Source organism: Microcystis ichthyoblabe FBCC-A1114 (genome assembly GCF_050500245.1).
Lineage (GTDB): Bacteria > Cyanobacteriota > Cyanobacteriia > Cyanobacteriales > Microcystaceae > Microcystis > Microcystis ichthyoblabe_A.
Map to the genome: position 1 here is coordinate 3,229,268 of NZ_CP191408.1, position 56,294 is coordinate 3,285,561.

Consider the following 56,294-nt stretch of genomic DNA (forward strand, 5'->3'; position numbering starts at 1 on the left):
GTTGAACAGGCCTTAACAATTCTACTAAACCTCGATCACCGTGGCGCGTGCGGTGCGGAAAAAAATACCGGAGATGGGGCGGGTATTTTATGCCAAATCCCTGACCTATTTTTCCGGAAAGTGACCAGCAATCTAGGTTTTACCTTACCAGCAGCCGGACAATACGGGGTAGGAATGCTTTACACGGCCCCTGATGCCGAAATTCGCGGGAAAGGTCGGCAGGAATTCGAGAAAATCGCCGCCGAAGAGGGGTTAAAAGTTCTCGGTTGGCGTGATGTTCCCACGGATAACTCCAGTTTAGGCAATTCGGCCAAATCTACCGAACCCTTTATCGAACAGGTTTTCATCGAACGCGATGCCAATTTAAGCGATGATCTGGCCTTTGAACGCAAATTATACGTTATTCGCAAACGTTCCCACCTCAGTCGTCAATCTTTTAATCGTTACTGGTATCCTTGCAGTATTTCTAGTCGTACCATTGTCTATAAAGGGCAATTAATGCCGGTACAGGTGGGTGACTATTTTCCTGATTTACACGACCCCGACTTTCAAAGTGCTTTAGGATTAGTCCATTCCCGTTTTAGTACCAATACCTTCCCCAGTTGGGAACGCGCCCACCCTTACCGTTATATTGCCCACAATGGCGAAATTAATACCCTGCGAGGTAATATTAACTGGATGCACGCCCGTCAGTCGATGTTTGCCTCACCCTTGTTCGGGGAAGACATCAAAAAAATCCAGCCGGTCATTAATATCGAAGGTAGTGACTCCTTAATTTTTGATAATGCCCTAGAATTAATGGTTTTATCGGGGCGTTCTCTTCCTCACGCTGTCATGATGATGATTCCTGAACCCTGGGCAGCCCACGAATCGATGAGTGATGAGAAAAAAGCTTTCTATGAATACCATTCCTGTTTGATGGAACCCTGGGATGGTCCGGCCTCGATCGCTTTTACCGATGGTACGATGATGGGAGCAGTGTTAGACCGCAATGGTTTGCGTCCTTCCCGTTACTACGTCACCAAAGATGACCTAGTAATTATGGCATCGGAAGCGGGAGTTTTACCCATTGAACCGGAACGCGTCGCTTTTAAAGGTCGTCTGCAACCCGGCCGGATGTTCCTTGTGGATATGAAAGAAGGTCGTATCGTGGCCGATGAGGAGATAAAAGAAGGTATTGCCAAAGCCAAACCCTATCGTCAGTGGTTAAACGAAAATTTAGTCAATTTAGACGATTTACCGGCCGTTGAAACTGCTCCACCGGAAACTGCTGTTTCCCTAATTCAACAGCAAACCGCTTTCGGCTACACTTTTGAAGAATTACGTCTTTTATTAGCCCCCATGGGCCGGGATGGAGTGGAAGCAGTGGGTTCCATGGGTTCCGATACACCCCTAGCCGTCTTGTCCGATCGGCCAAAACTGCTTTATGATTACTTTCAGCAGTTATTCGCCCAAGTCACTAACCCCCCGATTGACTCGATTCGCGAAGAAATTATCACCTCTCCCATCACCACTATCGGTGCGGAGAGAAATCTTTTGGATCCGCAGCCGGAAAGCTGTCACCTGATTAAACTTAACTCTCCCATCCTCACTAACGCCCAATTAGCGCGTTTACAGGGCAATAGCGAATTTAAAACCGTGACTATTCCCATTCTCTTCGATCCCACTTCGGGAGTCGAGGGAATGCGTTGCACAATTGAGGCAATTTGTCAAGAGGTGGACGAGGCAATTTTAGCGGGCGCGAGCATTATTATTTTAAGCGATCGAGGTATCGATAAAAATCACGCCCCGATTCCCTCACTGCTGGCGGTTGCCGGTTTACACCACCACCTCATCCGGCAGGGAACCCGCACCAGAGTCGGCCTTGTCCTGGAATCCGGCGAACCCCGGGAAGTGCATCACTACGCCCTTTTACTCGGTTATGGTTGCGGTGCGATTAATCCCTATCTAGCCTTTGCCACCCTCGGCAGTATGATCGAGGAAGGTTTATTGGTAGGAGTTGACCACCAGAGTGCCTGTAAAAACTACATAAAAGCCGCCACCAAGGGCGTAATTAAAGTGGCCTCTAAAATTGGCATTTCTACCCTGCAAAGCTACCGTGGGGCGCAAATATTCGAGGCTATCGGCTTAAATCGATCGGTAGTCGATCGCTATTTTACTTGGACAGCTTCCCGCATTGAAGGGGCCGATTTAGAAATTATTGCCAAAGAATCCCTACTCAGACATGGCCACGCTTTCCCCGACCGGGATGTTAATGTGCATACCCTCGATATTGGCGGTGAATATCAATGGCGTAAGGACGGGGAAGCCCATCTTTTTAGCCCAGAAACCATTCATACCCTGCAACAAGCGGTAAAATTGGGCAAATACGACCTCTTTAAGAAATATTCCCAACTGGTCAACCAACAGAATCAAAAATTCTTCACCCTGCGGGGACTATTAACCTTTAAAAACCGGGAAAGTATCCCCATCGAAGAGGTGGAACCGATTGAAGCGATTATGAAACGCTTTAAAACCGGGGCCATGAGTTACGGGTCCATTTCCAAAGAGGCCCACGAATCCCTCGCTATTGCCATGAATCGTATCGGTGGCAAGTCGAACACCGGGGAAGGCGGCGAAGATTCCGAGCGCTACACTTGGACAAATGAACAGGGAGACTCGAAAAATAGTGCCATTAAACAGGTAGCTTCCGGCCGTTTTGGTGTCACCAGTCTTTACCTCTCCCAAGCGCGAGAATTGCAGATAAAAATGGCCCAGGGGGCAAAACCGGGCGAAGGCGGTCAATTACCGGGTAAAAAAGTCTATCCTTGGATTGCCAAAGTCCGTCACTCCACCCCCGGAGTCGGTTTAATCTCTCCCCCACCCCACCACGATATCTACTCCATTGAAGACCTCGCGGAGTTGATTCATGACCTAAAAAATGCCAATCGTGCGGCCAGAGTGAGCGTAAAACTGGTTTCTGAGGTGGGAGTTGGCACAATCGCCGCCGGAGTCGCTAAAGCTCACGCCGACGTGGTTTTAATCTCTGGTTTCGATGGTGGGACCGGTGCCTCACCCCAAACCTCGATTAAACACGCGGGTTTACCCTGGGAGTTGGGACTAGCAGAAACCCATCAAACATTGGTGTTAAATAATCTTCGCAGTCGCATTGCGGTGGAAACCGATGGCCAGATGAAAACCGGCCGCGATGTGGTGGTGGCGACGCTATTGGGGGCCGAAGAATTCGGTTTTTCGACCGCGCCACTGGTAACGTTAGGCTGTATTATGATGCGGGTTTGTCATCTTAATACCTGTCCGGCGGGGGTAGCGACCCAGGATCCGTTATTACGGAAGAATTTCATCGGGGATCCTGAATATACGGTGAATTTCATGAAATTTATCGCCCAGGAAGTGCGGGAAATTATGGCCGAATTGGGATTCCGCACCTTAAATGAAATGGTGGGGCGAACTGATGTATTAGAGCCGAAACAGGCTGTAGAACATTGGAAAGCGAAAGGAATTGACCTAACTCCGATTCTCTATCAACCGGAGGTAGATGCAGAGGTAGGACGCTATTGTCAGATTCCCCAGGACCACGGTTTAGATAAGTCCTTGGATATAACCGTTTTAGTGGATTTATGCAAAGATGCCATTGAAAAAGGCGAAAAAGTCAAGGCGACACTACCGATTAAAAATATTAACCGCGTGGTGGGGACGATTTTAGGCAACGAAATCACTAAACGTCACTGGGAGGGTTTACCCGAAGATACCGTACATCTCCATTTTCAGGGCAGCGCGGGGCAGAGTTTCGGTGCTTTTGTTCCCAAAGGGGTGACACTGGAGTTAGAAGGGGATGCTAATGATTATGTGGGTAAGGGTTTAAGCGGTGGCAAAATCATCGTTTATCCGCCCAAAGGTTCCACTTTTGTGGCCGAGGAGAATATTATCATCGGTAATGTGGCTTTATACGGTGCAACCAGTGGTGAGGTGTATATTTCTGGGGTTGCTGGGGAACGTTTTGGGGTGCGTAACTCTGGGGTGACTACGGTGGTTGAGTCCGTTGGCGACCATGCCTGTGAGTATATGACTGGGGGTAAAGTCGTTGTTTTAGGGCCTACCGGTCGCAATTTCGCCGCCGGAATGAGTGGTGGTGTCGCCTACGTCCTCGATGAGTCGGGGGATTTCGCCACTCGTTGCAATACCCAAATGGTAGCTTTAGAGGCGCTAGAAGGGGAAGAAATCGACGATTTACGCGAGTTAATTCAACGCCATGCTGATTACACCCAAAGTCAAAAAGCGTCCCTAGTTTTAGCAAATTGGTCGGAAATGTTGCCCAAGTTTGTTAAAGTAATGCCCAAGGATTATAAGCGGATGTTGCAGTGTATTAAAGAGGCGTTAGATTCTGGTTTAACCGGCGATTCTGCCCTCGATGCCGCTTTTGAAGCCAACGCCCGTGATGTGGCAAGGATTGGCGGTAGTTAGGGTTTTATGGGGGGCTGAATAAGCCCCTTTTTTTAATTGATGATCTAGAATCTACAGTAAATACTAACCATCTGTCTATAGAGGTGTATGATGAAAAAGTTTATTGGTTATGCCAGTGTTTTCATTGTTAGTTTCTCTGGTTCGGCTGGAGCTTTTGATAATGAACAATTAATCGCTTTAAATAATTCTGATATTGCGGGTACTTGCTGGAAAAGTTCTTTTTCTAGTGGAACTGTACAACGTAGGTTTAATTCTAATGGTACCTTTGAACAATTCCAGTTCAACAATAATCCTACAAGCGTAATAGTATGGCGAGGAGCTTGGAAAATATCTTCTAATGCAATTTGGGAAAGAGTAACAGATACAACTATTGCGGGCGTAACTCGTAGTGCGCCTAATAGTAAATGGGAACAATCTTTTGTAGTTAGTAATGGACGACTAATTAACAGTTCTGGTTATGTATTCACATTAGGTTGCAATTAGAAACAAAAAGAGATTTATCTAGAGGTCGGGATATTAAAAGTATCCAGTCGAGGGATTAGAAACGGGTTATAGTGTCGAGTTTTCCGATAGGTTGGGAAAAACGATTACTGTTGTCACCATGGACGAAAATTCCCTCCGTTTCCCCACCCCGCTAAGGACTCGTGTTAAACTGATTAATCATGCTGGTGTCTAGAAGCGACCTATGCCAAACTTAACCTTAAGCAACGAACAAGTAATCGAATTAGTCAAACAACTCCCCGAAGCACAGCAACAGGAACTATTTAGATTCCTCATCCAGCGTCAGTGGGGAAATATGGAAGCTATAACCGATTACGGAAGCCAACAGGCAAAAATCGTCGCAGCAGAACGCGGCTACGATTGGGATACCATGACGGAAGACGAAAGAGAAGAATTTATCGATGAAATCGTTCATGAGAAGTAGTGATTTATACTGTTGTCTTCGACACAAATATTCTCATATCTGCTGCGCTTTCTAAAGGCGGTAGCCCGAATAGTTGTTTTTCCCTAGCCCAAAGCAAACTGATTCGATCGGTCACTTGTCCAGAGATTTTAGGCGAATTATCCGAAAAACTTCTACTAAAAATCAAATTTCCTGAAGAACGAGTTAGAAAATACATTGAGGAAATTTGTGATGCTTCTAGCATTGTTTCTATAGGTGGAACACTTAGAGCCGTTCCCAATGATCCCGATGACGATATGATCATAGAATGTGCGATTGTTGGCAATGCGACCCATATTATCACGGGGGACAAACATCTTCTTTCACTGGTTGAATATCAAAATATTCAGATCGTGAAAGCAAAAGACTTTTTGGACTTTTTAGATCGAAATAATAACCATGAATTATGAACTTTACTCAATGGGATTTTATTAAAAGATATTCGCGAAGCAAGATTATCCGCAGGAGACGTGGGGACATTGGTAGAAAAACATCAAATCGAGGGATTAGAAACGGGTTATAGTGTCGAGTTTTCCGATAGGTTGAGAAAAACGATCGCCCTACCAAAGACGTTGAATACCGTACCGATCTAAAATAGTATCTACACTAATAATCGGAATATTTTCAACAATGGCTTGAGCTACCAGAAGGCGATCAAAGGGGTCTTTATGATAAAAAGGAAGGGTGATCAGCGCATCCGTATGTTCTGGTGTGATGGCAAGGATATTAAATTGATATTGATTAAGGCATACGTCGATAAAATCTTTGTAAGATTGATGTAAAATGAGTTTACCGATACTGATTTTGATGGCGATTTCCCAATAGGATGCTGGGCTGATTAATATTTCGTTATTTTGGTTAATAATTAGTTGATGGGCGGCGCTACTTAGTGGGGATTCGTTGAGTGTGTACCAAAGCAGAGTATGGGTATCGATTAGACATTTCAATGCAGATACTCCGCAAAGTCTTGTAAGTGTTCTTCATCATCGGCCACGATGGTAATCATTCCTTTACATAGGCCAGGCCCCGGACGTTGGGGAGATGTGGGGGTTTGCCCGATTAATTTGGCTAGTGGGAGATTATTATCGGTAATCAACAATTCTTCTCCCGGTTTGAGATTGTATATCAGTTCGGGCAGTTTGGCTTGAGCTTCTTGGAGAGAGACAATCATAATTTTACGGCAAGCGCGAAGATGAAAGGACTTTCTAGGCCGATAATTTCTCGATTCTAACCGATCGAAGCCCGGAAGGTGTAGGCGAACCGAAAACCTTCTCCATTGAGGACCGGTGTTAAACTGATTAATCATGCTGGTGTCTAGAATTGACCTATGCCGAACTTAACCTTAAGCAACGAACAAGTTATCGACTTATTCAAACAACTCCCCAAAGCACAGCAAGAATGAGCCTTAATACTATGAGCAAAATTTCGATCGAAGTCAGTCCCGAAGCGGCAGAAGTCTATCAATCCGCATCCCCGGAGGAACAAGAACGCGTCCGGGTTCTTGTCGATTTGCTAATTAGAAAGCCAGTTAACAGCGATATCGATTTCTTGAGAAAACTAATGGACGAAATTAGTGATGAGGCGGAAGCTAGAGGATTAACCCCCGAAATTTTAGAATCTTTACTAAATGAGCCTTGAATATTCTTTTATTCTCGATACCAACGTTTTAGTAAGCGCGCTTCTGTCGAAAAACGGCAAAGCTCGTCAGGCATTAGACAAAGCCCAAAATATCGGCAAGCTTTTAATGTCCGAATCTACTTTGTTAGAATTGATCACTGTTTTCAATCGTGCCAAATTCGATAGATATGCCTCCTCAGCAAAAAGGCGGCTATTTATAACGGCGATAGAAAGAACCGAGGAAATTGTCGTGATTCGAGAGAAAATCAAGGTTTGCAGAGATGAGAAAAATAATCAGTATTTAGAACTAGCGATCGATGGTCAAGCTACCTGTATTGTAAGCGGCGATTCTGATCTATTAGTTTTAAATCCATTTCGAGAAATCCCAATTTTAACGATTCAAGAATTTCTAGATCATGACTTTTCCCGTTAGCGATCAGTCCCCCCACCCACGAGCCGGCTAGAGACTCGTGTTAAACTGATTAATCATGCTGGTGTCTAGAAGCGACCTATGCCGAACTTAACCTTAAGCAACGAACAAGTGATCGAATTAGTCAAACAACTCCCCGAAGACCAGAAACAGGAAGTTTATAAAATTCTCATCCTCAGTCAGTCGGACCGATGGGAATCCTTGTCTAACTACGCCATTGACAAAGCTCGAATCGTAGCCAAAGAACGCGGCTATGATTGGGATACCATGACGGAAGAAGAAAAAGAAGAATTTATCGATGAAATCGTTCACGAACCATCATAATATCCACCGAATTTACAGAGTGTATTTTACCATGAATATTACCTTAAATCCCGAATTAGAACAATTAATTAACTCTCAATTAGCGACAGGAAACTATAACAGCGTTGAAGATTTATTAAAAGACGCTTTGTTAAATTTAGCGGACAAACAAAACCGTCAGACTTTAAGCCAAAAAGTTAAAGAACTCTTTGATAAAACTCAATCCTTACCCGGCGTTCAGGATATTACCGAAGAAGATATCGCCGCAGAAATTGAAGCCTATCGGAGAGGCGAATGAAAGTCGTGATCGATACGAATATTCTAGTTTCGGCAATTTTAAAAGGAAGGTTGCCGAGAACGGTTATACAATTCGTGATCGAGTCTAATAAAATCGAATGGATTGTTTCCGAAGCTATTTTAACTGAATATAAAGATGTTGTCAGCCGTCCTAAGTTTAAGCTGTCGGAAGGAGTGATAAGAGAATGGTATAGGATTTTCGATACAGTTCCTAGATTAATTGATGTTCACAGCACCGTTGATTTCCCTAGAGATCGATCGGATGCTAAATTTCTAGCTTGTGTGATGACAAGTGATGCTGACTTTTTGATCACAGGTGATAAAGACTTTGAAGAAGTAGATAATTTAGGATCGACAACTATAATTTCTGCCTCAGAATTTAAAGCACTCGTGATCGATCCCGTTGCGGATGAAGAATCTTGAAATCCTGTTGATCCCGCGATACTCGATCGAAGGAGTCTTTATGATAAAAAGGAAGGGTAATCAGCTCCTCCGTAGGTTCTGGTGTGATGGCAAGGATATTAAATTGATATTGATTAAGACATAATTAGCTGGTTATAATTAAATTAAAAATGGACTATGCGGAACTTAACCTTAAGCAATGAACAAGCACTCGAATTAGTCAAACAACCCCCCGAAGCATAGCAAGAATGAGCCTTAATAATATGAGCAAAATTTTGATCGAAGTCAGTCCCAAAACAGCGGCAGCCGATCAATCCGCATCCTCTGAAGAAAAAGAGCGTGTTCGGATTTTTATTGATCTGTTGATGAGAAAGCCGAGTAAAGACGATAGGGACTTTCTTGGTAAGCTGATGGACGAAATTAGCAATCGATCCGAAGCTAGAGGATTAACACCCGAAATCCTAGAATCTCTATTAAATGAGCCTTGAATATTATTTCGTTTATATATTGACTAATGCGACAACTTTTTCTAAGCTTATAGCACTAATTATTGAAATATTTCTTCCTCTTTTTTGTGGTTTTATTTCTCGATCTCTTTGGGCAATTAAGGCTCTAGCATAGAGTCTCAAAAGGGCTAAATTTACCCCCGATTCATCGATAAAAATTAGTTTTGATGCCTCAATTTTCCGAACTTGGAACCAGTACTCTACTCTTTTTTGCTATACCCTGTCACTTTCTTTTTCCGCCGCGTGTAGTGTTTTTTTTTGAAACTGTAATTGAGTTTTTGCGTCAGCCGTCCTAGGGTGGCTCTACTGACTTTCACCTGTGTCTTTTCATACAGTAATTCTGATAATTCTTCGAGAGTTGCATCATTGTTAGCTTCGATGATTTCTATTAAAATTATCAGTTGTTCACTATTTAACTTGGTTGGCGGACTTCCCCCTTGCGGACGAGGACGGATATCTCCTGTTTCTTTATATTGCTTCAATAACTTCTGAATAAAGCTTTTAGCCACGTCAAATCTCTGGGCTAGTCCTCGAATGGAAATTTTTTCTTTCTTCCAGACATCGATAATTTTTTGGCGAAAATCTACAGAATAGGGTCTCATAGGAAGCTGGCGAGTTCTATTATTTGTCTATTTGCTTTCTATTGTACCTCATAGCTCCAAGAATTTCTATAGACAAGATTTAGGATCAGAGTGATCGCTAGATTAAAGGTTAAGTAATGTTAAGATCATAATTCTTCATGAAGAAAGCGCATGATCGCCGAGTGACTGTAGCTAAGAATACCAAATTTTGCCCCAGTCACAATAAAGTAGGGATCAAGCGCATTCGATCGAAGCAAGAATTTTCTCCCCAGTATCTATGAATCAATCAGAAAGTTGCGGTAAGGTCTATCTCGTCGGTGCGGGTCACGGGGATCCCGGTTTGTTGACCTTAAAAGCGAAAGTTCTCTTAGAAAATGCCGATGTTGTCCTCTATGATGCCCTAGTCAGCCCCTCGATTCTAGCCATGATTAACCCCAAGGCCGAACAAATCCATGGGGGTAAGCGTCGCGGTCGTCATTCTCTGGTACAGGAGGAAATCACCGATTTACTGATCCAAAAGGCCCAGACTAATGCCGTGGTTGTTCGTCTCAAGGGAGGTGATCCCTTTGTTTTTGGTCGCGGGGGTGAAGAAATGCTCGATCTGATCACCGCCGGAATTAGCGTCGAGATCGTGCCGGGGATCACTTCAGGAATTGCCGTGCCTGCCTACGCCGGTATTCCCCTCACCCATCGCGATTATAGTTCCTCCGTTACCTTCGTCACCGGCCACGAGATGGCGGGTAAATATCGTCCCCAGGTTAACTGGTCAGCGATCGCCCATGGTGCAGAAACAATTGTCGTTTACATGGGTGTGCATAATTTACCCCATATTATCGGCGAGTTAACCAAGGCGGGCAGAAGTCCAGAAACACCAATCGCCCTGATTCGCTGGGGAACAACACCGCAACAACAGCAATTAATCGGTACTTTCAGCACGATTATGGACCAGATCGAAGCCACCGGCTTTGAAGCCCCAGCGATCGCTGTTATCGGGGCAGTGGTCGACCTTAACGATCTCTTGCAAGCGGGACAACCTTTGCTCTCCAGGACAATCCCCCCCACCCCCATTTCTCCCTGATTCGGTTGCCATGCGTCAATATCAAAAATCCCTGACGATTACCACCAGTCCCAAGAATTTCCATCGTCTCACTGCTCCCATAGAAGCGATCGTGGCTGAATCGGGCATAACGACGGGATTATGCAGTCTATTTGTCTGTCACACCTCCGCTTCCTTGCTGATCCAAGAAAATGCCGATCCCGATGTTCTCACAGATTTGGCCAATTTCTTCGCCAAGTTAGTCCCGGAAGATAGCAGTCTCTACTATCACTCTACCGAAGGGCCAGACGATATGCCCGCTCACATTCGCTCAGTCCTAACCCGGACATCGGAACAAATCCCGATCGCTAGGGGTAAATTAGTTTTAGGCATCTGGCAAGGTATCTATCTCTGGGAACATCGTCAGAGTCGTCACCAAAGACAAGTGGTGGTTCATATCACCGGGATCTGAAGCTTTGCGTATAGTTTTGTAATAGAAACTTTACTCGTACCCCTCATCGGAGTAAGATTTTTTCCGTGTACGATCAAATTGTTCGCTTTTTGAACAAAGAACTTCATATTTCGTAACAAAAGGAAACAATTTATGCGAAAATTGTTCGCTCTGGCCCTGGTGCTATCCCTCTGGTTCACCTTTGCCGCTCCAGCGTCGGCTGATTTGTCCAATCTGACCCCTTGTAGCGAAAATCCCGCTTTCCTACAAAAAGCGAAGAGTTTCCGCAACACCACTCCCGACCCCGAATCGGGAGCCAAACGCGCTCAAATCTACTCCCAAGCTCTCTGTGGACCGGAAGGCTATCCCCACCTAATTGTTGATGGTCGTTGGGACCACATGGGCGATTTCTTTATCCCTAGCATCCTATTCCTGTACATTACCGGTTGGATCGGTTGGGTTGGTCGGGCCTATTTAATCGCCGTGCGCGACGACAAAGATGCCGAAATGAAGGAAATCATCATCGATGTTCCCCTCGCTCTCAGCAAAATGTTAACGGGTTTTCTCTGGCCTTTGGCGGCTTTACAAGAAGCCACTTCCGGTAAATTAACCGTTAAGGATTCGGAAATTACCGTTTCCCCTCGTTAATTTTTGTGTCAAACCCTTGACTTTTTATTCCCTAGGAGAACTCAGATGGAAGGACTTACTAAATTTCTCTCGTCCGCACCCGTGTTAATTATGGCGCTGCTGACTTTCACTGCCGGGATTTTAATCGAATTCAATCGCTTTTATCCCGATCTCTTATTCCACCCGCTAGGTTAAAGCCAATCTCAGGTGATTAAAAGGGATACAGAGTCCACTGTATCCCTTTTTAATGGCAATGATCACAGGGGAATATTAAGAAAAGAAAGACACTGGAGACGACAGGCTCTCAAAATCGATAAGATACAGGTATCTGCAACCCCAGAGGTGGGACAAACCATGCTGTTAGATAGAGATTTGATGCTAGAAAAGCGGCTGCGGTATCAAGAATTACAAGAAAAATTAAAAGAGATTTGGCAGGGAGAAAACGTTCTCGAATCGGATGAATGCGATTATGATATCCTAGTTATCCCTTCTTTTAGTATCGATCAGAGAGTCGGTCAAAAAGTGGCGGGGTTTTTACATTACGAAGAAAGATTATTATTTTCTCTGATTCGATTGCGACACCCGAAAACTCGTTTAATCTATGTAACAGCGCAGCCACTTTCGCGGATGGTGATTGATTATTACCTGCAATTGTTGCCTGGGATTCCTTTTTCCCATGCTAATAATCGTCTGTTATTACTGACAACTCACGATAACTCTTTTCAACCTTTAACCCAAAAAATTCTGGACAGACCGCGCTTAGTAGCAAGAATCCGGCAAGCGTTGCGTCGAGATCGGGCCTATATGGTTTGTTTTAATTCTACTAATTTAGAGCGAGAATTGTCTTTACAATTAGATATTCCTTTATTTGCCTGTAGTCCAGATTTATTGTATTGGGGTTCTAAAAGTGGCAGTCGCGAGATTTTTGGTCAAGGCAATATTCCCCATCCTGACGGTAGTTTACAGGTAAATACGGTCAAAGATTTGTTATACGAAGCCGCTAGTTTGTGGTCCCGTCAACCGCAACTAAAACGCATGGTAGTGAAGTTAAATGAGGGGTTATCGGGAGAAGGAAATGCAGTTTTAGATTTACGTCCTTTAGGGGAAATTGTTGATAGTAACAGCCTAGATTTAAGCGAGAAAATGAATCTCTTGGCTAAACTATTAGACAAGATGAGTTTTCAAGCAAGGGATGAAAATTGGGACAGTTTTTCTGGCAGAATTGCTGAATTAGGGGCAATTGTCGAAGCTTTTATTGAAGGAGAAGAAAAGCGATCGCCGAGTGTGCAAGGTTATATTACACCCACGGGAGAAGTGAAGATTCTTTCCACTCACGATCAAATTTTAGGGGGTCCCGATGGTCAAATTTATCTAGGTTGCCATTTTCCCGCTGATGAAAATTATCGCCTGCAATTACAGGAATTAGGTCTAAAAATAGGGGAAATTCTGGCAGCCAAGGGAGCAATTGAACGCTATGGAGTTGATTTCGTCGCTGTTAAAAATCCAGAAACTTTAGTCTGGGATCTACAGGCGATCGAAATTAATCTGCGAAAAGGAGGAACCACCCATCCTTTTATGACTTTGAAACTTTTAACTAATGGTAAATATGATCGAGAAACTGGATTATTTTTCAGTCAACCTCACCAAGAAAAGTATTATATTGCCTCCGATAATCTCCACAAACCCCAATACAAAGGTTTACTTCCCGATGATTTAATGGATATTATTGCTAAACATCACTTACATTTTGATAGTAGCAGTAAAACGGGAACGGTTTTTCATCTCATGGGTGCGCTGTCAGAATTTGGTAAATTAGGGTTAACTTGTATCGGCAATTCTAGTGAGGAAGCGGCGGCAATTTATCAGCGTGTGGAACAGGTTTTAGATTGGGAAACAGAGCCTAGTTCCATAAATTTAGGTTATTATTCTGGATTACCGATCACTTGGATATAACTAGACTGATTTACTGGGTATAATTTTTTGTCTGAGAGATTTAATCATCCAAGCAGGCAGTTTCTGGCAGCCAATGACCGATAGTTTTACCTTGGTTAAAAGTTGTCTTGACTGCGATGCACTTAACTGGTTTAAATGACCTCTAAATATTTGCTATCGAGCAGAAATGAGCCTCGATCGAATTTTACACCCCAATAACCCCCCGGCCGGCGATCAATCACCGTGCCTATATCGTCAATATTGAGCAGATCCGGCGGCCGTAACATAGGCATGGGATCGGCGGTTTTCAGGTAAGGGGGAATGGCAATCAGACGGACTTTTCCCCCGATGCTAATTTCACTCATGGTACTGACTAGATGCGATCGTGATAATCTTCCAAGTTAGCATATTTCAAATCATTCTCAAGATAGATTCCCCAAAGAATAGGTGTTGTGTAAGCTGTTCTCGTCACATTTTTCCCTTGGGTTGGGGTGTTGCCTGACCTAGCGGCGAGGGTGGCGATCGCTATCAGTACAACCAAAAAAACCAAAATCTGAATCGTTAGTTGGGGAGAAGAATGTAAAGATTTCTTAAATTGTATTTTTTGATACAGTTGTGGGAAGAGAAATGTGTAAAAAAACGTTGTCTCCCTTTGTTCTTGGGTTGGGGTGTTGCCTGACCTAGCAAAGAAACGACAAAAGTAGGCTAATAGCCTCAAAGCATAAGACTACAAGCTTACACACAAAAAACACTACTCAGGAATAAAAAGTGTCTGAAATCGACGAAGGGCAAGCTATAATTGAGGATTGCTCTCTCCAAAATAAAGTTTTTACTGGCGATGCTTTACACTGTCAGAAAAAAACAATCAGCTTAATAATCAAGAGTAAAAATGATTATGTTATCACGGTTAAAGGAAATCAGAAAAATCTTTATCAGCGAATACAAGACCTGAGTAATTCCTCAAAGCCAGAAAGTTGCTTTCTCAAACAAGATAATAGTCATGGACGAAAAATATCAAGAAAAATAGAAGTTTTTAAAGTGAGGAAAAATGAAAGACAAGGGTTTGAAAATCTGCGCCGAATTATTAAAGTAGAAAGAAGGGGTAGTCGCGGGGATAAAACTTATGAAGAAACAGCTTACTATATTAGTAGCCTAACCGCGTCCGCTCAAGTATTTGCTAAAATTATTCGAGGACATTGGAAAATAGAAAATCAGTTACATTGGGTAAAAGATGTAATTTTTGAGGAAGATAAAAGCGAGATAAGTGATTTTCAAGGGGCAAGCAATTGGTCAATTCTCACAACCATAGGATTGAATCTTTTCAGAGGTTTGGGTTTTCTCTCAATAACGGAGGGACAGAGGTGGTTAGCTGAACGTTGGGAAAAACTGATAGTTTTATCGACGTAAGAAGCAGAAAAATTAGCTAAATTAACAGGATGTACTCTCAGGGAATTTCACGAGAGATAGGCTTTTAGTGGCTTGATAAAAAGCTTTATCCATCTATTCATAATAAATATTGGCAGGGTATTAAAGATTAATTATTGTGACTAACTCTTTTGATTAGAGAAAGATAAACTTGAGAATTTTGAGTTAAATTTATTGACTCAAAATCAGCTGTACTTAATTTAAATGAAACAGCCCTAGGGAAGACAGGGAGAGGTGCGATCGAGTTTTGCCTGATATAAAAAACGACGAATTCGGGGAACTCCGGCAATGGTTTCGTCTGGGACTATGTTACTAAAACCACTCTGATTTTTTGGCAGTTCCGGGGGTGGGGGAAATCCGTCCGGTTGCGGGTAATTATTAAACTTACAAATCGAGATAAAATTAGGAGTATTTTGTAATTGTTTGGCTAGGGGTGGATAATCTTGACTGGCAGCGATGGGACGGAGGATATCTAAGGCGATAATTTGCGGTTCGTAGGGCAGTAATTTATTTAAAAGCTGCGATAATGCTTCTCCTGCGAGGGAACGTTTTCGATCGCTTCCGGGTATTGTTGGTCTTTTCATACCCATGCGATCTTGATAGGCCCAATCTTGGCGATCAATGGTAATAATTAATAATCTGTCATCGGGTTTATCTTTGGGTTTTAGTTGCATCAGGCGATCATAAATATTTAATTCTAAGGGTTCTAAAATTCCCGTTTCTCTTATTGCCAAGACTGTCATGGCTACGGCTAAACCTAAACCGAAAGTTAGAGCAAATTGTCGCCAATTTTGTTGTTTTTGAGGGGAGTTACTGAAACTATGCCAAGTGGGGGGTTCTTCGGTGGTATTGGGGCAAACTACGGGCAGCCAACTGGCACAGGGATAGTCTTTTTCCCAGTCATCGTGCAGATTTTTTTGGGCTTCATGTACGGCGCTATAGAGAGATTTATTATTGGTAAAAGCGGTTAAAAAGTATTGCAGAAATTTGGGAGAAACGGGATCGGGTAATTTCTCGCGCATAAAGATTAGATGGGGTAATGCCATCCCTTTTTCCCGTGATAGTTGTTGTGCTAAACCGATACCATCACAGGAGTTAAATATCGCTAACTTTAACCCGTTTTTAGTGGCTTCTCCCAGGGAAAAGCTAAAATCAGCTATCTTTAATTTATGAGTTTCTGTTAGTTGAATTTCGCAATCTTGGCCATCTTCTGTACTGGCACTATGACCGCTAAAAAAGAGAATATTCCAAGTTTCTTGACGCAATAACTGATTTAATTTTTGCGGGTGAGGGGCTTTTTCCCAGATAATTTCGGCTCCTGCTTTTCCCGCAATATCGTCTAAAGTTTTGCGATCTTCTTCGAGAAATCTTAAGTCGGTGGCATAGCCTAAAATGGCTAAAATCCGAATTTTTTCATGATTTTTTAATTGTCTGGTTAAGGTATCGTATTCCGAGACAATAATGGCTATATCTGCGCCGGTATTTTGGAGGATTTCCCATTTTTCCCAGGGGAATCTTTGCAGCCAAATATTATCGGTTTGTAACCAGATACGAAAGTTATTACCAGAGCGCAGAATTGCGGTTTTGATCGGTTCAAATTCTGGGCTATTATTCAACCATTTGTTTAAGTTATCCTCAAATAATTTGGCTTTTTCTTGGCAGTTTTTAAAAACTAAACTCTGCTGAGAACTATTGGTAATTTGTTGGGGATTACTATCTTTTAAGATTTTAAAAAATCCCTCTAATTCACTATAGTGACGTTGCCATTGACGGTAAAGAGTTAATAACTCTAAATTAGCTGGTAGCCTTGCTTTGATCACAGTTTGGGGACGAGAATTAAGATCGGGACGAATTTCTAATTTTACTTTAAATCCCCGATCGAATGTGCCATCTAGTTCGAGAGTTAAGAGTTTAATCATTAAGTTTTTCCTCGCTTATACTTGTAAATATTCGGTGACTCTTGCCGATTCTAAGGCCACTTCAATGAAGAATTTATCCCCCAATTCAGCATCAAATCTATAACGAATAAATTCATCGTTATCTGTGGCAATTACTTCTCGAAAAACCTGACCAGTTTCGGTGAGAATAGTTAATTTTAAATGGGGGGGTAAAGTGCTTGTTTCTCCCGTGGGGTAAACAGTCGCTTGCAGGCTAAATACTTCTTCAATTTTAGCGATAGTAATCATCAAAGCGAGGGGATTTCCCAGTAATTCTACTCCTAAATCTTTGATGCGTTTAATTTCTGTATTTTTGAAAGCTGTAACCAGTGACAGTGAGCTAAAATCGAGGATACTTTGCCAATCAATGGGGAAATTATCAGTAAACCAATTGGTTAACTTGACGGGGGATTTTTGCCGACGGGTAATTAAAATTTTTCTCCAGTTACTATTGACGATAACTGCTGCCCATTCCTGAAAAGTAACGGCTTTTCTGGGAAAGATTAACTGAGGATTAGCTAAGATGTCTAGTAAGGTTGTCAATCTATCTAAAGATAGTTTTTCTTCCATCTTTTCCCGTTCAATCTTCACTGGTTGTAATTGACACTCTCCCCATAAATCTAAAGAATCTGATCCTGATTGCAGTTGATTTCTCGGTAGAGAGTAGTTAAGATTACGCTTAATATATTGTCCTTTTTCCTTAATATCTTTATGGGTAGTAGAACCCCAAATTCTCAGATGACTTTCGGCAGTGTTTACCTGTACCGCTAGATAATAATCACCAATTAATTGAGGAATATCTACCCATTCTTGAGGAATTTCGATCGCTTCTAGATCCAGAGTTTCGCTGGCAATAACTATTACTGACTTTTCGCCTAATTTAACGGTAAAACCATTAACTCCTAGTTGCCAGAAATCCTCTTGATTTTCTACTAAGCTAACCCCAGGCATCCCTGACTGTAGATAGTTAAAAATAACTTGTTGACAGAGATAATTAATATAAAATCTCTGACGAATACTGGCATCAGTAAAACTGGCACTTTTTGCCCAACTTATCTCTTGAATATCGGCGGGTATTTCTAGCCAAATGCTATCAGGAGTTAGTTCTAACCAATCATTAACCATAATTAATCCTCCTGAGTTGTTGCGCTGGTTTGATAGTAGTATGTTAGCCATGGTTCTATTGCCTTACTAATAACTTCTCTATCGTGAGACTGGAAAGAAATATGCAGGTTTTCGCTGGCCCAGGGTAAAAACTTTTTAGCGAGGTGACGATAAACTTTATCCAGTTCCCTAGAAACCTGATATTGTTTGATAACCACCGTGGTAATTTCTGTAATCTTAGCGGCAATTGCCACTTGTCCCAACCCCAACCCATAAGTCATCTCTAGAATTAACTGAATTTGCGGATGCAGTTTTGCCTGTTGCGGCTGCTGACAAATCTGTTGAATTTCTGCCCCTAACCAAGCTAGAATTTTTTGGTGATTTTGTTGCGACTCGCGAAAATTTTCCGCCGCTTCTAATTGCTGCCAAGGGGTATCATGGTCAGTATCTTCGATCATTTCCTCCCTCGTGCTACTTTCCTCACCCCCTAAAGGTTGCTGTAGAGAAATTGTTTTTCCTTGGGGAAATAAATGATCAAAAATAGCTTGTCCCGCATCCTTTAACCATCGGGTAATTGTCGCAGAATTGATTTTGATGGTAGCGTGGCTATCCGAGTTATAAGCAGCGGCGATTTTTTGCCAGATTTCTGGACTAGGTTCCTGAATTTTACCATCGGTTTTTATTTTTGCCTGGGCATAAATTTCTTTATAGTAATCCCAAGCTAAAAGGTAATTTTCGAGAGTTTCCCCCACTAATCCCCTCGTCTGGAGAGCTTGGCTGAGACGCGCTCAGGTAGAATTAAGTAGTAGGCTCCAAGTATTATGGCCGAATGCTTGACTAATCTGACGGATGCGATCGATTAAGCGATATTTAATCCTCTGAGTGGCAAAATTATCGAAGCGAGTGGAGAATAAAGGCTTAAAGTCAGCTAAGATAGCCTCAAAATCAAGAATTCCTTCGTTAAAGTAGTCTTCGATCTGATAATCTAGTTTAGCTTGATATTTTTGATAGATTTCGGCAGCAGCCCAGTAGCAAGGTTCCTGCAAATAAGCATATAAATGCCCACGAAAAAGATGATTTTTGGAACCGGGATTCTGATACTGTTGCTGAAAGAATAGGGACCAATAATCCTCGGAATCGACATTAGGATCGATTGGGCCATAGCTTTCCATGTTACGACGCAAACGCTGATCGCAATTCCATTCTGTCCTATTTTGTCGCAAAACTAAAAAGCAACAAAACTTCTCCAGCAAAGTCTCTCGTTTTTTCATCTAGCTAGTCCCCGTGGAGGTCAACTAAACTCTCTATCGTTCCACTTGCAGCTTTTATGCAGTATTTTGGCATTTTGTTACAAATTGATCATACTCGGTCTAGGAGAGTCACATTGACATACTCCCCCACCCCCAACAGCTAACCCCCATGCAAGACCAGAACAGGCATATTAAAAAAAAACCTGTCCACTGTTCCTGAGAAACGTTAACATAAGTTAACAACCCCTTAACAACCGATAAGATCATCCTCAATTTATCAGGAGTTCGACAGCGTGAACAAAAACGGTAATAACAAAAAATGGCGCAATGCGGGACTATATGCCCTATTGTTAATCGTAGTCCTTGCCTTGGCCTCAGCTTTCTTCGATCGCCAGCCAGCAGTGCAACAAACTTGGAAGTATAGTGAATTTTTACAGGAAGTGCGGGAAGGTAAAGTAGAAACCGTGCGCTTAAGTGCCGACCGGCAACGAGCGATCGTACCCACCCAAGACGGTACAAATGTATTAGTTAACCTGCCCAACGATCCGCAATTAATCAACATCTTGGCAGAAAATAACGTTGATATTTCCGTACTGCCCCAAAGAGAAGAAGGAGTATGGGTAAGAGCCTTCAGTAGCCTCTTTTTCCCGATTTTACTTCTTGTTGGTCTATTTTTCTTGCTCCGTCGCGCCCAAAGTGGTCCCGGTTCCCAAGCGATGAACTTCGGCAAATCGAAAGCAAGAGTACAGATGGAACCCCAAACCCAGGTTACTTTCGGTGATGTGGCCGGGATTGAAGGGGCAAAATTAGAATTAAACGAAGTGGTGGACTTCCTGAAAAATGCCGATCGCTTCACGGCAATTGGGGCAAAAATCCCCAAAGGAGTCCTTTTAGTCGGTCCTCCGGGGACTGGTAAAACCCTACTCGCTCGCGCAGTAGCTGGAGAAGCAGGAGTCCCGTTTTTTAGCATTTCCGGTTCGGAATTTGTGGAAATGTTCGTCGGGGTGGGTGCTTCTCGCGTCCGCGACCTGTTTGAACAAGCGAAAGCGAATGCACCTTGTATCGTCTTTATCGATGAGATTGATGCTGTCGGTCGTCAACGGGGTGCCGGTTTAGGGGGTGGTAACGATGAACGGGAACAAACCCTCAACCAATTATTAACGGAAATGGACGGTTTTGAAGGTAATACAGGTATTATCATTATCGCCGCCACTAACCGTCCTGATGTGCTGGATGCCGCTTTATTACGTCCGGGTCGTTTCGATCGCCAAGTGGTGGTGGATCGTCCCGATTACGCTGGCCGTAAGGAAATCCTTAATGTCCACTCCAGAGGCAAAACTTTGGCCCAAGACGTGGATCTCGATAAAATCGCTCGTCGTACCCCCGGTTTTACCGGTGCGGATCTGGCTAATTTGCTCAACGAAGCCGCAATTTTAGCGGCACGTCGCAATTTAACCGAGATTTCCATGGATGAGATCAACGATGCGATTGATCGTGTCTTGGCCGGCCCTGAGAAGAAAAATCGCGTCATGAGCGAAAAACGCAAAACTTTAGTTGCTTACCATGAAGCTGGTCACGCTTTGGTGGGTGCTTTAATGCCGGATTATGATCCTGTCCAGAAAATTAGTATTATTCCTCGCGGTCGCGCTGGGGGTTTAACTTGGTTCACTCCCAGCGAGGATCGCATGGAATCCGGGTTATATTCTCGCGCTTATCTGCAAAATCAGATGGCTGTAGCTTTGGGGGGTCGTTTAGCTGAAGAAATTATCTTCGGTGAGGAGGAAGTAACTACGGGTGCTTCTAATGACCTGCAACAGGTGGCACGAGTAGCGCGGCAAATGGTAACTCGTTTCGGAATGAGCGATCGCCTCGGACCGGTGGCTTTAGGTCGTCAAAATGGTAATGTTTTCCTAGGTCGTGATATCGCTTCCGATCGAGATTTCTCCGATGAAACTGCGGCCGCTATTGACGAGGAGGTGCGTAACCTAGTGGAACAGGCCTATCGTCGCGCTAAAGAGGTTTTAGTCAATAACCGCGCCATCTTGGACCAGTTAGCGCAAATGTTAGTGGAAAAAGAAACCGTGGACGCGGAGGAGTTACAAAATATCCTCGCTCATAACGAGGTGAAAATGGCGGCTTTAGCTTAAGTTTTGTAACATTTTCTTGACAAACAGCATCCTGATGGGTGCTGTTTTTTTGTTAAATGAAAATTAATGACAAACTTAATTTCTTGCTGATCAGCTGTTAATCAGCTTAACAGGCGTTGCTGATTTGAGATATGATACTAAATCCGTTGAGTATAGGCTACATATCAGGAAAGGCAAAAGGCAAGAGGCAAAAGGGGGGATAAATAATCAGTTTTTAATAACCAGATTTAGTATGAATCTTCTCTTGTGGGATTTTTAAAACCTAGACCCAAACTAACTTTTGGACACGATGCACAGTTGGCATTCATACCTTGATTCAGTAACGCCTTCTCAGTTATCAGTTATCAGTTATCAGTTATCAGCGATCAGTCAACAGCCCTAAATGAAACTGGCATTAACCTGATAGGAGATCAAATCTCCCTCGACAAAGAAACTGAGGCCGTAGCGACCAGGTGTTAAATTGAGAGACAGTCGGTCGCCGTATTCAACCGAGCCAACAACAGTTGCCACACCCTTACTATCGAATCGCACTAGCTCGGTGATCACGTTGGGGTCGGTGGCGAGTTCCAAACGAAGGTTACGCGAAGTCCTGAATTTGAGTCTGTCCACACTATCCCAAACGCCGCAGCGATTAGTTTCCCCTAAATGACCGTCAACCTCGAAGCTTTTTCCCGTTTTAGCTTTTCCCAGATTGATCGCTCCGCCCCATTCCCGACTCAGATCCAGTCTGGCATAAATCTCGCCGTCCATTCCAGTAATGATGTCTCTGTTCATAATTTACCTCTGGGAATTTTTCTATCTCTACAGATCAAAAACTACCGATTCCGTTTTCGCCATTCCCAGGGTGGCATCGGGTTTCCCCCGCAAATTCCCTTGCGGTTCGATCGAGCTTCGGTAAAAGCCCTTTCGATTTCATTCCAGCTGGGACAGTCAGCTTTGAATCGATCGTAAGCCCAAACCATACCATCTTTTACCTGCTGCAGTTGAACTAGCTGACCGTTGGCGTACACCTCGGCCACGGTACGCCCGAAGCGATCTGTATCGATAGCATTGATAGTGACTTGGTTATTCGCTCGGTTGAGTAGCGATCGCAAGTGGTCACGACTAACGATGCCGTTCTCCTGTTTTATTTCTGGGGCATCAACACAGGCGAATCGGATTCTCTGCTGTTTTCCGTCACAATCGACCCTAATCGTGTCACCGTCGTGTACCGAACCCCTGACCACCGTGCAAGTGCGGGTATTGGCTAAGGTTGAGGAGGGAAGGTTCTGACAGAACACCAATAGTAAGGCGATCGCTAAAAGGAAAAGGCGCTTCATGGTTTTTGGGTGCGTGACGGTGGCAAGGAAAACCAAATCGTCGGGATTGGTAATCGCCGTCTATTTTACGGTGGTGAGGATGTCAACGGCAAAATTTCCGTAAAGAGGGTGATTCCCATTGATTAATATGTCAGGTTCCCTGCCGTAAAGAATCAATGGATACTTGAGGCAATGATGATTACAGAATTAAATATCCGGTTAGAAGCCACCGAAAAAACAACCAGAGAAATAAGGTTACGGAAGGAAGCTATCGACCGGCAATCGGCCGAGTTTAACCAGTGGATGACCAGAATCAAAGCCAGGCTAAATGCGATCGCTGGTAAGATTGAAAAATAGCGAAGATTTAAAAGGGAATCCAATCAACTCGGTCAATCCATTCTTCTGCTTCGGATGCTTCCTAAATCAGATATAATTCTTCTGCCCAGATTTCTAAATTAGCACTGGGACGCAACCATAGTAAACCCCAAATATGTCCCCCCTTATCCCAATGGTTTTTCAGGTGTCCGGGCATACTGCGACAATTATTTGGTAACTAACAACCGTTGAAATGATGCAACATAATCTAGGATTTCTGGGTCTAAAGTTCCCAGTGGTGGTGCATCGGGTTCACCTACTCGCAAAATATCGAGATTAGGATTCAATCGCAACAGAGATATTTTGAGGTCTGGGGATAAGTTTTCATCTAACAAAAACCGGATTCTCAGAAGAGTTAAAATAGTCTATAGTTACTTGCGCCATAAAAGCCCTTTTCTTAAAACCTGTCAGCTTTTTTGCCGCATCTTTCAAGCTTGATTTGATTTTTTCAGTCAGTTCAGTTACCATAGTTGAGAGTGGGAGTAACAAGTTGCTTCTCTAGTCTAGATGGTAATTTATTAATACGCAAGTCCCTTACTTGTTCGTAAGTCATCTTTCAATCTTAACTCTTGGACTATTTTATCCTATTTTGTCTAGACTTATGCAAGAGATCTAATCTTTAGGTTCTATCCCCAAGGCCCTTAACTGTTCCGCTAGGCGATCGGCTCGTTGTCGTTCCTGTTCGGCTCGTTGTCGTTCCTGTTGAGTGGATTCCTGGGAAGTTAACAACAAGTTACCTTCCCCATCCCACCAGCGAAGCCAGGGAAAGAACTGATTTTGGTATTCCCCTTGCCAAATTCCTAACTCTACCTTTAAAGGAGTAATGGGATAATGACCGCGCTGATTAGGAGTCATTTTTTGGTAACGACCATTAACTAACTGGTACATCTCGATCTGAGCCTTGTTAACTTCATAAATCCCATAAAAAGGAATTTGAATCGCTCGCTCATAGATCCAAAATTTACCCTTAACAGGCGTTTTATCCCGTTCTTCTTCACCATTACCAGAGACAAATTCTAAGGCAATAACCGGTTCAATGGTTTCTTTCCACATCACAAAGGAACGGCGAACTTGACCATCAATCGTTGTGGGGACATGGGGAACATAAAACCAATCGGGAGCAACAGCACCTTTTTCTAGGGATTCTGGATACTCTGGCAATCGCCAATAAATCCCACAATCTCGACCCAGACAGTAATTACCGTCAGGATGTAATTGTTCTAAAAGGGGTGTAATAGTATGCGTTAAAAGGTCTGCTTGGGGAGGCTCTTGATAGTTTTTCACAAAACTTCCATCTTTATCGGGGAGTTGGGTGTGGTCGGGTAAAGGGGAAGCGCAATACGCTGTGGTCGAAGGTTCCTGAATTGTGGTTGAGGGTTGTACAGTTTGGGTCATTGAACTCATCTTTAATTCCCCTATTTTTGTTATCTAGCTTTTATTCTATAACTGTTCTTCAAAACCTGCAAAAACTATGCCTGATCTCAATGCTATCCTCGGAATGACCGCTCTTCGCTCCCAGACAAAAGGCGATCCACTCATCAAAATCGCTGTTCTTGATGGACTAATTGATTTAGATATCGTCTGTTTCCAATCAGCAAATATTACCCGCCTTGATCCCTATTAGTCGGAAGAATTTACCATCGATCCGCAACACTTACAAGCCTTTTTAGATGTAGAAAAAAGTGGCAAAAGTGAGGAAGAAAAAGAGCATCTGTTCAAAGAAGAAATCCCCGAGGAAAACATCCGCAACAGTTTGCATTTGCGCTTCCATGCTAACCATATTATCAGCACCATTTGTGGACAGGCAGATTCACCGCTCCCCGCTCCCCGCTCCTTTATACCTTCTCAACGGAATTTAGTATAACCACTGAGGCCAGGGTTAGCTGTCGATCAAATTCAATTATAATTAACTTCTTATTCAAAATTTTAGTTAATTATGCGTTACAAACTTTTAGGTAATAGTGGTCTGCGAGTTTCCGAACTATGTCTAGGGACGATGACATTCGGGGAAGATTGGGGTTGGGGAGCGGATAAAGAGGAAAGTCGGGCGGTTTTTCAGGCTTTTGCGGAAGCGGGCGGCAATTTTCTCGATACTGCTAATATCTACACTAACGGAACCAGTGAAACATTAGTGGGGGAATTTGTCAAGGGCGATCGAGAAAAATGGGTAATCGCCACGAAATATTCTCTCAACACCCGTCCCGGGGATGTCAATGCCTGCGGAAATCATCGAAAAAACCTCTTTCAGGCGGTAGAAGCTAGTTTAAAGCGTTTAGGTACTGATTATATCGATTTACTCTGGCTTCATATTTGGGACTCTCTCACTCCTATGGAGGAAGTGATGCGTGCTTTCGATGATTTGGTCAGGATGGGAAAAGTGCTTTATATCGGCATTTCTGACAGTCCTGCTTGGATTGTCTCCCAAGCAAACACCCTGGCCACCCTACGGGGATGGACACCCTTTATCGGACTACAAATAGAATATTCTCTCAAGGAACGCACCCCCGAACGGGAATTATTGCCTATGGCCAAAGCATTAAACATCGGGGTGACAGCTTGGAGTCCCCTGGGAGGAGGAGTTTTAACGGGAAAATATAATCAACCCAACCCCGTCGATGGTCGTTTAAGCATGACCGACCAACCTTTTCAAATTCTCGATCGCGATCTGAAAATTGCCGAGACCGTCCTAGAGATTGCCAGAGAAATCGGGAAATCACCAGCACAAGTGGCGTTAAATTGGCTCAGAAATCGCCCTAACCCCATAATTCCTATCATTGGCGCTCGAAGATTGTCCCAATTGCAGGATAATCTCGCCTGTGTGGATTTTAACCTGACTGGGGAACAGCTGCAACGACTTGATAATATCAGTGCCATTTCCCTCGGTTTTCCCCAGGAACTTTTAGCCAGTCAATTTGTTCGCGATATCCTATTAGGAGGAGTAGCGGCACAATTGGACCGATGATGGAAGTCTTTGTTTATGGAACCCTGAAACCCAGGGAGAGTAACTATTCTGCCTACTGTGCAGGAAAAGTGATCAACTCTAAAACCGCCTACACAAGGGGGCATTTATACCATCTTACCGCCCTCGGTTATCCCGGACTGACCGAGGGGGAGGGCTGGGTGAAGGGAATTTTATTGACTTTTAACGCAGATTATGATATTGGGCTTTTGGATGGTTTGGAAGATTATCAACCCGGCAGATCTCCAGAAGAAAACGAGTATCAGCGTCGCAGAATCCCTATTTATAATCTAGAGCGAGAATTAATCTGCGAAGCTTGGGGATATATGATGACACCGGCAAAAATAGCTTTTCATGGCGGTGTTTGGCTGCCTTCCGGTTGGTGGACCAGTAGCGATCGAGAATAGGGATGAGGGGGCCGATTCTGTTAAGATATACAAATTAAAAGCTTAATCGTGAAAAAATTATGTATCTACTCCTAGAAGTGGCCAGTGGCAAATTCCCCGTTTATTTCGTGGCAGTTTATGTGGTCGGTTTTCTGGCTGCTGTCACCATCGGTTCGATCGCTTGGTATAATTCTAAGCGCCCGGTTGGTTGGGAAGATGCCCAAAGACCGGATATTATCCCCGAAGTGAAGACAGATATAGATTCTGATTCTCGATCCTAGAAAAAGGCAGTTATCAGTTATCAGCTTCTCAAGGCAAGAGGCAAGGGGCAAAACACAGAATCTGGCAATTCTCCTACCTAAAAAGAAGGTTAGAAACTAAGCACATCAAAGCTTTTAGCTTAACAAATTAGGTTTTAGATTCAGACCTTGTTATCAGATGTGGGTTTTCAGTTCACTGATTACTGATTACTATTTACTGACAGAACTACCCATTCCCTTCCATCTTCCCTATTCTCCATTTTGCTATGAAACTAACAGCGATGTCCTTTAATATTCGCTACGATAAACCCGATCCTGATGAGCGTAATTGGCGAGTAAGAAGGGAAGCAGTAGCGGCTCTAATTGCTCACTATTCTCCCGATATAATTGGTACTCAGGAAGCTCGCGCTAATCAACTATTGGATCTACACCGTTTATTGCCAAAATACCAAAGTTTAGGTAGTGATCGCAGGGGAACAGGATTAGATGAACATTGTGCGATTTTGTATCAACCAAGTCGGTTAAAATGTTTAGAAATATACGAATTTTGGCTATCAGAAACTCCCGATATTGTTGGCAGTATTACCGAAGCTTGGGGTAATCCTTATCCCCGCATGGTAACGGGGGCTAAATTTCGCACTCTTGAGGGGCAAACTTTGCAGTTTTATAACACCCATCTCGATTACTATAGCGACAAAGCTAAGGACTTAGGTGCTAAGTGCATACAGGAGCGTTTTTGTCAACTAGATTTAACAAAAGATTACCTATTTTTAACAGGTGATTTTAATGTTAATTCTCAACGATTACCCCGTCAGATTTTAACTCAACCTCTCCAGTCAGAAATTAAATTAAAGGACGCTTTAGCCGATTTGGAATTAGCCGAACAAATGAGCTTTAATAATTACACTGATACTCCTTATTTAGCCATCGATACCATTTATTATGATAGCCGTTTGCAGTTAGATTGGGCTAAAGTCGATCCTTGCCGTTGGTTGAATCTTATTCCTTCCGATCATTATCCTGTAATTGCTGCTTTTACCTTGCCCTAGAAATAGATTATTTTTGTATTTAGCAAATATATAGAGGGTGAAAGCTTCAGCAGACTTTAGTAATTCAATGGTTAAATTTTTTCGGTGTTTTCAACAGGAAAAGACTCAAGAAGTGCTATTTTCGTGGCTATTATCGAGGCAATTCTGTTTATTTTCCTCCGGGGATTAGTTACCAATTATCTGTTTATTTGATTAATTCCACCCCATCTTTGCCGTCAATCTCCTGTAGATAAACTCTGACCTGTTCCTCGGCTGCGGTGGGGAGTTTTTTGCCAGTAAAATCCGGGTGAATTGGTAATTCCCGATGACCACGATCAACGAGGACTAATAAGCGGATTTTTTGCGGTCTGCCATACTCAATAATAGCATTAAAAGCGGAGCGGATTGTGCGACCTTTGTAGATAACATCATCAACTAAAATCACGGTTTTTCCCGTGACATCTAGGGGCATTTTGGTTTTAGCAGGAGTGCGGGTTTTAATGCGATCGAGATCGTCGCGATAGAAGGTAATATCGATCGCTCCCACGGGAACTTTTACCCCTTCTAAGCTCTCAATTTGACTAGCAATTAAATTAGCTAAAGGCACTCCTCGCGTGTAGATACCGATCAAAATCAAATTATTCAAATCGCCACTTTTTTCGATAACTTCGGAAGCTAAACGGGTAATAGTGCGACGAATTTCGTCAGCCGAGAGAATTTCAATTAACTGTGGGGTCATAATTTTCAAAGACAAGGGGGAATAGGGGATAGGGAAATTTTTACAGTAATGGTCTTTTTTTACTTTTTCTTTTAAAACCATCTCCATCACTAACGAATATAATTATTTTCACTTACCTATTTTAACTCGATCGCTCATGAGTGATGAATTATTGCAAAAATCTGCCCTAGAATTAGCCCAACTGATTCGCACTAAACAAATCTCCCCCCTAGAATTAACCCATTTATACCTCGACAGAATTGAGAAATTTGACTGTCAAATTGGTAGTTTTGTCCATGTCGCCAGGGAAAGCGCCCTAGCCACCGCGGGCGCCCAAACGGAACAATTAAGTCAAATCGCCGCTACTGCCGAATTACCGCCTTTTTTTGGAGTTCCCACCGCCATTAAAGACTTAAATGCCGTCGCTGGAATGCCAGTTAGTTACGGAGTCGCCGCTTTACAGGGAAATATCGCCCAATACGACGAAGGAATCGTCACCAGAATGAAAATGGCGGGTTTTATCCTTCTGGGCAAAACTGCCACTTCCCAGTTAGGGTCCTTTCCCTACACCGAAAATCCGGGTTTTTTGCCGACTCGTAACCCCTTCAACTGCGATTATACCGCAGGAGGTTCCAGTGGTGGCGCGGCGGCGGCGGTAGCGGCGGGTTTCTGCCCGATTGCCCAGGGTTCCGACGGTGGCGGTTCGGTGCGTACTCCGGCGGGTTGTTGCGGTTTGGTGGGGATAAAACCCAGTCGCGGGCGCGTTTCCTATGCCCCGGTGGGGGAATTTCAAAGCGGTATCGCCACTAACGGCACTCTTTCTAAGACGGTGGCAGATGGGGCGGCGCTGCTTACCGTGATTTCGGGCTATACGACGGGCGATCCCTACTGGCTACCCGATCCGCCCTTTTCTTTCCTAGAAGCCACTCAGAGAGGCGTAAAACCCCTAAGAATCGCTTTTTCTACTTCCATATCCCCCTTCGGCGAAGCGGCTGCCGTCTATAAAAATGCTGTGATCGAGACGGCTAAAATTTTAGAGGGTATGGGGCATCACTTAACGGAGTATTCTCCCGATTTACAGGCTTTAATCGCTCCTTTTCGCCGTATTTGGCAAGCGGGGACGGCAGCGGCGGCAATTCCCAGGGAGTTATTAAGTCCCCTTAACCAATGGTTATTGGACAATTCTGGCAGTGCGGGGGAATACCTGCAAGCGGTGCGGCAGATGCACGTTATTTCGCGGCAAATTGTGGCGATGTTTGATAATTTTGATGTCTTACTTTTGCCAATTTTTCTACATCAACCCCCCGGAATTGCTGAGTGGGAAAATTTACCACCGGAAGAAGCGGTTGATAAGATGATTCGTTGGATTGCACCTTCTCCGATTGCTAATGCGAGTGGTTTACCCGCGATTGCTTTACCCACAGGAGTGGATAGTCAGGGTTTACCCGTGGCAATTCAGTTAGTAGGTAAACCTGCTGATGAAATCACTTTGTTAGGTTTATCGGCACAATTAGAGGCAGCTAATCCTTTCGGTTTGATGGCTAATTTTAACTAGCAAGACTTTCGGTAAATTGGGGAATGGAAGCGATAAGTTTACGCGTGTAATCGCTTTGGGGAGAGTTGATAATTTCGTTAGCTGTACCGATTTCCTCAATTTTACCTTTATTCATCACCATAATCCGATCGCTCATAAATCTGACGACACTTAAATCGTGGGAAATAAAGATATAAGTGAGATTAAATTCCTGCTGTAATTCTTTGAGTAAATTTAAGACTTCCGCTTGTACGGAAACATCTAAAGCAGAGACAGATTCATCACAGATAATAAACTGAGGATTTAAGGCTAAAGCGCGAGCAATACACACCCTTTGTCGTTGTCCTCCCGATAATTGATGGGGATAGCGATCGAACCAAGTAGGATCGAGTTTAACTCGTTCTAATAAATATTCTACTCGTTGCCGTCGCTTTTGGGAATTGCCGCCAGTATGATGAATAACCATCGGTTCTAAAATTGCTTTACCGATGGATAAACGGGGATTCAGGGAGTTGTAGGGATTCTGAAAAACTATCTGTAATTCCCGTCGCAGTAGTCTTAATTTTGGATCGCTGGGATTTAATTTAGCGAGATTTTCTCCTCGGAAATAAATATTTCCGGAAGTGGCAGGAATTAAGCGCAGAATTGTCCTTGCTAGGGTGGATTTTCCGCAGCCCGACTCACCGACTAAACCGAGGGTTTCCCCCCGTTTAACGGCAAAACTGACCTGATCTACGGCATTAAAAAAGGTCTTTACTTGCCCGAAAACTCCCTTAACTGGAAATCTAACCGATAAATTTTCTACTGATAAAATATTCTCATGATTCTGTAAACCTGCGATTCTGCTTTCTTCCTCCTGGAGAGTAATAAATTTAACTGCTGGTGGAGTAATTTCCTGTAATTCAATAATCTTACCTTGAGAGTCTTTTTCCACTTGTAAAAAATCGCTGACGGTGGGCAATTTTTCTGGACGAGAGTTTAAGCGAGGACGACAGGCAAGTAAACCTTTTGTGTAGGGATGTTGGGGATAATTTAATACTTCTTCTTTAGTTCCCTGTTCGACAATTTCTCCTTGATACATCACGACAATTTGATCGGCAATTTCGTTAATAACTCCTAAATCGTGGGAGATAAAAACCATTGACATTTCTCGATCGCTTTTACACAAATCGCGTAATAATCTTAATATTTCTGCTTGGACAGTCACATCTAAAGCGGTGGTTGGTTCGTCAGCAATTAATAGAGTAGGATTACAAGAAATCGCCATGGCAATCATTACCCTTTGTAATTGTCCCCCCGATAATTCGTGAGGATAACGCTTGAGAATTGCTTCTTTTTGTTCTTGAATATAAGTTCTAATTTTTTCTCTAACATGACCCTTATTTTCTAAGGGAAAAGTTTCTATATATTTCTCCTCTAACTGTTGATCACTGGGTAATAAGCGCACTTCTTGCAGTAGAGAGATGGCTTGATTTTTTGCCTGTTCGGGGGTGACTTTTTGATGCAGTAAAATTGCTTCGGTGAGTTGAAACTCGATGTTATAGACTGGATTAAGAGAACTCATTGGTTCTTGGAAAATCATTGCCATTTCTCCCCCGCGATAATAACGAAATTCTTCCGGGGGAATAGATAATAAATCTACTACTTGCATTGACTGACCTTTTGCTGGACGAAAGCAAATTTCTCCCCCGGTAATTTTTCCCGGAGAGGGAACCAATCCCATGAGTGCGAGGGAGGTGACAGATTTTCCTGAACCCGATTCCCCCACACAACCGAGAACTTGACCTTTCTGCAAGCTAAAACTAATGTTATTAACGGCGACTGTTGTTCTTTTCTGATTGGAAAATTCAACGGTGAGATGGTGAACGTCGAGAATTTTGTTATCCATAGGTCTTTATTCAGAAAAACAGATTCGATTTACTTATTAAATATAGCTTTTTCTGTTCCCAGTAGCTGGGTGCAATTAATTGGTAGATAGCTGGGGGAATCTCCCTTGCAAGGGAGAATTTTGCCAGCATTAGTGAATATTTTCGTCTCTCAGCGATCGCCATTTACCGGAGACTGGCGACTTTTTTAAAGAAAAAATTTTCTTTCCTGTCTCCCCTTTTAGATTAGACTGGTAATTGAGAATAATTAGCATTTATTTAAGCGATCGCAAGTCTTAGACAGTTTCAAAACCGTTGACTGAGGCTGACAGTAGTGCAGTTCTCACCCTTTGGCTACTTCAGTAAACTCGATGAGCTATCAAGGAATTATTGTCACTCTTGAATGAAAGACCTTCATTACCTTTGGAGATAAAAAAAGCATGGACGATAAAATTAGACCTAATCAACCAGAAAAACTAGAAAAATCGCCAAATAAAGCCCAATTTTTCCGTTGGGGTGGTAAAAAGACAGAATTATATAATGTCACTCCCACGGGTAATGACTTGGCTGCCACCTATCCCCTCGCACAAGTGGAAATGGGAAAAACCGTCTGGTTAGTGGGATTTCAGGGGACAGGAGGGATCAATCGACTCCTAGGTATGGGATTAAACCCCGGCATTCAATTACAGGTAATTAGTTCCCAAGGGAGGGGATCAGTTTTAATTGCCATTCAAGACAATCGTATCGGTATCGGGGCAGAAATGGCCGAAAAAATCCTCGTTAGTGACAGTCAACCGAAAAAACTGGAACCCAAAAAAGACCTACCTGAAGTAAGAACATTTCTGCGGGAGATACCCATAGGAAAAGCGGGTAAAGTCGTCGGTTATGACCGAGCATTGCGCGGATACAAAGGAAAATTGTTATCAATGGGATTAACTCCGGGGACAGAGTTTACCGTTATTCGCGTCGCACCTTTGGGGGATCCCGTCGAGATTCGAGTGCGGGGATTTCATCTCAGTCTGCGTAAACAGGAGGCAGACACTTTAATCGTCGAAGAAATAGACCCAGAAAGCTAAATTTAATCATCTAAGCCTATTCGTAACTAAATATCCTAAATTATGGTCAAACCGATTATCGCCTTAATTGGCAATCCTAACTGTGGCAAAACTACCCTTTTTAATGCTCTCACAGGGGCCAATCAACGGACCGGCAACTGGCCGGGAGTAACAGTCGATCGCAAAGAGGGACGATTTCAAGTTAACGGGGAAGATATCACCCTTGTGGATTTACCCGGAGTCTATTCCCTCGATGTGGAAGAAGGGGAGACAGGAATGGATGAATTAGTCGCTAGGGACTATCTGCTGTCAGGAGAAGCGGATTTAGTGATTAATATCGTCGATGCTTCTAATTTAGAGCGCAATCTCTACCTTACTACCCAAATCATGGAGATGCGTTTACCGATGTTGATTGCCCTGAATATGATGGATGTGGCCAAAACTAGGGGTATTGTGGTTAATCCGCAACTCTTAAGCGCTCGCATGGATGCAATTGTCGTGGCGATTAGTGCGGTTAAAGGGGAGGGAATCGGAGAATTAAAGCAAAAAATTGGGGAATTAGTCGATGATATTAGCCATACTGCCGCTTATGTGGCTTATCCTGCGGTAATTGAGGAAGCTCTGAGCGAGATTGTTGCCTACATTAACGACCATAGCAGTAAAAGGATCGTTGAGCCAAGATGGACCGCTTTAAATCTACTGCAATACGAGGATCGCATCGCCCCAGAATTGCGCTCCCAGGAACTATTAAGCATTATCGTCAAGCATAGACGACAAATACACCAAGTTTTAGGGGAAGACCTTGATATTTTAATTGCTGATACTCGTTATGGCTTTATTCAACAAGTTACTCAGGGAGCCACTCAACGGACTGGACAAATAAATGATACCATGTCCGATCGCCTTGATCGGATTGTTCTCGATCGCTGGTTAGGAATTCCGATATTTTTGGGCGTAATGTACCTAATGTTCTTGTTTACCATCAATGTTAGTGCTGCCTTTATCGATTTCTTCGATTTAACTGCCCAGACTATCTTTGTCGATGGTTTTGGCCAAGTTTTACAAAAAATCCATACCCCAGGTTGGCTAATTGCTCTGCTCGCTGATGGAGCGGGGGGAGGTGTGCAAACCGTCGCCACTTTTATCCCCGTAATTGGCTTTATGTTCCTCTTTTTGTCAATTTTAGAGGATTCCGGCTATATGGCCCGGGCAGCCTTCGTCATGGACCGATTGATGCGTTTGGTGGGATTGCCGGGTAAATCCTTTGTTCCCATGCTAGTGGGATTTGGTTGCAATGTACCGGCAATTATGGCCACCAGGACCCTAGAAAATTCTCGCGATCGTTTAATGACGATTATGATGAACCCTTTTATGTCCTGTGGGGCCAGATTACCTGTTTATGCCCTATTTGCGGCGGCTTTTTTCCCCATAGGAGGTCAAAATATCGTTTTTGGTCTTTATATCTTAGGAATTCTCGCCGCTATTTTGACGGGATTGGTGATGAAAAAAACCCTACTCAAGGGAGAAGTCAGTCACTTTATTATGGAATTGCCTCCCTATCATCTACCGCGTCTGAAAGGGGTTTTAATTCGCACTTGGGAACGTCTGCAAGCGTTTTTATGGAAAGCTGGACGAGTTATCGTTTTAATGGTGATGATTTTGGGACTACTCAACTCCCTTAGTTTTGATGGTTCTTTTGGTAATCAAGACAGCGAGCGATCGGTTTTAAGTGCTACCAGTAAAGCTGTAACTCCTATTTTCTCACCCATGGGACTAGAACCGGAAAATTGGCCGGCAACAGTGGGAATTTTTACGGGAGTTTTTGCCAAAGAAGCGATGGTAGGGACATTAAACTCGATTTACAGCCAACTAGCAGGGGAAGATAACCCGAATAAGGGGGCAGCACAGGTAAAATTCGACTTTTGGGGGCAAATTAAGGAAGCTATCGCCACTATTCCCGCCAATTTAGCGGAATTACCCAATCAATTACTTGATCCCTTGGGTTTAAATATTGGTAATTTGCAAGATCAAAAAACGGCTGCCGAGAAGCAAGAAGTAGATTTAGGAATCTTTGGGGCAATGGCGAAAAGATTTGATGGTCAAGCGGGTGCTTTTGCCTATCTATTGTTTGTTCTGCTCTATTTTCCCTGTGTTTCGGCCACATCGGCAGTATATCGCGAAACTAATGCCGGTTGGACTGCTTTTATTGCCCTCTGGACCACAGGAATGGCCTATATTGTTGCCACTTCCTTCTATCAAATCGCTACTTTTTCTCGACATCCGGGATTTTCTCTCTTTTGGATAGTCTTGATGGGTTTAACCGTAGTCGGGGTTTTATTCACCTTAAAAAATCTCCGTCCCCGAAAAATCAATCGTCCCCTCTCCACTTCCTAACTCCTAAATTTACCTTTCTAGGTTGATAAAGATGATTTTAATTGATATACAGGCTTATCTTGCCAAAAATCAGAAAGCATCTCTGTCTGACTTATCCACACACTTTCGGATGTCAGCGGATGCCTTAAGTCCTATGCTCGATCGCTTGCTAAAAAAAGGGCGAATTCGTCTGATTTCCCTAGAAAAATGCGGAGGATGCAGCCGTTGTTCCCCAGAATCTATGGCTTTTTACGAATGGATTGAGGGCAATTCCACAGGGACAAACAGATAAAAGTTCACCACTACAGAAGTGATCTCACCATTAAGATAACTGCTGTATTACCAGTCGCTTTCAACGGGGATAGTTAATTTCTGGCGAGGAACCAAAGTCACTCAACCGCAGAACCTCAAGGTTGTATAATCTTTAAGAGTTATTAAGCTTTGTATCAGTTTGCCCAGCAGCATTTAATGAATATACTTTTGCTGACATCATCTTTAGGTTTACTCCTAGCGATCGCTATCGTCGTCTATTTTGTTTCCTCTCGCAAGTACCAATCGTCGGACTCGGTGGCCAATTCCTACGACCAATGGACCCAGGACGGGATTTTAGAATATTATTGGGGCGAACACATCCATTTAGGTCACTACGGTTCCCCACCAGAAAAAAAAGACTTTCTAGCGGCAAAAGCCGACTTTGTGGCGGAAATGGTCTCTTGGGGAGGTTTGGATAAACTACCCACCGGTGCAACTCTCCTCGATGTCGGTTGTGGTATTGGTGGCAGCAGTCGCATTCTGGCCCGCGACTACGGATTTGCCGTTACCGGTGTCACCATTAGTCCCAAACAAGTGGCACGGGCCAAAGAACTAACACCCCCAGATGTAAATGCTCGCTTTTTGGTCGATGATGCCATGGCCCTTTCTTTTCCCGACGAGAGTTTTGATGTGGTCTGGTCAATCGAAGCCGGTCCCCATATGCCGGACAAAGCCGTTTTTGCTCAGGAATTACTGCGAGTTCTTAAGCCGGGGGGAGTCCTGGTGGTAGCGGACTGGAATCAGCGAGATGACCGTCAAAAACCGCTCAATTTCTGGGAAAGTCCTGTAATGCGCCAACTTTTGGATCAGTGGTCCCACCCCGCTTTTGCCAGTATCGAAGGTTTTGCCGAACAGTTAGCGGCCACGGGATTGGTAGATGGGGAAGTGATGACTGCTGACTGGACAAAAGCCACTCTACCCTCTTGGATTGATACCATTTGGCAGGGGGTGATTCGTCCCCAAGGTTGGTGGCAATTTGGTCTAACTGGGTTGCTTAAATCCGTCCGAGAAGTGCCGACAATTCTGCTGATGCGTTTGGCCTTTGGTACGGGTTTATGTCGTTTTGGGATGTTCCGCGCTGTTCGCGCTCAATCCCATCTGCAAGTAAGTCAGCAAGAGTCTCTTACCTCAGTTATCTAGCTGGTTATAATTAAATTGAAGATAAATCCCCCCTTGATCCCCCTTGATAAGGGGGGTGTCTGATAATTTTTAACACCTACCTACTTAAATTAATCTTTAATATTTAATTAATCTCTGAAAGATTAATAAGGTACGGTTCTAAACTCCACGCAATTATTACTAGGATTATAGAGAGTGTAAACTGCTTTATTTAATTCTTTACCAACGCTACCAACCCCAATTAAACGCTTATCTTGAATCGTCAAAGTTTGACTTGGTTGCCGTTTATCTAAAGTAGTAACAGTGCTAGTTAAATTAGCGGACTGTAAAGAATAATCAAAAACTTTTCCCGCACGACCACAAAATAGATTATTAACTCCCACCCGTTGCAGTCGATCTAAAATTTGCCATGGGGGAGTATCGGGGGTTAATTCTTCACTAACACTGACACTACTGCCATGAATTAATAAACAATCCAACTCGACAAAACCAAAATCGAGATTTCGTAACCATTGCACCGTTTCTAAAGAAACTGCATCCCAGAGTTGTTTAGTGCTGTCAATTCCATGTTTATCGATTAATTCCGTCGGTTCTCCTGTGGCTCCTAAACTGTGTAAAATTAAACATTGTTCTTCCCACCATCCCCGACAAACCTGTGGATATAAGTTATTTTTAGTGGGATAACGTATTTGTTCTACTAGCATTTCACTATCGGGATTAACACCGATAAAATCTCCTAAAATATATAAATTTTCTACAGTAACTGACCGTTGCTGAATATCTTCCAAGACCGCTTGATAGGCTGGTAAATTGCCTTGAATACCGCTTAAAATTGCCCACATAATTTCTTGATTTATCACAAATTAACGTTCGCAAACATGAGTCGGATCATCGGCTTTTTCCGCATATTCTAGACCCTTAGCCAATCGCCAAGCGAAAATAGGAGGTAAACCCGATGCTAAAATAGCCTGACAGGTTTCCTGATAGTTATAGGCCACTTCTCGCAGTTGTACCGCTGCCGTTTCTCGATCGTAAATCACATAGGTGGCATTTGGACGACCGTGACGTGGTTCTCCCACCGATCCCACGTTGATGATACGTTTAACCGGTGTGGTAAATTGCCGCGACTGTTCCCCATCGGGTTGATACACTTTTATTTGCAAGCTTCCCGCGTCGAGAGTGCGAATGTAGGGGATGTGGGTATGTCCACAGAATAAAACCTCTGTATCTACCGATAAAACCCGTTCTAAAGCCGTAAAAGCGTCCATTTCGGCTAAAAGGTACTCATGGTTACTTTGGGGACTACCATGGACAAAACAGAGGTGATCTAGCTTAAAAATTTCGGGCAGTTTTGACAAATAATTACGGTTTTCTGGGGTGATTATTTGATTTGTCCACTCATGAGCTAATCTACCGCGTTTTTCTGCTAAAAGCGACGGATAACTGCACTCACAGGCATTTAATCCCTCAACGATATCCTCATCCCAACACCCTTGTACCGTGGTAATCCCCAGTTGACGGATTTTTTCCACCACTTGGTTAGGATGGGGTCCATACCCAACCAAATCCCCTAAACAGTAGATTTCTTGACAACCCTGTTGGTCTAAATCTTGCAAAACAGCATTTAAAGCGGGCATATTGCCATGAATACAGGATAAAACGGCTATTTTCATCAGATTAACTCCATTTCTGGCTCTAAAGATTCTTGAAATTGTTGTTGATAATAAAAAAGTGCCTCATCGGACAGACAACAATCACTCAGGGTATCGGCAATTGTCGGTTTATCGAGATTGCGACCGACGATTTCAATCCCACTGAAGCGATTCGGTCTCCCATCGACATTTAAGGGGAAATTTAAGCTTTGAAAGTCTTTTTCTGGCCATTCATCCATAAATTCCCCATAAATACACTGACCGTCGATGATATCGAAGATACTTTTAACCCGCAGCACTTCCCCATAGGCCCCTTGGGTTAATTCTGTCCAAAAGGTGGTTAAACTGGAAAAATCGAGGATTTCTCCCGTTAAAACGGCTCTATAAATCTGTATTTCTCGTTTTTTTAACCATTGATCACCTTTTATGGTTGTTTTGACGGGACTGATGACCATTTCATCGACGGGAACTTGTCCTTCGGGGATTTCTTCGTCTGGAGACGTAATCGCTACCCGATGACAATTGAGGGGTTTTAGAAAGCTTTCGAGGGATTGCGTGTCTAAATGCCACGGCACTTCCATATAGACCGTGTTTTCGACGGATAAACTGCTCAAAAGGTCTTCTTCTTCCCTGGAAATACAGGACAACTGGGGAAAGTCACTCTGTAAAGTGAGATGATCAATGGGAAAAGTTTCCGTCTGGGGACTAAAATATAGACTTGGCTGCTTGCTTTGGGCGATTTGTTGGCGAATCCAATGGGTTTTTCCCGCAGCTATACCCCCCGTCACCACGATAATCATTTTGCTCCTTCTTTATTGTGGTAATGATAATCATTCTAGCATAAGTCAGATTGGGGCAAGTAATCTTCCTTAAACCAATCCTCTAGACTTAGTAAGGTTATTTTGGGAAAAATTGGCGGTTTCTTGGGATATTAATCATGGTTATGGCTCTTTTCTCTAGGATACCATTGGCTTTGTCCATCGGGTAAATCAACTAAGGTAATTCCCATCATTTTTAATTGTTCCCTTAATCGATCGCCGCTTCCGTAAAGTGCAAGGGTTTGCGATAATGAACTTGGAGAACAAAGAGATGTAAAACCATGGGATCGAGGGTTCGTTAAATTTTAAAGTTTTTATCCATAAATTATTAGAGTTCTTGCATAATTAATTTTTGAGAGTTCAAAAACGACAAAAATAAGGATTAAATGGCATAAAATCTGTAAATAGACCATTTAATTGATTATTATTCATTCTTAATTCTCCTGACTACTGACTACTGGCTACTGACTCCTAACCCTAACAACGATTTTTGATTTCTGCAAGAGGTCTATTCATAGTTTGTGCTTTTTAATTTTTTGAGAACTAGCCAAGCATTCGTTTAGTTGTGTCAAGATTTCCTCTTTATTTAAATTTCTGCCGATAAAAACTAACTGATTTTTAGGAGATGTATCCCATTCTACCGCTTGCAGATCGTAACGGGGACCGCTCAATTGAAAAATATGTTTTAAATCGCTTTGTTGAAACCAAAGAATACCTTTAGCTCGAAAAACATTTATCGGCATTTTTTGCGTGAGAAAAGGCTCAAATTTATCTAGATTAAATGGTTTATCGCTAACAAAGGAGACAAAATTAAAGTCTTCAGGAGATTGGTTATCATTGGAGCTTGGGCGATTTTTTTGAAAGTCTCTCAACTGGACTTTATACAATTCTTCTTTAGTTAAACCTATATCTAACAATAAACCCAAAGGAACCTGACCATAACTACTTTTTAGGAGTCTTATACCCTCTTTTTCCCGACGAATAAACTTTTCTAAATCATCTAATTTCTTGGGACTGACTCGATCTATTTTATTGAGAATTACCACGTCACCATAACGAATTTGACTAAGGGCAATATTACTATCAAAATGATCGGCAGTAAAGGTTTCAGAATCCACGAGGGTAATAATAGAATCTAAGCGAGTCAGATATTTTAATTCCGTGGCCAAGAAAGTGAGGATAATTGGCAAAGGATCGGCTAATCCTGTGGTTTCAATGATTAGATAGTCTACGGGTATTTCTTTTTCTAAGACCTGATAGACTGTCTCAATTAAACTATCATTAATTGTACAACAAATACAGCCATTACTCAATTCTACCATATCTTCATCGATGGAAACAAGCAATTGAGAATCAATATTAATATCACCAAACTCATTGACTAAAACTGCAACTTTTAACCCTTCTTTATTGTCAAGAATATGATTTAGTAAAGTGGTTTTTCCACTCCCTAAAAAACCAGTAATAATCGTCACAGGCATTCCTGATTTAGGTAAACAAGGGAGGGAATCGGAGAGGGGAATTATCAAAGAACTCATGGCAGCTAACCCACTTGTAAGTTAATTAATTGGCAGAAAATAGGCTTTTCTCAACCCTGTTAAATTCGTCTAGAGGGGATCGATCTCCACTAATTGCCGGTTTATACAAAAGTTTCAGAGATTAGTTTTAGATAGGATCGCCGTTTGCATTTTTTCTAATAAATCTGCCAGCGTCATCGAACCTAAATCACCCCCTTGTCGAGTGCGAACACTTAGAGTTTTACTGCTAACTTCTCGTTTTCCAATCACAGCTAAGACAGGTATTTTTTCTAGTTCTCCTGTACGAATTTGTTTGCCTAAACGCTCACCACTTTTATCGATTTCCACTCGATAACCAGCTTGTTTTAACTGCACTGCTACCTCTAAAGCATAATGCTGCTGTTCATCACTAACGGGTAATAAACGGACTTGAATAGGTGCTAACCAGAGAGGAAAATCTCCCGCATAATTCTCGATTAAAATACCAAAAAATCTTTCCAAAGAGCCAAAAATAGCTCGATGAATCATAATCGGTCTTTCGCGACTACCATCCCTAGCTACATATTGCATATCAAAGCGTTCTGGCAAGTTAAAATCGACCTGAATCGTAGAACATTGCCACATTCTACCGATCGCATCTTGAATTTTTATATCAATTTTCGGACCATAAAAAGCCCCACCTCCCTGATCCTCAATATAATCCCACTTTTTAGCATTTAAGGCCTCAATTAAAGCTGCGGTTGCCAATTCCCAAACACTATCGCTACCCACGGATTTACTGGGACGAGTCGATAAATTTACCTCATAATTAGTAAAGCCAAAATCGGAGAGAATTTTCTCGGTTAAGTTCAAAACTCCTAGAATCTCTGCGGCAATTTGTTCGGGCAAACAAAAAATATGAGCATCATCTTGAGTAAAACCTCTTACCCGCATTAATCCGTGTAAAACCCCCGATCGCTCGTAACGATAAACTGTGCCTAATTCTGCCCATCTGAGGGGAAATTCTCGATAGGAATGCAGGTCATTTTGATAGGTTAAAACATGAAAAGGACAATTCATCGGCTTAATTTGATAGCTTTGCTGTTCTAACTCGATCGCCTCAAACATATTGTCGCGATAAAAGTCCCAATGTCCAGAAGTTTTCCACAGATCTAAATTAGCTAGATGGGGAGTATAAAGAAATTGATAACCCGCTTCTAAATGAGCTTGGCGCCAATAATCTTCGATTAAATAACGCATTGTTGCACCCCGGGGATGCCAAAAAACTAAACCGCCACCGGCATCTTCTTGGATGCTAAATAATTTTAATTGTTGTCCCAATTTGCGATGATCTCGTCGCTGCGCTTCTTCTTTTTGTTGGAGATAATTTTGTAATTCTGCGGGGGTTTGCCAAGCTGTGCCGTAAATTCGCTGTAATTGCGGCTGTTTTTCATCTCCTTGCCAATAAGCACCCGCTACACTCTCCAAGGCGAAAGCATCTGGGTTAATTTCCCCCGTCGAGTTGAGATGGGGTCCCGCGCACAGATCCCACCAAAATTCTTCCGGGGGAGAAACAGCGCCATCAATTAACGAGGGTTCTCGATCGCTCCGTCCTGCGTCCGGACTACCGATAAAATAACGGGTAATGGTTTCATCTGGGGGAATTCTCTCTAAAATTAACTTTTTGTAGGGTTGATTAAGGCGCTCGATTTCTGCGGTAATTTCGCTTCTTTCCAGCACTTCTCGGATAATTGGCAGGTTTTTCCCGATAATTCGCCCCATTTCTGCCGCTATTTTCTCCAAATCTTCGGGGGTAAAGGGTGTTGGGCGATCAAAATCGTAGTAAAATCCCGTTTCTGTCCAGGGACCAATAGCGACTTTGGTTTCAGGAAAGAGAGTTTGTACAGCCATCGCTAAGATATGGGCGCAAGTATGGCGTATTTTTACGATTTTTTGCGAATCTTCTTCGATAACGGAGCTTTCTGCTCGGGGGTACTTAATCTGATTGACCATTGCCAGCTAAAATGATAATGATTATCATCTTAGCAGAGGAGGGCTGATGTCTGAGAGAAAAATGCGCTCAAATCCTCTAGCGGCAAGCTCAACGCTGATAGCTTACCGCTCAAACTGGAAGTCTCCCTACTTTAAAAAGCAGGTATTATCGACGATATTCTCAACTTAACAGCCAGAATCCAGGTTATGATGACGAGAAAAGAAACTGAGAAAACAGGTTTCTTCAAGAAACCCATTTTCTGATTTTCCTGAATTTCTCGCTCAAAATCCCGACAATCGATCGCCTCTTCCGAAAAGGCACGCATTGGATGCACCGCACATTTCAAGCGATAATCTCCGGTACAAAAAACACAGCGACTACAGGGAATTCGATGCAGCTTTTGCAACTGCCGGCGCCCTTGGGCAACAGCAAGAAAAAGAGCAGTAAAAAAGAACAGCAGCGTTATCCAGATTGCGATCGGACAAAAGAGCGGTATTAGCCTTAACATAAATCTCGATTTTTGTCAATTAAGGAATAATTACAGTTTGCTCAGAAAGAAATTCCTGTGGAACTAGAGATCGCCAAAAACTAAAAATCTCTTGACTGACGCTGTAGGGGTGGGAATAGTGGAAAAAATAACGCCCTTTGTGACAACTCCAAATGCGATCGCCTGACTTTAACCAGGGTTGCCATCCTTGCAATAAATGCTGATCAATTACCGTATCGATATCTCCCCCACAGACTAACAGGGGTACGGGAACTGTCCCCGGGGGGAAATGGGCATTCTGATAGAGATTATGGGGAGAAAGGGACAATAATAAATCCTCTTCCAAGAGATAGCGATATTCTTGGGTTAAAGCGCAGGATTGATGACCAAAAAGATTCTGAACCGATTGATTCAGCAAAGTTTGACGGGAACAAGGCAGTAATTTTGATAGCACATAATAATGAGCTTGCCAATCGATCGCCGGATAGACTCCCACAGAGAGCAAAGTTAAGGATTTTACCCTTTCTGGATAACGACGCGCATACAGTAATCCTACTAATCCCCCCGTGCCGTGGCCGACTAAATGCAGCGGTCGATCGCATTGTTTCAGGTAATCTTGTATTAATACTAAGGCAATATCAAGAGAAGCTGGCTGATCAAGAGATTGACAGTATTGCCAATCAGCGATCGCAATTTCCCTGGCTAAACAATCCAACACCGGGCGATCAAAACGGCGAAAACTGGGGTTAACATTAATCCAAACTGCATCAGGTAATCGAGACATAATAATCAAGGATATAGGGGATTTTTTAGCGATCAGTAAACAGTAATCAGTAATCGGTGAAAAGAAAGCTGCGAACTAGCCACTTAATACTATTCACTGGTAACTGATAACTGATAACTGATTGATAGCTAACTAAACGCCAAATTCGCCCTTAAGTCCCGCGACCCAGGTTTTGATCCGTTGTTCAGTTAAATCGGATTGGTTGTCTTCATCGAGGGCTAAACCGACAAATTTGCCATTTTTTAGGGCTTTCGACTCGTTAAAATCGTAACCTTCTGTCGGCCAGTAACCGACGGTTTTACCCCCCAGGGAGGCGATTTTTTCTTCCAGTATCCCCAGAGCATCTTGAAAGTTATCCGCATAACTGATTTGATCCCCCATCCCGAAATAAGCGACCTTTTTGGAGACGAAATCAATGTCATCCAATTCATCGTAAAAACCCGCCCAATCGCTTTGTAATTCGCCGATATTCCAGGTGGGACAACCGATAATCAGGGCATCGTAGGGGGCAAAATCCTCGGTAGAAGCGGAGGAGATATCGTGTAATTCTACAATTGCCTCACCTCCAAATTCTTTCTGAATCATTTCCGCTACCGTTTCGGTTTTGCCGGTTTGCGTGCCAAAAAATAAGCCAATTTTTGCCATAAAATTTGTCCTTGTTGCGAAATAAGTGAGTTTAACTCTTAATTCTCCTTGATAGGGAATAAAGCCCCTGATTACAGTTTTCGGCCTCTGAAACTGGCATTTCCTGCCGGCAAGAACTACAGTACCAATAAGAGCGAGAGCGTCCAATGTGATGCAGCAATTTGGTGTTACAACAGGTACAGTAAGGCATAAGGGACAGTTAGAAAGATTGATCAGCGGGGAAAATTAGGAAAATCGATAATTTATCCTAATCTTCCTTGAAAAAACTAGGCTTCTATCGCATTTAAGGCTTTTTCTACTCGTTTAAAGTCAAAACCCATCGCGCGTAAAGCGTGCCAGAGATGACCTTGTAAAAAGAAGAAAGCGAGGAAAAAGTGGGCATTAGCCAACCAACAGCGCGCCGTATGTACTCCAAAGGGCAATTTCACCGTGTCGGCAAAGTAGGGAGCAATTCCTAACTTCACTTCTAAAATTGGCCCGTAAAATTCGACTGGATAAGCGAGGGTATTTACCCCACAGAAATAGGCGGCCACGAAACCAGCTAGGGCAATTCCGCCCAAAGAATAGGATAAAATGGCTTCTCCAGAGAAAATCAGCACATTTCTCGCCCATTTGAGCGGGGGAACGATAATATGCCAGATACCGCCCCCAATTAACATTAAACCGACGTAGATATGACCACCGACTAAATCTTCGAGATTGTCCACAGTAGCGAAGTGGGTTTGATAGCCATAGATAACCCAAGGATCGAGGGTTGGTTCACTAACGACTCGGACAGCGCCGATAGTTGCGTCGTATAATCCCCCCCAGTACATAGCTTTGGCCACTAATAATAATGCAGCTATACCTAAAAAGAGCAGGTGATGACCGAGAATAACTCCTAATTGTCGGGGTTCACTCCAATCGAAATGGAATTTTTTCCCCAGACCAGAGGAATCTTTCAGGGTTTCTGGGACTCTTAACAGGTGAAATAAGGCTCCTGCTCCCAAAACTGCCGAAGAAATCAGATGAATTGAGCCAATCACGAAAAAGGGATAGATATCGATGATTTGCCCCTTTTCTCCGACTCCAAAGCCTAAAGTGGCCAGGTGCGGCAGTAAAATTAAGCCCTGTTCTGCCATGGCTATATCGGGGCGATACTGGGAAATTTCAAATAAGGTGAAGGCTCCTGCCCAAAAAGCGATTAAAGCAGCTTGGGCAACGTGGGCAACGATAAATAAGCCTGATTTATCGGCAAAACGGGCATTTCCTGCCCACCAGTCGTACTTGATCTGAGGATTGTCGTAGGTCTGCATGGCATCTTTTAACGAAAATAGAACCAAGCTTATTGATAATAATATGCAATAAGCTTTAAGTCTTAGTCTAGAATAATTCTCAATAAAGTCAAGTTAAGAATTGTTACAGTTGCTCGGTATCCTTTGATACATTAGTATTTTTAGCCGGTTTAGCCTTTGAAAATCAAGGCTTTTCAGCATGAATCTTGGATCGCAGCTAGAGTAATCTTCTCAAATAATTGAGAATAATTATTAATTAATTTTTTCTAAAAAAGGCCTAGAATAGGGTCAGGCAGAATGATCCGAGGCTGTGAGGCAGGAGTTTCAGGCTTTGTTGCCCCCTTTTCTTGTACCAGTTTATGTACTGCAAGAAGGATAATGCAAGGTTTTTGAAGGTTCCAATCCCATTTTCGCAGCATGAACATCGGATTTTAACAGGTCAAAAGCCTTATCTAAAAAGGGTTTTACCATTATTCAGCAAACCCTAATTACTTCCTCAGCAGTTCTTCGGCATTTTGCAGGATTTCGAGGACTTGTTCGGCACTAATCAAGCGTTTTAGCACCACTTGCCCGATAGTGGGGACAGCATCGGCAATTTCTGCACTCTTGGGGGCAACTTCCACCATAATCACAGCTTCTTCCACCTTATAAAGCCATAAAACCGGTTCTCCCTCTAAAATACCGATATTTAATCGCTCTATCTGTGGTGGTCGTCGCCAACTACTCGCATTGTCCCACAAACCACCAAATTCCCACACCCGTCCTATTGTCCAACCTGCCGTTAAGAAAAAATATTTCACTTTGTTACTCAATCTAGAATCAATCTCTAGCTTTCTGGCTTAATTGGTTTTCAGCCGTCAAATTTTATCAAAAAACTGCTAACGTCCCGTTAATTTCACCACCCCAATGCCCCCAAAGTATAGACCCAAGACCGCCCCTGCTAACAGGGATTGGGTGAGAGGATCTGTGGAAGGGGTTAAAATCGCGCCTAAAATCACCGCACCTAAAACCACGAAACGCCAACCCGATAACATCGTTTGCGAGGAAATAATGCCCAAAAAGCTCAAAATCAATTGAATAACGGGAATTTGAAAGGCGATGCCAGTACTAAACAGCAAAAGTAAGACAAATTCAAAATAGCGCTCGATCGACCAAGCTTGTTCAACCACTTCCGCCCCATAACTGACAAAAAAGTTTAAAGCGGCGGGAATCAGGGCAATATAGGCAAAAAATAAACCAGCAAAAAATAAAACACTCGAACCTAACACTACCGGGACAATTAAACGCCGTTCGCGACGGGTTAACCCCGGCAGCACAAAGAGGATAATTTGCAAGAGAATGACGGGACTAGCCACCAGTATGCCGCTATATCCAGCTACTTTTAGGGAGACGAAAAAAAATTCTCCCGGGGCCAACTGCAAAAATTTTACCCCTTGGGCGGGAACTTCCAGCACTTGTACTAGGGGTTTAACGAAGATAAAACATCCCACCGCACCCACAGCCACGGCAATTAAACTATAAAAAATCCGGCGCCGCAACTCCTCCAAGTGGTCAAATAAGGACATTTCCACTTCTCCGGGTAACTCATCGAGGAATTCGGTACTGTCTGGGGGTGGGGTTTTTACTTCTGTCGATGACATGGCTTTCGATCGTTCTCTACTCAAGCCTTTATCCTAGCATTGATAACCCTTAGCTATTAGCCGTCAGCTATCAGAATCATTCCAACATCGTCGGGTTTGCTCGGTGACAGGTTGCCAATCGAGTTTGAATTAAGTGGAAAATTCTCCCTGATAGCGATCGCACTATTCTCAGGGTTCAGGTGGAATCTGTAACTGCAAGTCTTCAATCAGTGACGGGATTTCAGCCTGAACCACATCCCATACAATATTGAGGTTGACATCATCATATTCATGTACTAACCGATTTCTCATTCCATTGATTTCTTGCCAAGCAATGTTGGGAAAGGTCTGGCGGGTTGTTTCGGAAACTCGTCTGGCTGCTTCGGCAATCACCAATAGCCGTCGAATGACTGAATCTTGAAGCTGCACATTGGCAACGAACTCAGCTTTTGAGCATTGAGCCGTGTAGGTTATGATCAGTTCTGCGGATTGCAGTATATCAAGCAGGAATTGAAGATCCCGTTGCATAAATCACCTGGGCAGAGGAAAGAATTTCGTGGCGACGTAAATAGTTACGGCTAGTTTCAATACCTTGACGGGTAATCAGATCAATGTCTCGGTCAAACATAGTTTTTAATTCTGCTTCCATCTGATCGAGGCTGCTGAAGGTGGGGTGTGCCTCTGGGTGAAACTGCACCATAATATCAATATCGCTGTCGGGGCGAAAGTCATCGCGCAGGACAGAGCCGAAAAGGGCAAATTCCATCACTTGCCAGCGTTGGCAGAAATCAGCAATTTTTTCTGTCGGCAGATCGATGGCAACGCTAGACATCTTCAGTTCTCCTCCTTGGGTTTCAGCTTGAAGACCGGGGTTGGATGCCCGATTCCAGCATAACAACCACTTGTGAAATACGATCAATTGGTTCTGGACAGCGCTGCAAAAGTCGCGCAATTTCAAGGACTGGGCGCAACAAGCCACTGGGCGGTTTTTCTTGTTTGAGGATGCGCCGGAGATTGGCAATGCCTGGTTCTGCTTGACCGAGAGCAACCGTATAAAGAGTACGATAGAGCCGCTCAAATTGACCATATTCTCCGTAAAGCTGCAAACCTTGCTCCCAGGTGGCTCTGGCGGCAGTCAAATCTCCGCGCATTGCCTGGAGTAACCCCATACTTAAAATTCCGTTGCCGTAGTAGGGGTTGATTTGGAGGGCAGTAGTGAAGTTTGGCTCGGCACGATCGAGATCTCCTTGTAATAAAAAAAGAATACCAAGATTCCTGTATGGCAGTGAATATCTCGGATTAAGTTCGATCACCGTCTGAAAGGATGTGATTGCATCCTCCCACTGCTCTAATTCACGATACAGGCATCCCAGATCATTATGCGGTCTTCCATTGGTAGCATCGATCACCATCGCTTGTTGATAAGCTGCCATTGCCTCTTGATAACGCCCAAGATCGTGGTGTACCATGCCTAAATTATTATGGGTGATACTGTTGAATTGGGATTTAGAATCAATAGCGATCGCCCGTTTGTAGGTCGCAATGGCTGATTCGTATTGCCCCCTATCGTGATAGGTCCGGCCCAATCTTTGCAGGTGAGAGATCGCCACCAGCGAGTTTCCTGCAAGCTCGATCGCACGGTTACAGGCAGCAATGGCTTCATCGTAGCGCCCCGCTTCTCGATAGGCATTCCCCAGGGCATTGTATGCCCAATGAGTCTTCGGTTCTTTCTCAATCCACTGCTGGCCACAGGCGATCGCCTCATCATACCGCTTGAGGATTGTGTAAGCAATCAATAAATTAAATTGAGAAAACAAGGTAGTGCTAGTATTCAGCTTCAGATAGACTGCGATCGCCTCTTCGTAGCGATTTTGCCAGTAGTAGAGATCGCCCAAATTGTTAACTAAAATCTTTAAACTGGTAAGATCGGAAAGTTCAACCGCTGCAATACCCTGAGCAATTGCCCTTCTAACGCTGCTGTTTTTATGATTCAGTGCCCGTTCTTCCAGCCAAGCTTTCACCTCGGCACTGTCGTTCCAGAGCGTGATCGTTTTTTGGGTGATTGGTTGAGGCTCTTTATCCTCTTCGACTGCTGTTTTGAGCTTGTGCAGCAGTTGTTCGGAAACAGAGGGAATCTTGGTTTTGCCACTGATCTCGGCGTAGCAATCGGCTGCGAGCAGGAGAAGGGAAACACTGTCGTTATCTGTTTGAATATCAATCAAATAGGAAACGATCGCTCCAGCAAACTCCGCGTCAATTTTTTCATTGCCAATAATCAATCGCAATACCTCGTGCCAGGATTTGTCCTGCCAGTGGCTCTCAAATACTTCTCTTTGTAGTTGTTCTAGGGTTAATCCCCCTTCAGTTCCTCGCTTGCTAAAGCGATCGGCAAATTCGGTTGCACAAAAATATTCCAGAAAGGTGCGATGAACAAAACCGAAATAGTCATTGCCAACATGACAAATAATAAAATCTCGTTGACGTAATTGGTCAATCAGTTTTCCCGCAACCTTCAACGGATTGGGTATCTCCCGCGACCTCAGATAAGCAGTCAATTCTGCATCCAGTGCATCGCGATGGATAAGATTTCCTTTTAAACCCTCTTGGCTAGACTGCATATAAAAGGCAACGCGGCGCAGCATAGCTTGTTTAGCCCGCAAATCGACATCATCTAGAGTCAACTGCATTTTCTTGTAGTCAATGTCCCAGTGGTGCAGCAATACCTTGGAGGATTCCTCATACAGGTCTGCTCGCTTGCGGGGTAGCTCTTGCTTGCGGTTGAGAATCGCCATCATCGTCAACAATAAGGGGTTTCCTGCCAGTTCTCGAATGGCGGTCGAGTCTTTAATCGCTGTTTGTAGTCGTTTGCGGATCTCTGAGCGCTCGTGGTCAGTCTCATCCACCAAGGCTAACCGATGCCATTTCTGCACAAAATCCCGAATCTGCGAATCATTCAAATCTTCTAGGGTGAAATGTCGAAACTCCGCATTTTCCAGCCTTCCTGAGTTGTAGCCAATAATCCGCGAGGTGACAATCACACGCGCACGCTTATATTTGTTGGTAAAGGCAATAATCTCTGTAATTACCCCATCGCGAATATGAGCATCGAAAATCTCATCCAGACCGTCAAACATCACCAGCGCATTGCCCAATTCCAACTGCTCATGTAACTGCAATTGATTCAACTCGCAAATTTTGCGCTTACCCTGATGAAAAAACTCCAGAAAATCCTTGGGCTTATTTTCATCCGTCACATACTGGCGCAACTCAATCAGTAATGGAATTTGAGCCGTCGGGTTTTCTGCCCAATCCAAGGCCAGATACTGCAACAACGAGGATTTTCCTGCTCCCGGATCACCCAGAATCACCGCGTAGGGACAATCGGGATCGCGCAAAATCTCCAGCACTGGATGCACAGGTTTTTCCAGAAATAATTGCCTGTACTGCTCCCATTCGTCAGGGGAAACATTCTCAGGCTTTTGCTGTGATCTTTTGGGGAATTCATACCTTGATGGCGGTAATGCTTCCCGCACATTCTGTGGTACAAAAATACTCCACAATCTGACTTTGTATTGGCTATAGGTGATATCAACGGCATTCAGTTTCAATCGATCATAGGTTTCGCGCAGACTTTCGCAATAGCGCTCCAGATCGAAATCTGGCACCACACCAGCTAACTGCTGCGTCGTCTGATTTATGTCAACCAGTTGCTTAGTGGCAAATAACTCCTTTAACTCCTGAGACTCACCAATCATGTCCTCAACGCGGTTTAAATAAACCCGTCCAATTTTCCCCCAGCTAAACTCTTCGGGAAGATCTGGCAATTGCATCTCAGACCAGGCTGCTTTCAAGCTTGTGCCATCCAGTGCTTGACATCCCGGCTCAAATGCCTTTGACAACCAGGATTTGACCGCTTTATGGCGAATAAATTTTTGCAAAGCAGGATTGTACTTTTGCAGGTCTGCTTTTCTCATACCGGATGCTTCTAATTCTTGTTGCACTAGGTAGAGAAACTGAGCGATCGCTTTTCCCATTACTACAGCAAGTGCATCCTTCTGGAATCGCCTAATACCAGACTTGAGAGAATCCTTGAAAAAATCTTTGACAAAGTCTTCTCCCGCTCCTTTTGTCAGATCCCCCAAGACCGTTCCCAGGTTTTCAAGCACTGCTCCAAAGGCGAATCCTGCTAACTGTTTTGCTCCCCATAGCACTAGCCATTCCATCTAGTTTTTCCCTCTAAAAAAGCACTAAAAACCAAACTTCGATCTTATGCAACCACAGCCCCTACAGGTCTTGCATCAATCTTAAGGGGCGAATATTTTTTGGCCTAACTACATATTATGGGTCAACTTTCTGCATAATACTCTATTTAGGCGTGATCACAAGAAGTTTTCCCCATATCACGCCCAAAAGCTTGTTAGCCAGATTAGCATATTGCCAAAAACCTTGTTTAACTAAATTCCTGACAACAAGCTAAAATAACAGGAGTTTTCCGGGATTCTAGGAAGATAGAAACTAAGCACATCAAAGCTTTTAACTTAACCAATTAGGTTTTAGATTCGTCCCTTGTTATCAGATGTGAGTTTTCAGGCTCTTCTAGGTTCTGTGTGATAAGTTTAACTTACAATCAATATGATCGATCGATCTTTGTGTCCTTTGTGTCTTTGTGGTTCGTTCCACCCCCTCGCTAGGAGGAATGTATCTTAGAATACATTTTACCCACCAAACCTGGGAGATCCGCTAAAAGTAAGACGCAGCGAAAAAATGCCAAACAACCCTTTTAAAATGTCAGTGAGTCAGCCTTAGAGCGCCTTAGAGGAGAGCATCTCACCTTTGTAACCCATATTCCGTACTGGTTAAGAGGAGGTAAAAAATAAACTCAGAAATAGCGACGGAATAGCTACAATCAAATCAACCAGTCACTCACCTGACAATGACTCAACTAACCGTTAAAAATCCCGACCATTTAGGCATCATCGCCGCTATCATTGATGAGCTAGGTATTGTGGACTATATGAATCAACAACTTGGAGAAAAAGACACCACCCACTCACTTAGGAAATCACCATGGAACTTTATCAACGAATAGCCGATTTTTATGATTCCTCTAGTGGACTATGGGAAAGGATTTGGGGCGAACATATGCACCATGGTTACTACGGTCGCGGCGGCAAGATTAAACTCGATCGCCGTCAGGCACAAATTGATTTAATAGAAGAATTATTAACTTGGGGTGGTGTCACCGGCGCTAATCAGATTCTCGATGTCGGTTGTGGTATTGGTGGCAGTAGTCTTTATCTGGCCGAAAAATTTCACAGCCAAGGAGTGGGGATTACCTTATCCCCGGTACAAGCCGCTAGAGCCAGCCAAAGAGCGCAAGAGTTCAATTTAGAAGAACAAGTGAGTTTTTGCGTGGCTGATGCCCTAAAAACCCCCTTTCCTGAGAATAATTTTGATCTGGTCTGGTCTTTGGAAAGTGGCGAACATATGCCCGATAAAAGGCAATTTCTGCGGGAATGTTATCGGGTTTTGCAGCCCGGGGGGACTTTTTTGATGGCTACTTGGTGTCATCGTCCCACCACTTCCCTGGCCGGTAATTTAACGGAAGGAGAGATTAAACTATTAAACGAGATTTATCAGGTTTATTGTCTGCCCTATGTGATTTCTTTGCCAGAATACGCCGATATTGCCCGTGACATTGGCTTTAAAGACCTAAAAACCGATGATTGGTCTCTATCGGTGGCCGCTTTTTGGGATGTGGTGATTGATTCGGCCCTAACCCCAGATGCGATCGCAGGTTTGTTAGCCAGCGGTTACACTACTATCCAAGGGGCTTTATCTTTAGGGTTAATGCGGCGCGGTTACGAGTCGGGTTTAATTCGTTTTGGCTTACTGCAAGGGAAAAAATAAAGGCTGATCTCTCCATTTCTTTTTAACAAAACTTAACAATTATTGGCAAAATTTTGCTTGCTTTTCTGGGGAGATTTTGAGATAATATTTCTAAAAGATTTTATTCATAATGGAAATACTGACAATTATCTAAATTGGCACAGATTCCCATTATAAAAAAAGCATAACGCAAACCGCCGCCTAAGTCAAGCCCTTTCCCATACTTATGGGTGCGAATTTCCAGAAATCAAAAAAAAGGCTTTGGTGGGGGGCAGTGATCAGGTAGAACTGGGGAACGAGATAATCTTCAAGCAAGATTCTGTATTTCTAAAATTCTACACTTAGGTTTTCCTAAAATGGCTCAGGGCAGATTTGAACTGCCGACCTTGGGCTTATGAGTCCCCTGCTCTGACCAACTGAGCTACTAAGCCGTTGTTTACACAGTTATTAATCATAACACATAATCACCCAATTGCACAAGAGCAAAAAAGGGAAGATTTTTTCTTCCCTTTGGGGCATCTTTAACGTCTGCCTGGCAGGAAAGCCATAGGATTAACTGCTCCCCGGCCGGAGGGGTGAACCTCGAAATGTAGGTGGGGGCCGGTGCTAAAGCCACTGCTGCCCATCTGGGCGATCGGCTCGCCTTGCTGAACAGTTTGGCCGCGACGCACCAGCAGACGGCTGTTATGGGCATAGAGAGTGGTGCTACCATCGGGGTGACGAAGTTTCACCAGATTGCCATAACCGCCAGAATTCCAGCCGGAGGAGATTACTTCACCGGCTGCTGCCGCCACAATCGGAGTCCCCACTGGACCGGCGATATCGATGCCGCGATGAGGTCTGCCCCAGCGCCAACCGAAACCAGAGGTTAACACACCTCTAGTGGGCCAAATAAAGCCGGTAAAAATCGGGGCGGGGTTAGGTAAATGCTCATCGGGATTAGTGAGGGGAGGAAGGGAAGGTTCTACGGTTTCGCCGACGGGAATTCGGAGGCGGTCATTATATTCTTCCACATTGGTAGGAGCCGAACCGATAATCTGTGGGGGGGTGCTTTGGTTGGAACGCGAACGAATGGCAGTCCATTGGGGATTAGGGGTTATTTGCGGCTCATCGAGGGTTTCTGCGGGATTATCGACGGGAATAGCGATACTTTTCTGGGTTTCCGAAAGGTTAGTTTCCCGCAGATTAGCCACCTCTTGGCGCAATCTTTCCCGATAGCTGCCGGTGATATTTTCGGGGAATTCTTCCGTCCCCGTGGTGGCAGTTTCCGCGGGCGGATTTTGTCGATTGCTGGGGTTAAAGGACAACCTAGGGCGATCGCCAACCAAGGGGGTAAGATTTTGATTAACTCTAGCGTTGGCAGAGCGATCGGGAACCACTAGGGTTTGATTAACTTTAATCCGGTTGGGGTTGTCAATGCCGTTTTCCCTAGCTAATTCGGCGGGGGTGATGCCGAGAGCGCGAGCGATCGTGTTTAAGGTATCTCCTGGCCGAACCCGATAAACTTGGTTTTCTGGGGGAACTATGACCCGAGGATTGGGAACGGCGGGAATTTCAGTCACAGGAGCCGGATTTCGTAGGGCAACGCTAGGAATTTCCGGTCTGCTGGTTAAGGGAGGATTAAGGGGAATTGTGGCTATCGGGCGATCGCTTTCAGGGGTGGGAACGGGAATCGGGATCACCTGGCTGGTTGGTCGGGGGGATTCTTCGGGAGCAATAACGGGAATCTCGACGCTAGTTGGCGAATTATCGGGAACGAGAGCGGTAGTTTCGGTGACGATTACCGTTTCCCCGGAATTGGACTGATGGGGGTTTTCCTCGGTTCGCAAGGCGGCCAAACTTTCTTGGAGACGTTGACGGGTTTGACGGAGACTAGCAGAGGAACTATCCAACTGCTCAGGAGTTGCTGCCGGGGCTGCCGGGGGCAACTGCTCAGGAGTGGGAATTTTTAAGGTTTGTCCGATAATCAAATCGGATTGGGGGGAGAGATTATTGCGGGCAGCGATCACTGTGGGGGTGGTTTGATAGCTGTCGGCTAAACTCCACAGGGATTCTCCCGGTTTTACCTGATGCTCAACCACTGATGTGGCGATGAATTTGACGGTGGCGAGTGCTTGGGATTGGATTATTTGCGGTTCTTTTAGTTCTTTACCCGCAGCTTTGGCTTTTTGGGCCAGGTCAATCACTTCCCATTCTAAGGGTACAGAATTGGCGGCCTGGGCTGATTCTGAGGTGGAGTTGAGAATGCTAGGTACTCCCAGAGAGAGTGCTAATCCCAGTAGAGCAACTGAGTAACGGACTCGGTTAGACTCAGCGGTGCAATTCTGTTCTGGGGTAGCAGATGTCATGGGGTTGTGGATAAAAGTCTCTTTCAAACAGACCTCCTGTGGTGTAAAGAGTTAGCTAGAGCCAGTGGATTAAGCCGATGGGTCTAGCTTTCAGCATTAGCCTTGAGGCTAGAGTAGAAGTTAAGCAACTTTACTTTTTAGTCAAAATACCTAAAGGTGACTTTTAGGTGAGATTAACTTAGATTTTGAAATTATGCAAGTCTATCTCTGACCATTAGCACCGGGATCACGGCAAGTTGGTGACATTTTGAATGTCCAGATTGACGATGCTCTATCTCAGATGTTCCAAGCTGATCAGCATTTTTCGTCCTGCCAATTTTTGCCAGTTTTTTGATAGAAAATTTTTATCGGTTTTGCCGTTTACTAAAGAAATTATTAATGATTCGCCGCTCGCAAGGAGCAATGATGGCTATTGGGGGGGGCAATAATTAGGGTTTGCCCAAAAAGTTTTTCGTGGGGTGTGGGGTGTGGGGTGTGGGGTGTGGGGTTTTACCGAGAACAATACGGGGCGTTGATGTCAAAACAAATACAGCCTAACGCCTACCGGCTCTTCATAGA

At 43.6% G+C, this 56,294-nt stretch carries 57 protein-coding genes, 1 tRNA gene and 4 pseudogenes (1 of these 62 cut by a window edge); 31 read left to right on the top strand and 31 right to left on the bottom strand.

The annotated features are described in order from the left end of the window. From gltB to ACQY1Y_RS15610, 5 genes are all read left to right on the top strand, one after another. A protein-coding gene (gene gltB / locus ACQY1Y_RS15590; RefSeq protein ID WP_430013101.1) for a glutamate synthase large subunit crosses the window boundary here: on the top strand, window positions 1-4,461 show its 3' portion. 114 nt of this gene lie to the left of the window's left edge; only the last 4,461 of its 4,575 coding nucleotides appear in the window; its start codon lies off the left edge, out of view; the stop codon is at window positions 4,459-4,461. Window positions 4,462-4,551: 90 nt separating this feature from the next. Then, window positions 4,552-4,944, top strand: coding sequence for a hypothetical protein (locus tag ACQY1Y_RS15595; RefSeq protein WP_103113063.1), 393 nt, complete (start codon window positions 4,552-4,554; stop codon window positions 4,942-4,944). Window positions 4,945-5,146: 202 nt separating this feature from the next. Beyond that, window positions 5,147-5,386 (top strand): hypothetical protein, encoded by a 240-nt coding sequence (locus ACQY1Y_RS15600; RefSeq protein ID WP_002750644.1) that lies wholly within the window; start codon window positions 5,147-5,149, stop codon window positions 5,384-5,386. Further along, window positions 5,386-5,814 (top strand): putative toxin-antitoxin system toxin component, PIN family, encoded by a 429-nt coding sequence (locus ACQY1Y_RS15605; protein ID WP_125731734.1) that lies wholly within the window; start codon window positions 5,386-5,388, stop codon window positions 5,812-5,814. Before ACQY1Y_RS15600 ends, ACQY1Y_RS15605 begins: the two co-directional genes overlap by 1 nt. A 60-nt stretch (window positions 5,815-5,874) precedes the next feature. Then, window positions 5,875-5,997: a hypothetical protein gene (locus tag ACQY1Y_RS15610; RefSeq protein ID WP_235194812.1), complete on the top strand. Its 123-nt coding sequence runs from the start codon at window positions 5,875-5,877 to the stop codon at window positions 5,995-5,997. On the opposite strand, the gene ACQY1Y_RS15615 is transcribed toward ACQY1Y_RS15610, so the two are convergent. Both ACQY1Y_RS15615 and ACQY1Y_RS15620 read right to left on the bottom strand, forming a co-directional pair. Beyond that, window positions 5,965-6,351: a type II toxin-antitoxin system VapC family toxin gene (locus ACQY1Y_RS15615; RefSeq protein ID WP_002750641.1), complete on the bottom strand. Its 387-nt coding sequence runs from the start codon at window positions 6,349-6,351 to the stop codon at window positions 5,965-5,967. The two genes, ACQY1Y_RS15610 and ACQY1Y_RS15615, sit on opposite strands and share 33 nt — an antisense overlap. Further along, the gene (locus ACQY1Y_RS15620) at window positions 6,348-6,710 is read right to left on the bottom strand and encodes a type II toxin-antitoxin system Phd/YefM family antitoxin (protein ID WP_002750640.1); all 363 of its coding nucleotides are present in this window, start codon (window positions 6,708-6,710) and stop codon (window positions 6,348-6,350) included. Before ACQY1Y_RS15620 ends, ACQY1Y_RS15615 begins: the two co-directional genes overlap by 4 nt. A gap of 107 nt (window positions 6,711-6,817) precedes the next feature. Here ACQY1Y_RS15620 and ACQY1Y_RS15625 point away from each other — a divergent pair, with 107 nt between their 5' ends. The 6 genes from ACQY1Y_RS15625 (at window position 6,818) to ACQY1Y_RS15650 (ending at window position 8,941) form a co-directional block, all read left to right on the top strand. Next, window positions 6,818-7,042, top strand: a complete 225-nt coding sequence (locus tag ACQY1Y_RS15625; RefSeq protein WP_002748889.1) for a hypothetical protein — start codon at window positions 6,818-6,820, stop codon at window positions 7,040-7,042. After that, complete coding sequence (locus ACQY1Y_RS15630; protein WP_002750637.1) at window positions 7,032-7,454, top strand: putative toxin-antitoxin system toxin component, PIN family; 423 nt, start codon at window positions 7,032-7,034, stop codon at window positions 7,452-7,454. The genes ACQY1Y_RS15625 and ACQY1Y_RS15630 overlap by 11 nt, the downstream gene beginning before the upstream one ends. 78 nt (window positions 7,455-7,532) lie before the next feature. Further along, window positions 7,533-7,775 (top strand): hypothetical protein, encoded by a 243-nt coding sequence (locus ACQY1Y_RS15635; RefSeq protein ID WP_002737040.1) that lies wholly within the window; start codon window positions 7,533-7,535, stop codon window positions 7,773-7,775. A 31-nt stretch (window positions 7,776-7,806) separates the two neighbouring features. Next, on the top strand, window positions 7,807-8,052 hold the full coding sequence (locus ACQY1Y_RS15640; protein WP_002750632.1) for a ribbon-helix-helix domain-containing protein: 246 nt from the start codon (window positions 7,807-7,809) through the stop codon (window positions 8,050-8,052). After that, window positions 8,049-8,474, top strand: coding sequence for a putative toxin-antitoxin system toxin component, PIN family (locus ACQY1Y_RS15645; protein WP_002750630.1), 426 nt, complete (start codon window positions 8,049-8,051; stop codon window positions 8,472-8,474). Before ACQY1Y_RS15640 ends, ACQY1Y_RS15645 begins: the two co-directional genes overlap by 4 nt. A gap of 242 nt (window positions 8,475-8,716) precedes the next feature. Further along, entirely contained in the window at window positions 8,717-8,941 is a 225-nt protein-coding gene (locus ACQY1Y_RS15650) for a hypothetical protein (protein WP_002735305.1), read from the top strand. Between the two features lie 15 nt (window positions 8,942-8,956). Here ACQY1Y_RS15650 and ACQY1Y_RS15655 read toward each other — a convergent pair. Then, a pseudogene (locus ACQY1Y_RS15655) lies at window positions 8,957-9,561 on the bottom strand (helix-turn-helix domain-containing protein); the annotation flags it as partial. Window positions 9,562-9,817: 256 nt separating this feature from the next. Here ACQY1Y_RS15655 and cobA point away from each other — a divergent pair. The 5 genes from cobA to ACQY1Y_RS15680 all read left to right on the top strand — a co-directional run bounded on the left by cobA (window position 9,818) and on the right by ACQY1Y_RS15680 (window position 13,607). Next, a complete protein-coding gene (cobA, locus tag ACQY1Y_RS15660; RefSeq protein ID WP_430013102.1) occupies window positions 9,818-10,618 on the top strand; it encodes a uroporphyrinogen-III C-methyltransferase in 801 nt (266 codons plus the stop codon). A 10-nt stretch (window positions 10,619-10,628) separates the two neighbouring features. Continuing rightward, window positions 10,629-11,048, top strand: coding sequence for a secondary thiamine-phosphate synthase enzyme YjbQ (locus tag ACQY1Y_RS15665; RefSeq protein WP_002748905.1), 420 nt, complete (start codon window positions 10,629-10,631; stop codon window positions 11,046-11,048). 132 nt (window positions 11,049-11,180) lie between these two features. Further along, on the top strand, window positions 11,181-11,675 hold the full coding sequence (locus ACQY1Y_RS15670) for a photosystem I reaction center subunit III (protein ID WP_002750624.1): 495 nt from the start codon (window positions 11,181-11,183) through the stop codon (window positions 11,673-11,675). 45 nt (window positions 11,676-11,720) lie between these two features. Further along, window positions 11,721-11,849: a photosystem I reaction center subunit IX gene (psaJ, locus tag ACQY1Y_RS15675; protein ID WP_002738148.1), complete on the top strand. Its 129-nt coding sequence runs from the start codon at window positions 11,721-11,723 to the stop codon at window positions 11,847-11,849. A 159-nt stretch (window positions 11,850-12,008) separates the two neighbouring features. Then, window positions 12,009-13,607: a peptide ligase PGM1-related protein gene (locus ACQY1Y_RS15680; RefSeq protein ID WP_123229974.1), complete on the top strand. Its 1,599-nt coding sequence runs from the start codon at window positions 12,009-12,011 to the stop codon at window positions 13,605-13,607. Window positions 13,608-13,738: 131 nt separating this feature from the next. Here ACQY1Y_RS15680 and sipA read toward each other — a convergent pair whose 3' ends face one another. Together sipA and ACQY1Y_RS15690 are read right to left on the bottom strand one after the other, a co-directional pair. Next, complete coding sequence (sipA, locus tag ACQY1Y_RS15685) at window positions 13,739-13,951, bottom strand: regulatory protein SipA (RefSeq protein ID WP_002738252.1); 213 nt, start codon at window positions 13,949-13,951, stop codon at window positions 13,739-13,741. An 8-nt stretch (window positions 13,952-13,959) separates the two neighbouring features. Further along, window positions 13,960-14,127, bottom strand: coding sequence for a hypothetical protein (locus tag ACQY1Y_RS15690; protein WP_193745192.1), 168 nt, complete (start codon window positions 14,125-14,127; stop codon window positions 13,960-13,962). Window positions 14,128-14,351: 224 nt separating this feature from the next. Here ACQY1Y_RS15690 and ACQY1Y_RS15695 point away from each other — a divergent pair. After that, window positions 14,352-14,993, top strand: a pseudogene (locus ACQY1Y_RS15695) (ISAs1 family transposase); the annotation flags it as partial. Between the two features lie 236 nt (window positions 14,994-15,229). Here ACQY1Y_RS15695 and ACQY1Y_RS15700 read toward each other — a convergent pair. From ACQY1Y_RS15700 to ACQY1Y_RS15710, 3 genes and pseudogenes are all read right to left on the bottom strand, one after another. After that, window positions 15,230-16,930 (bottom strand): annotated as a pseudogene (locus tag ACQY1Y_RS15700) (CHASE2 domain-containing protein); the annotation flags it as partial. A gap of 15 nt (window positions 16,931-16,945) precedes the next feature. Continuing rightward, a complete protein-coding gene (locus ACQY1Y_RS15705; RefSeq protein WP_430013103.1) occupies window positions 16,946-18,073 on the bottom strand; it encodes a DUF1822 family protein in 1,128 nt (375 codons plus the stop codon). A gap of 2 nt (window positions 18,074-18,075) precedes the next feature. Continuing rightward, a pseudogene (locus tag ACQY1Y_RS15710) lies at window positions 18,076-19,323 on the bottom strand (RNA polymerase subunit sigma-70). Between the two features lie 272 nt (window positions 19,324-19,595). Here ACQY1Y_RS15710 and ftsH3 point away from each other — a divergent pair. Continuing rightward, window positions 19,596-21,449, top strand: a complete 1,854-nt coding sequence (ftsH3, locus tag ACQY1Y_RS15715) for an ATP-dependent zinc metalloprotease FtsH3 (protein WP_002742170.1) — start codon at window positions 19,596-19,598, stop codon at window positions 21,447-21,449. 378 nt (window positions 21,450-21,827) lie between these two features. Here the strand turns inward: ftsH3 and ACQY1Y_RS15720 are convergent, their stop codons facing one another. Both ACQY1Y_RS15720 and ACQY1Y_RS15725 read right to left on the bottom strand, forming a co-directional pair. After that, the gene (locus tag ACQY1Y_RS15720; RefSeq protein ID WP_430013104.1) at window positions 21,828-22,223 is read right to left on the bottom strand and encodes a hypothetical protein; all 396 of its coding nucleotides are present in this window, start codon (window positions 22,221-22,223) and stop codon (window positions 21,828-21,830) included. A 41-nt stretch (window positions 22,224-22,264) separates the two neighbouring features. Continuing rightward, a complete protein-coding gene (locus ACQY1Y_RS15725; RefSeq protein WP_430013105.1) occupies window positions 22,265-22,768 on the bottom strand; it encodes a thermonuclease family protein in 504 nt (167 codons plus the stop codon). A 171-nt stretch (window positions 22,769-22,939) separates the two neighbouring features. On the opposite strand from ACQY1Y_RS15725, the gene ACQY1Y_RS15730 reads away from it, so the two are divergent. Next, on the top strand, window positions 22,940-23,104 hold the full coding sequence (locus tag ACQY1Y_RS15730) for a hypothetical protein (RefSeq protein WP_180995423.1): 165 nt from the start codon (window positions 22,940-22,942) through the stop codon (window positions 23,102-23,104). 185 nt (window positions 23,105-23,289) lie between these two features. Here ACQY1Y_RS15730 and ACQY1Y_RS15735 read toward each other — a convergent pair whose 3' ends face one another. From ACQY1Y_RS15735 to ACQY1Y_RS15745, 3 genes are all read right to left on the bottom strand, one after another. Next, on the bottom strand, window positions 23,290-23,457 hold the full coding sequence (locus ACQY1Y_RS15735) for a DUF5615 family PIN-like protein (RefSeq protein ID WP_002737266.1): 168 nt from the start codon (window positions 23,455-23,457) through the stop codon (window positions 23,290-23,292). After that, window positions 23,447-23,590 (bottom strand): hypothetical protein, encoded by a 144-nt coding sequence (locus ACQY1Y_RS15740; RefSeq protein WP_002736704.1) that lies wholly within the window; start codon window positions 23,588-23,590, stop codon window positions 23,447-23,449. Before ACQY1Y_RS15740 ends, ACQY1Y_RS15735 begins: the two co-directional genes overlap by 11 nt. A gap of 144 nt (window positions 23,591-23,734) precedes the next feature. Then, window positions 23,735-24,526 (bottom strand): Uma2 family endonuclease, encoded by a 792-nt coding sequence (locus tag ACQY1Y_RS15745; protein WP_002735258.1) that lies wholly within the window; start codon window positions 24,524-24,526, stop codon window positions 23,735-23,737. A gap of 67 nt (window positions 24,527-24,593) precedes the next feature. Here ACQY1Y_RS15745 and ACQY1Y_RS15750 point away from each other — a divergent pair, with 67 nt between their 5' ends. The 5 genes from ACQY1Y_RS15750 to ACQY1Y_RS15770 all read left to right on the top strand — a co-directional run bounded on the left by ACQY1Y_RS15750 (window position 24,594) and on the right by ACQY1Y_RS15770 (window position 27,776). Beyond that, a complete protein-coding gene (locus tag ACQY1Y_RS15750; protein WP_430013106.1) occupies window positions 24,594-24,746 on the top strand; it encodes an anacyclamide synthesis AcyG domain protein in 153 nt (50 codons plus the stop codon). Between the two features lie 312 nt (window positions 24,747-25,058). After that, window positions 25,059-26,084 carry an aldo/keto reductase gene (locus tag ACQY1Y_RS15755; protein ID WP_002742186.1) on the top strand — a complete coding sequence of 342 codons (1,026 nt, stop codon included), beginning with the start codon at window positions 25,059-25,061 and terminating at the stop codon, window positions 26,082-26,084. Beyond that, on the top strand, window positions 26,081-26,488 hold the full coding sequence (locus ACQY1Y_RS15760) for a gamma-glutamylcyclotransferase family protein (RefSeq protein ID WP_430013107.1): 408 nt from the start codon (window positions 26,081-26,083) through the stop codon (window positions 26,486-26,488). Before ACQY1Y_RS15755 ends, ACQY1Y_RS15760 begins: the two co-directional genes overlap by 4 nt. Window positions 26,489-26,547: 59 nt before the next feature. Continuing rightward, a complete protein-coding gene (gene psb35 / locus ACQY1Y_RS15765; RefSeq protein ID WP_002737145.1) occupies window positions 26,548-26,748 on the top strand; it encodes a photosystem II assembly protein Psb35 in 201 nt (66 codons plus the stop codon). 245 nt (window positions 26,749-26,993) lie between these two features. Then, window positions 26,994-27,776: an endonuclease/exonuclease/phosphatase family protein gene (locus tag ACQY1Y_RS15770; RefSeq protein ID WP_430013108.1), complete on the top strand. Its 783-nt coding sequence runs from the start codon at window positions 26,994-26,996 to the stop codon at window positions 27,774-27,776. 184 nt (window positions 27,777-27,960) lie between these two features. Here ACQY1Y_RS15770 and pyrR read toward each other — a convergent pair whose 3' ends face one another. Beyond that, a complete protein-coding gene (gene pyrR, locus ACQY1Y_RS15775) occupies window positions 27,961-28,494 on the bottom strand; it encodes a bifunctional pyr operon transcriptional regulator/uracil phosphoribosyltransferase PyrR (RefSeq protein ID WP_002736112.1) in 534 nt (177 codons plus the stop codon). A 136-nt stretch (window positions 28,495-28,630) separates the two neighbouring features. On the opposite strand from pyrR, the gene ACQY1Y_RS15780 reads away from it, so the two are divergent. Beyond that, a complete protein-coding gene (locus ACQY1Y_RS15780; protein WP_430013109.1) occupies window positions 28,631-30,028 on the top strand; it encodes an amidase in 1,398 nt (465 codons plus the stop codon). Here ACQY1Y_RS15780 and ACQY1Y_RS15785 read toward each other — a convergent pair. Next, the gene (locus ACQY1Y_RS15785; RefSeq protein WP_430013110.1) at window positions 30,021-31,895 is read right to left on the bottom strand and encodes an ABC transporter ATP-binding protein; all 1,875 of its coding nucleotides are present in this window, start codon (window positions 31,893-31,895) and stop codon (window positions 30,021-30,023) included. The genes ACQY1Y_RS15780 and ACQY1Y_RS15785 overlap by 8 nt on opposite strands. A gap of 417 nt (window positions 31,896-32,312) precedes the next feature. Here ACQY1Y_RS15785 and ACQY1Y_RS15790 point away from each other — a divergent pair, with 417 nt between their 5' ends. The 4 genes from ACQY1Y_RS15790 to ACQY1Y_RS15805 all read left to right on the top strand — a co-directional run bounded on the left by ACQY1Y_RS15790 (window position 32,313) and on the right by ACQY1Y_RS15805 (window position 36,752). Continuing rightward, window positions 32,313-32,948: a FeoA family protein gene (locus tag ACQY1Y_RS15790; RefSeq protein ID WP_430013111.1), complete on the top strand. Its 636-nt coding sequence runs from the start codon at window positions 32,313-32,315 to the stop codon at window positions 32,946-32,948. Between the two features lie 42 nt (window positions 32,949-32,990). Then, window positions 32,991-35,321 carry a Fe(2+) transporter permease subunit FeoB gene (gene feoB, locus ACQY1Y_RS15795; protein ID WP_430013112.1) on the top strand — a complete coding sequence of 777 codons (2,331 nt, stop codon included), beginning with the start codon at window positions 32,991-32,993 and terminating at the stop codon, window positions 35,319-35,321. A 31-nt stretch (window positions 35,322-35,352) separates the two neighbouring features. Next, window positions 35,353-35,592 carry a FeoC-like transcriptional regulator gene (locus ACQY1Y_RS15800; RefSeq protein ID WP_002760210.1) on the top strand — a complete coding sequence of 80 codons (240 nt, stop codon included), beginning with the start codon at window positions 35,353-35,355 and terminating at the stop codon, window positions 35,590-35,592. Window positions 35,593-35,768: 176 nt separating this feature from the next. After that, window positions 35,769-36,752, top strand: a complete 984-nt coding sequence (locus ACQY1Y_RS15805) for a methyltransferase domain-containing protein (RefSeq protein WP_430014686.1) — start codon at window positions 35,769-35,771, stop codon at window positions 36,750-36,752. A gap of 122 nt (window positions 36,753-36,874) precedes the next feature. On the opposite strand, the gene ACQY1Y_RS15810 is transcribed toward ACQY1Y_RS15805, so the two are convergent. The 14 genes from ACQY1Y_RS15810 to ACQY1Y_RS15875 form a co-directional block, all read right to left on the bottom strand. Beyond that, the gene (locus ACQY1Y_RS15810; protein ID WP_002760212.1) at window positions 36,875-37,573 is read right to left on the bottom strand and encodes a metallophosphoesterase family protein; all 699 of its coding nucleotides are present in this window, start codon (window positions 37,571-37,573) and stop codon (window positions 36,875-36,877) included. A 21-nt stretch (window positions 37,574-37,594) separates the two neighbouring features. Then, the gene (locus tag ACQY1Y_RS15815; RefSeq protein ID WP_409831294.1) at window positions 37,595-38,404 is read right to left on the bottom strand and encodes a metallophosphoesterase family protein; all 810 of its coding nucleotides are present in this window, start codon (window positions 38,402-38,404) and stop codon (window positions 37,595-37,597) included. After that, a complete protein-coding gene (locus ACQY1Y_RS15820; RefSeq protein ID WP_430013113.1) occupies window positions 38,404-39,183 on the bottom strand; it encodes a hypothetical protein in 780 nt (259 codons plus the stop codon). Before ACQY1Y_RS15820 ends, ACQY1Y_RS15815 begins: the two co-directional genes overlap by 1 nt. Before the next feature lie 530 nt (window positions 39,184-39,713). Then, entirely contained in the window at window positions 39,714-40,739 is a 1,026-nt protein-coding gene (locus tag ACQY1Y_RS15825; protein ID WP_430013114.1) for a CobW family GTP-binding protein, read from the bottom strand. Window positions 40,740-40,853: 114 nt separating this feature from the next. After that, a complete protein-coding gene (thrS, locus tag ACQY1Y_RS15830; RefSeq protein ID WP_430013115.1) occupies window positions 40,854-42,710 on the bottom strand; it encodes a threonine--tRNA ligase in 1,857 nt (618 codons plus the stop codon). 131 nt (window positions 42,711-42,841) lie between these two features. Continuing rightward, the gene (locus ACQY1Y_RS15835) at window positions 42,842-43,198 is read right to left on the bottom strand and encodes a hypothetical protein (RefSeq protein WP_002736022.1); all 357 of its coding nucleotides are present in this window, start codon (window positions 43,196-43,198) and stop codon (window positions 42,842-42,844) included. 19 nt (window positions 43,199-43,217) lie between these two features. Continuing rightward, entirely contained in the window at window positions 43,218-43,961 is a 744-nt protein-coding gene (locus ACQY1Y_RS15840; RefSeq protein ID WP_430013116.1) for an alpha/beta hydrolase, read from the bottom strand. Between the two features lie 132 nt (window positions 43,962-44,093). Continuing rightward, window positions 44,094-44,606, bottom strand: a complete 513-nt coding sequence (gene fldA, locus ACQY1Y_RS15845) for a flavodoxin FldA (RefSeq protein WP_016515946.1) — start codon at window positions 44,604-44,606, stop codon at window positions 44,094-44,096. Between the two features lie 266 nt (window positions 44,607-44,872). Further along, window positions 44,873-45,901 (bottom strand): chlorophyll a/b binding light-harvesting protein, encoded by a 1,029-nt coding sequence (locus ACQY1Y_RS15850; protein ID WP_103112113.1) that lies wholly within the window; start codon window positions 45,899-45,901, stop codon window positions 44,873-44,875. A gap of 467 nt (window positions 45,902-46,368) precedes the next feature. Continuing rightward, complete coding sequence (locus ACQY1Y_RS15855) at window positions 46,369-46,680, bottom strand: hypothetical protein (RefSeq protein WP_430013117.1); 312 nt, start codon at window positions 46,678-46,680, stop codon at window positions 46,369-46,371. Between the two features lie 78 nt (window positions 46,681-46,758). Further along, on the bottom strand, window positions 46,759-47,520 hold the full coding sequence (tatC, locus tag ACQY1Y_RS15860; protein ID WP_002737652.1) for a twin-arginine translocase subunit TatC: 762 nt from the start codon (window positions 47,518-47,520) through the stop codon (window positions 46,759-46,761). Window positions 47,521-47,688: 168 nt separating this feature from the next. Then, window positions 47,689-48,027 carry a HepT-like ribonuclease domain-containing protein gene (locus ACQY1Y_RS15865; RefSeq protein WP_149106453.1) on the bottom strand — a complete coding sequence of 113 codons (339 nt, stop codon included), beginning with the start codon at window positions 48,025-48,027 and terminating at the stop codon, window positions 47,689-47,691. Next, window positions 47,999-48,331: a nucleotidyltransferase family protein gene (locus tag ACQY1Y_RS15870; RefSeq protein WP_002795251.1), complete on the bottom strand. Its 333-nt coding sequence runs from the start codon at window positions 48,329-48,331 to the stop codon at window positions 47,999-48,001. The genes ACQY1Y_RS15865 and ACQY1Y_RS15870 overlap by 29 nt, the downstream gene beginning before the upstream one ends. Before the next feature lie 22 nt (window positions 48,332-48,353). Then, window positions 48,354-51,722 (bottom strand): tetratricopeptide repeat protein, encoded by a 3,369-nt coding sequence (locus tag ACQY1Y_RS15875; protein ID WP_430013118.1) that lies wholly within the window; start codon window positions 51,720-51,722, stop codon window positions 48,354-48,356. Window positions 51,723-52,432: 710 nt separating this feature from the next. Here ACQY1Y_RS15875 and ACQY1Y_RS15880 point away from each other — a divergent pair. Beyond that, window positions 52,433-52,588, top strand: a complete 156-nt coding sequence (locus ACQY1Y_RS15880; RefSeq protein WP_002742273.1) for a DUF4277 domain-containing protein — start codon at window positions 52,433-52,435, stop codon at window positions 52,586-52,588. Beyond that, a complete protein-coding gene (locus tag ACQY1Y_RS15885; protein WP_430013119.1) occupies window positions 52,567-53,409 on the top strand; it encodes a methyltransferase domain-containing protein in 843 nt (280 codons plus the stop codon). Before ACQY1Y_RS15880 ends, ACQY1Y_RS15885 begins: the two co-directional genes overlap by 22 nt. A gap of 336 nt (window positions 53,410-53,745) precedes the next feature. Here ACQY1Y_RS15885 and ACQY1Y_RS15890 read toward each other — a convergent pair. Both ACQY1Y_RS15890 and ACQY1Y_RS15895 read right to left on the bottom strand, forming a co-directional pair. Continuing rightward, a tRNA-Met gene (locus ACQY1Y_RS15890) sits at window positions 53,746-53,819 on the bottom strand. Window positions 53,820-53,909: 90 nt separating this feature from the next. Then, window positions 53,910-55,736 (bottom strand): peptidoglycan DD-metalloendopeptidase family protein, encoded by a 1,827-nt coding sequence (locus tag ACQY1Y_RS15895; protein ID WP_430013120.1) that lies wholly within the window; start codon window positions 55,734-55,736, stop codon window positions 53,910-53,912. Window positions 55,737-56,294 lie beyond the last annotated feature (558 nt).

Bases quoted from the DNA above. Each gene is read 5' to 3' on its own strand.
- ACQY1Y_RS15720 (WP_430013104.1), bottom strand. From the start codon at position 22,223: ATGAACAGAGACATCATTACTGGAATGGACGGCGAGATTTATGCCAGA.
- psb35 (WP_002737145.1), top strand. From the start codon at position 26,548: ATGTATCTACTCCTAGAAGTGGCCAGTGGCAAATTCCCCGTTTATTTC.
- ACQY1Y_RS15625 (WP_002748889.1), top strand. From the start codon at position 6,818: ATGAGCAAAATTTCGATCGAAGTCAGTCCCGAAGCGGCAGAAGTCTAT.
- ACQY1Y_RS15820 (WP_430013113.1), bottom strand. From the start codon at position 39,183: ATGATTATCGTGGTGACGGGGGGTATAGCTGCGGGAAAAACCCATTGG.
- ACQY1Y_RS15790 (WP_430013111.1), top strand. From the start codon at position 32,313: ATGGACGATAAAATTAGACCTAATCAACCAGAAAAACTAGAAAAATCG.
- ACQY1Y_RS15635 (WP_002737040.1), top strand. From the start codon at position 7,533: ATGCCGAACTTAACCTTAAGCAACGAACAAGTGATCGAATTAGTCAAA.
- ACQY1Y_RS15880 (WP_002742273.1), top strand. From the start codon at position 52,433: ATGACTCAACTAACCGTTAAAAATCCCGACCATTTAGGCATCATCGCC.
- ACQY1Y_RS15780 (WP_430013109.1), top strand. From the start codon at position 28,631: ATGAGTGATGAATTATTGCAAAAATCTGCCCTAGAATTAGCCCAACTG.
- ACQY1Y_RS15630 (WP_002750637.1), top strand. From the start codon at position 7,032: ATGAGCCTTGAATATTCTTTTATTCTCGATACCAACGTTTTAGTAAGC.
- pyrR (WP_002736112.1), bottom strand. From the start codon at position 28,494: ATGACCCCACAGTTAATTGAAATTCTCTCGGCTGACGAAATTCGTCGC.
- ACQY1Y_RS15680 (WP_123229974.1), top strand. From the start codon at position 12,009: ATGCTGTTAGATAGAGATTTGATGCTAGAAAAGCGGCTGCGGTATCAA.
- ACQY1Y_RS15620 (WP_002750640.1), bottom strand. From the start codon at position 6,710: ATGATTAATCAGTTTAACACCGGTCCTCAATGGAGAAGGTTTTCGGTT.
- thrS (WP_430013115.1), bottom strand. From the start codon at position 42,710: ATGGTCAATCAGATTAAGTACCCCCGAGCAGAAAGCTCCGTTATCGAA.
- cobA (WP_430013102.1), top strand. From the start codon at position 9,818: ATGAATCAATCAGAAAGTTGCGGTAAGGTCTATCTCGTCGGTGCGGGT.
- psaJ (WP_002738148.1), top strand. From the start codon at position 11,721: ATGGAAGGACTTACTAAATTTCTCTCGTCCGCACCCGTGTTAATTATG.
- ACQY1Y_RS15670 (WP_002750624.1), top strand. From the start codon at position 11,181: ATGCGAAAATTGTTCGCTCTGGCCCTGGTGCTATCCCTCTGGTTCACC.
- ACQY1Y_RS15725 (WP_430013105.1), bottom strand. From the start codon at position 22,768: ATGAAGCGCCTTTTCCTTTTAGCGATCGCCTTACTATTGGTGTTCTGT.
- ACQY1Y_RS15600 (WP_002750644.1), top strand. From the start codon at position 5,147: ATGCCAAACTTAACCTTAAGCAACGAACAAGTAATCGAATTAGTCAAA.
- ACQY1Y_RS15755 (WP_002742186.1), top strand. From the start codon at position 25,059: ATGCGTTACAAACTTTTAGGTAATAGTGGTCTGCGAGTTTCCGAACTA.
- ACQY1Y_RS15870 (WP_002795251.1), bottom strand. From the start codon at position 48,331: ATGTCTAGCGTTGCCATCGATCTGCCGACAGAAAAAATTGCTGATTTC.
- ACQY1Y_RS15815 (WP_409831294.1), bottom strand. From the start codon at position 38,404: ATGAAAATAGCCGTTTTATCCTGTATTCATGGCAATATGCCCGCTTTA.
- ACQY1Y_RS15650 (WP_002735305.1), top strand. From the start codon at position 8,717: ATGAGCAAAATTTTGATCGAAGTCAGTCCCAAAACAGCGGCAGCCGAT.
- ACQY1Y_RS15645 (WP_002750630.1), top strand. From the start codon at position 8,049: ATGAAAGTCGTGATCGATACGAATATTCTAGTTTCGGCAATTTTAAAA.
- sipA (WP_002738252.1), bottom strand. From the start codon at position 13,951: ATGAGTGAAATTAGCATCGGGGGAAAAGTCCGTCTGATTGCCATTCCC.
- ACQY1Y_RS15665 (WP_002748905.1), top strand. From the start codon at position 10,629: ATGCGTCAATATCAAAAATCCCTGACGATTACCACCAGTCCCAAGAAT.
- fldA (WP_016515946.1), bottom strand. From the start codon at position 44,606: ATGGCAAAAATTGGCTTATTTTTTGGCACGCAAACCGGCAAAACCGAA.
- ACQY1Y_RS15835 (WP_002736022.1), bottom strand. From the start codon at position 43,198: ATGTTAAGGCTAATACCGCTCTTTTGTCCGATCGCAATCTGGATAACG.
- ACQY1Y_RS15770 (WP_430013108.1), top strand. From the start codon at position 26,994: ATGAAACTAACAGCGATGTCCTTTAATATTCGCTACGATAAACCCGAT.
- ACQY1Y_RS15640 (WP_002750632.1), top strand. From the start codon at position 7,807: ATGAATATTACCTTAAATCCCGAATTAGAACAATTAATTAACTCTCAA.
- ACQY1Y_RS15885 (WP_430013119.1), top strand. From the start codon at position 52,567: ATGGAACTTTATCAACGAATAGCCGATTTTTATGATTCCTCTAGTGGA.
- ACQY1Y_RS15840 (WP_430013116.1), bottom strand. From the start codon at position 43,961: ATGTCTCGATTACCTGATGCAGTTTGGATTAATGTTAACCCCAGTTTT.
- ACQY1Y_RS15785 (WP_430013110.1), bottom strand. From the start codon at position 31,895: ATGGATAACAAAATTCTCGACGTTCACCATCTCACCGTTGAATTTTCC.
- ACQY1Y_RS15705 (WP_430013103.1), bottom strand. From the start codon at position 18,073: ATGGTTAATGATTGGTTAGAACTAACTCCTGATAGCATTTGGCTAGAA.
- ACQY1Y_RS15810 (WP_002760212.1), bottom strand. From the start codon at position 37,573: ATGTGGGCAATTTTAAGCGGTATTCAAGGCAATTTACCAGCCTATCAA.
- feoB (WP_430013112.1), top strand. From the start codon at position 32,991: ATGGTCAAACCGATTATCGCCTTAATTGGCAATCCTAACTGTGGCAAA.
- ACQY1Y_RS15595 (WP_103113063.1), top strand. From the start codon at position 4,552: ATGAAAAAGTTTATTGGTTATGCCAGTGTTTTCATTGTTAGTTTCTCT.
- ACQY1Y_RS15805 (WP_430014686.1), top strand. From the start codon at position 35,769: ATGAATATACTTTTGCTGACATCATCTTTAGGTTTACTCCTAGCGATC.
- ACQY1Y_RS15895 (WP_430013120.1), bottom strand. From the start codon at position 55,736: ATGACATCTGCTACCCCAGAACAGAATTGCACCGCTGAGTCTAACCGA.
- ACQY1Y_RS15850 (WP_103112113.1), bottom strand. From the start codon at position 45,901: ATGCAGACCTACGACAATCCTCAGATCAAGTACGACTGGTGGGCAGGA.
- ACQY1Y_RS15730 (WP_180995423.1), top strand. From the start codon at position 22,940: ATGATGATTACAGAATTAAATATCCGGTTAGAAGCCACCGAAAAAACA.
- ACQY1Y_RS15740 (WP_002736704.1), bottom strand. From the start codon at position 23,590: ATGGTAACTGAACTGACTGAAAAAATCAAATCAAGCTTGAAAGATGCG.
- tatC (WP_002737652.1), bottom strand. From the start codon at position 47,520: ATGTCATCGACAGAAGTAAAAACCCCACCCCCAGACAGTACCGAATTC.
- ACQY1Y_RS15760 (WP_430013107.1), top strand. From the start codon at position 26,081: ATGATGGAAGTCTTTGTTTATGGAACCCTGAAACCCAGGGAGAGTAAC.
- ACQY1Y_RS15875 (WP_430013118.1), bottom strand. From the start codon at position 51,722: ATGGAATGGCTAGTGCTATGGGGAGCAAAACAGTTAGCAGGATTCGCC.
- ACQY1Y_RS15745 (WP_002735258.1), bottom strand. From the start codon at position 24,526: ATGAGTTCAATGACCCAAACTGTACAACCCTCAACCACAATTCAGGAA.
- ACQY1Y_RS15800 (WP_002760210.1), top strand. From the start codon at position 35,353: ATGATTTTAATTGATATACAGGCTTATCTTGCCAAAAATCAGAAAGCA.
- ACQY1Y_RS15825 (WP_430013114.1), bottom strand. From the start codon at position 40,739: ATGAGTTCTTTGATAATTCCCCTCTCCGATTCCCTCCCTTGTTTACCT.
- ACQY1Y_RS15865 (WP_149106453.1), bottom strand. From the start codon at position 48,027: ATGCAACGGGATCTTCAATTCCTGCTTGATATACTGCAATCCGCAGAA.
- ACQY1Y_RS15750 (WP_430013106.1), top strand. From the start codon at position 24,594: ATGCCTGATCTCAATGCTATCCTCGGAATGACCGCTCTTCGCTCCCAG.